Below are 49,060 nucleotides of genomic sequence, written 5' to 3' on the forward strand. Positions count from 1 at the left end.
AGCTACCCATCCGCGTATACTTTTCCACCATGTTCTTCCTAACTGCCTTGCTCCATTAATCGTTTATGGAACGATGAGCGTCGCTGGCGCAATCGTTTCAGAAGCCGCTTTAAGTTTCCTTGGACTCGGGGTACAGCCTCCCACCGCTTCATGGGGAAGCATTTTGAAAGACGGGAAGGACTTTTTAGTATTAAGTCCGCATATGGCGACATTTTCAGGCTTGGCCATCCTGCTAACGGTTCTTGGCATTAACTTATTTGGTGATGGATTGCGTGACGCACTGGATCCTAAAATGAGAGTTTAATAGGCTGGAGGTGAAGAGTATGTCAGATTTGTTAGTAAAGGTTGAAGATTTGGAGGTTCATTTTCGCTCATCTTCTTCCATTGTAAAGGCTGTAAATGGAGTTAGTTTTACTTTGAATCGAAAAGAAACGATTGGCATTGTCGGTGAGTCCGGATCTGGGAAGAGCGTGACAGCAACGGCTCTGCTTCGCTTGATCCCAAACCCGCCGGGGAAAATTGCAGGTGGGAAAATCCTTTTTGACGGGAAGGATCTTCTGTCCCTTTCAGAAAAAGAAATGCGCAATGTGAGAGGCAATGAAATCTCAATGATTTTCCAGGACCCAATCACAAGCCTTAATCCTGTATATACAATTGGAAATCAAATCATGGAGGTAATCCGGGCCCATCGCAAGGTTTCGAAAAAAGAGGCCAAGCAGGCAGCAATCGATATGCTGAAGCTGGTTGGTATTCCGGAAGCCGAGAAACGTATTGAAATGTATCCTCATGAATTTTCAGGAGGGATGAGGCAAAGGGTCATGATTGCGATTGCCCTTGCTTGCAACCCGAAATTATTAATTGCAGATGAGCCAACAACTGCCTTGGACGTAACGGTTCAGGCGCAAATTTTGGATTTAATGAGAAACCTGCAGGAGACAATCGGCACTTCCATTATTATGATTACCCACGATTTGGGAGTTGTTTGGGAAATGTGTGACAAGGTCATTGTCATGTACGCCGGCAATACCGTTGAATCCGGAAGTGTGAAAAATATATTCGATAACCCGCTTCACCCGTATACATGGGGCTTACTTGATTCACAAATTACTAGCGAGGTTGGCGAAGGTGAGAAGCTTTCCGCTATCCCCGGCACCCCTCCTGATTTGCGCCAGGAAATCCTGGGCTGCCATTTCGCGGACCGTTGCCCTTATGCCCAGGATATTTGCCGTTCGGTAAAGCCTAAGCTCATTGAGGTAGAAGAAAACCACTTTGCTTCCTGCCACTTCCAAACGAAAGAAATGAGGCTGGAGAGAAAGGAGAGGGCTTACCATGGCTGAAGCAATATTAAAGGTCGAAAATATTAAAAAACACTTTCCGATTGGTGACCCGCTTCCTTTTAAAAAATCAACGCAAAGTGTCAAGGCAGTTGATGGGGTTAGCTTCGAAGTATACTCGGGAGAAACGCTGGGCATTGTCGGGGAATCCGGGTGTGGAAAGTCAACGATGGCAAGATTGATTAACCAACTCATCCGCCCTACTGAAGGGAAGGTCCTTTTTAAAGGGCAGGACCTGGCAAAAATGGCTGTGAAGGACCTTCGTACATCCAGAAAATCGATTCAAATGGTTTTCCAGAACCCGTATGCCTCGCTTGACCCGAGAAAAACAATTCGGCAGCTGCTTTCAGAGCCATTGGAAATCCACCATGTTGGGAACAAACAATCTCGGCATGAGAGGGTTAACGAGCTACTGGAAGTAGTTGGTTTAAGCAGCTACCATGCCGATCGTTATTCTCATGAGTTCTCAGGTGGGCAGCGGCAGCGAATCAATATTGCCAGGGCGCTCGCATTGAATCCGGATGTCATCATTTGTGATGAACCTGTTTCTGCCCTGGATGTTTCCGTTCAGGCACAGGTTATTAACCTTTTAAAGGATTTACAGAAAAGGTTCGGCTTAACTTACATTTTTATCTCCCATGATTTAAATGTAGTGAGATATATGTGTGACAGGATTGCGGTAATGTACCTGGGCAAAATTGTCGAAATTGGAACATATAAAGAAATTTATGAAAATCCGCTCCACCCATATACAAAAGCCTTGCTTTCAGCTGTCCCAACAGAAAGCCCATATGAGAAAAAGGAAAGAATCATCTTGAAGGGCGATGTGCCAAGCCCCGTAAATCCGCCATCGGGCTGCCATTTCCACATGCGGTGCCCGTTTGCGATAGAGATGTGCAAAACAGCGGTGCCGGTATTGGAGCAGCAGGGCTCACAGCAGCAGGTTGCCTGCCACCTCTACCAGCCATAATGGTCCGATTGGTTCAACCAAGACACAGAAAGGCGTAACGGCAAAGTTTCACGATAACCAGCTATAAAAATGGAGGAATAGATATGTCATTTAAGCATGTACTTGAGGTTTTAGAGGTAATGGACAGTATCCATGTAACAGGGAACGATATAAAAGAATATCTTGAAGGAATTTCTTCTGATGGGAACATTACCGTCCAAACCGTCGAGGGGAAAGCAGGGTCAACGGATTTTGTTAAAATTGTGATTCAAGGGGAAGAAGGAAAATCAAAAGGCGGTTCAGCCCCAACTTTAGGAATCATTGGGCGCCTGGGCGGCATAGGTGCACGTCCGGAAGTAAAAGGATTTGTTTCCGACGGCGACGGAGCCCTATCATGTATCGCTGCAGCTGCGAAACTCCTTGATATGGCTGGAAAAGGAGACAGGCTAATGGGCGATATTATCCTGACCACCCATATCTGTCCAACTGCGCCAACTTTACCGCATGACCCGGTTCCGTTCATGGATTCTCCAGTGGATATCCTGACAATGAACCAATACGAAGTGACAGAAGAAATGGATGCCATTTTATCGATTGATACGACAAAAGGGAATATGATTACAAACCACAAAGGTTTTGCCATTACTCCAACTGTAAAAGAAGGATATATTCTGAAAATAAGCAGCGATCTTCTGCATATCTATACCCAATCAGCAGGAATTCTCCCAGTGACCTTGCCAATCACCACCCAGGATATTACTCCTTATGGAAATGGAGTATACCATGTTAACAGCATCCTTCAGCCTGCAGTCGCTACTAAAAGCCCTGTGGTTGGAGTAGCGATTACAACCGAAACAGCAGTTGCCGGCTGCGGAACAGGCGCTACCCATCCTGCAGATGTTGAACAGGCGGTCCGCTTCGTCCTTGAAGTTGCCAAGCTTTTTGGCGAAGGGAAATGCTCGTTCTATGATGAAAAAGAATATGCCCGCCTTGAAGCACTGTATGGGAAAATGTCTCACCTACAAACAAAAGGAAATCAGGTGGCATTGGGATGAGCGATCTGAAGGAATTAAAGCAGAGATTAATCGAGGAAGTTGAAGCAAGGAAAGAGGAACTCATCGAGCTTTGTGGTTCATTGATAAAGATACCAAGCGAAAACCCGCCAGGCGATTCTACTGAAATTTCTCAGTTCATTGATGGGTATCTGCGCCAGTATGGGCTTGAAACAGAATGGCACGAGTCGACAGATAAAATGTTTAATTTGATTTCCAGCATCGGCCCGGAAGACGGAAAGCATTTAGTTTACTGCGGGCATACGGATGTAGTACCAGCAGGCGACTTAACAAAATGGGACTTTGATCCATTCTCTGGCGAAGTGGAGGATGGCTGGCTGCTTGGAAGAGGCGCCAGTGATATGAAGGCCGGGCTTGGAGGCATCATCTTTGCCTTTGCGCTTTTAAAACGATTAAATGTTGAAATTCCAGGAAAGTTAACGCTGGCGATTGTTCCAGATGAAGAAACCGGAGGAGAATTTGGTGTACCGTGGCTTCTTGAGCGAGGATTGGTTAAAGGCGATGGCTGCCTGATTGCCGAGCCCTCTTCCCCACTAAATCCAACCATTGGCCAAAAGGGGTCTTACTGGTTTGAACTCGAAGTATTCGGGACACCGGGACACGGAAGCTTATCACCGGTTGCGGGCGGCAATGCAATTGTCGATGCAATCGCTGCGATTGAAAAAATCAGGTCGTTATGGGATTTGGAAATCACCATTCCAGAAGAGGTAAAAGACCTTATCGAAGTATCCCAGAGGTATATGCGCGAAGTAGAAGCCGATCGGGAGAAATTCCAACCTGTTTTGGAAAGAGTCACGGTCAATATCGGTACGATCCAGGGCGGAACAAAATCCAATGTGATTCCTGAGAGCTGTAAGGTTGAGGTCGATTGCCGGCTTCCATTTGGTGTTACCCAGGATGAAGTTACGTCTTACCTTAAAAACGAACTGGATGCGCTGGGCATTCGCTATGAAATCCGCCAGTTTGGCTTCAGGAGCGAGGCCAACCATACATCTGCCGCTGACCCTGTCTGCCGTGCGATCGTGGACAATATATCCTTTGTAACCGGGGACGAAGCATATGGTGTCATGCAATGGGCCAGTAGCGATGCACGCCATTTCAGGGAGTACAATATTCCGGTACTGCAATACGGTCCTGCCTATCTGCCAAGCATCCATGGCTACAATGAAAAAGTTCTTGTTGAAGACATCGTTCGCTGTGCGAAAGTGTACGCAGCGGCTGTGATTGATTTTCTTTATGAAAAATAAATAAGATATAGCTTTGTAAGATTCAGCTTGTCTTTATCAACAGTTATCCTGCCTAAATTATTCACTCCATTTGGAGTTTGGCAGGATAACTGTTTATTATTGAAAAAATAATTGCTTTTTACCAGAATTAGAGATGTAATGGGAATTGTCGAAAGGTTTTGAAGGGGGAGGAATTATGTGCTAAAGACTTTGGATTTGGCATTGAAAGTCTTGAAAATGTTTACAAAGGAACGCCCGGTCTGGGGAGGACGGGAACTGGCAAATGAAATGGGCCTGAACCATACGAATATTTACCGCATTCTTGAAACATTAGAGAAAAATAGATTCATTTCAAAGGATAAGGTGACAAAGAAATATTCCCTTGGGTATGCTACATGGGAATTAGGCATGATTATGTATGAGAGCCTTAATGTTTCAAACTTAATCCGTCCGATTTTGGAACGGCTTCGGGACAAGACCGGAGAATCGATTTTTTTGACAGTTCTCGATAGGGATGAAGCGGTTACACTCGATGTAGTCGAACCGGAAAACAAAGTGAAGTTTTCAGTTTCCGCTGGAAGCCGTGCCCCGTTGTATGTAGGCGCTTCCTATCGGACCATTTTAGCTTATATGCCGGAGGATTTCATTGATTCCGTCATCCAATCGGAGTTAATAAAATACACAAAAACAACTATGACAGACGCCGACGAAATTAAAGCAGAGCTTGAGCATATTAGGGAACGAGGATGGGCACAGAGCCAGGGTGAGTACACATGGGATGTTCTTGCTGTTGCCGTTCCATTGTTTGACGGGGGAGAAATCATTGGATCCATTACTGTTTCAGGTCCGGTTTACAGGATGACCGAAGAAAAAATAAACGAATACCTTCCTTTGCTAATGGCAACAAGGGATGAGGTAGGCAGCGTCATCCAACGGTATCAATTGAAGTTTAAAGTTTAGCGTCAGGAGGGATAATAATTGTCGGATTTAGTAGAAGTAGCCAAGTCAATATTGAAGTCAAATTTAAACATCCAGGATAATGAGCATATTTTAATCGTTGCCGACCCTGAGTCTTGTGAGGTTGCCGACGTTTTTTATGAAGCGGGTATTGCCTTGGGCAATGAAACAATGCTGATGAAGATGATGACCAGGACAAAGTCCGGGGAAGAACCGCCTCAGGCTGTCGCGAGGGCTATGAAAACTGCTGATGCAGTCCTTTGCATTACACTTCATTCACTTACCCACACAAAGGCAAGAAAGGAAGCGTCAGCCTCAGGGGCGCGTGTTGCAACAATGCCGGGAATAACAGTGGATATGCTGAAGGAAGGCGCGATAACAGCTGACTATACGGAAGTAGAGCAGCTTACCAAGGAATACTGCCGCCTGCTTGAAGACGGAGAAACCGTAACCATTGCGAAAGGTGAATCCGAATTGACTCTTTCCATCAAAGGGAGGAAGGGTATTCCAAGCACAGGCGTCTTCCGAAATAAAGGAGAGTCAGGGAATCTTCCATCCGGTGAAAGTTATATTGCGCCAATCGAAGATTCAGCGAATGGGACGATTTTGGTAGATGGGTCCATTGCCGGTATTGGCGTCGTAAGTGAGCCGGTGTTATTAACAGTTGAAAAGGGTAGATTGACGGATGCGACCGGAAAAGAAGGAAAGCGCTTGCTCGAACTTCTCGGGGACGGGAACGGCAGAATCATCGCCGAATTTGGGATTGGCACGAATAAAAAAGCGAGATTGACGGGCAATGTTTTGGAAGATGAAAAGGTATTTGGCACCGTGCACATCGCTTTTGGCAGCAACAAACCGTTTGGAGGGACGAACGAGGCAGGCGTTCACATTGATTGTGTGATTACCGGTCCAATTGTAAAGATTGATGGAAAAGAGTTAGGTATAAAATAGACTCGTATAAATATAAAAGGGGGCCTTCACAAGTTTGAAGGCCCCTTTTTATTATAGGAAAAGGTTCAGAATATAATAGAAAGCTGCTGCAAGCGTCGCTGAAATTGGCAGGGTGATGACCCATGTGAGCAGCATCGTTTGCGCCGTTCCCCATTTTACGCCCTTCAGGCGGTGGGAAGCACCAACACCTAGGATACCGGAAGAGATTACGTGGGTCGTGCTGACTGGAAGATGGATGAAAGTCGCTCCAAATATAATCGCCGCTCCAGTTAAATCGGCAGCAACGCCATTAATCGGCCGGATTTTCATGATTTTACCGCCAACGGTCTTAATGATTTTCCACCCGCCTACAGACGTTCCAAGCCCCATTGCTGTCGCACAGGCAAACTGTACCCAGAATGGAATATCTGAAGTTGTTACATAACCATTGGCAATCAAAGCCATTGTGATAATCCCCATTGCCTTTTGAGCATCGTTTGTTCCATGTGTATAGGATTGCAATGCTGCTGTACCGATTTGGATAAACCGGAAGTTGCGGTTTGTTTTTGTCAAATTGGCATCCTTGAAGACAAATTTAAAAATGGAATACACGATAAACCCGACAATGAAAGCAAGGATTGGAGAGAAAATAAGGGCCTGAAGAATTTTCAGGAAGCCTTTGTATTCAAGTGTGCTAAATCCTGAAGAAGCAATTGCCGCACCTGCAATCGAACCTATTAAGGTATGGGATGAACTGCTTGGGATTCCAAAATACCAAGTCAAAAGGTTCCATGTTATCCCGGACAGGAGGGCGGCCATAATGACGACACTCCCGTTCTGAAGAGTGAATGGATCCACAATATCCTTCGTAATCGTTTTTGCGACCCCGGTGAATGTCATTGCACCAACGAAGTTCATGACAGATGCAAGGATAATCGCATGCCGGGGCTTAAGCGCTTTAGTGGATACGGAAGTGGCTATCGCGTTAGCGGTATCGTGGAAACCGTTTATGAAATCAAACGCAAGGGCCAAAATGACGATTGCTAGGGTTAAAATAAATGCTAATTCCATAATAAGCTCCTTACGCGTTTTTCATGATTATAGTTTCGAGCGTATTCGCTACACCCTGGCAGCTGTCTGCGATATCTTCAAGTGTTTCGTAAATTTCTTTATATTGAATAATCCGGATGGGGTCCTTTTCAACAGAGAATAGATTCTTGATTGACTGCCTAAGAATTCCATCACATTTTGATTCATAATCCTTGATAGAAATTGCATGCTCACGGATTTGCAGAAGCTTCTTGGTAGCAAGAAGGGTGACCGCTTTTTCAATTTCAAGTACACTGCTTTGGATTGCGTTCGTAAACTGCAGCATAAAATCATCAGCATCTGTAATAGAGTACATTTCAAACAGCGCCGCACAATGCTCCAATCCATCCAATACATCATCCATGCTGTTTGCAAGATGGAGGATATCCTCTCGCTCGATCGGAGTAATGAAGGCATCATTCAGTTCCTTAATGACTGAATGGACAAACGTATCGCCCTTTGACTCATACTCCTTCATGCTTTCGGAAAACGTTTTAAGGTCGCTGACGTTTTTGAGCTTATAGTCGGTAAAATAATTGACGCTTTCTTTTAAGTTTTCAGCAATTTCACTAAGAAGCGTGGTGAACTTGTCATTCTTTTTAAAAGCCATTATGGATAACCCCCATTTTTTATTCCAAAATTCCAAGAACTAGCTAATTGTAAATGAAAATTAACTAAAATGAAAAGGTATTTACGCTGAATTTACAAAAACTTAACATTTGGGTTGAAGGATGAGAGTAGGAGTAGGGTCCTTTTTCATTTTGGCTTTGTGTTTTTCAAATTCCTTCTATATATATCCTTCATTTAGCCAATGAAACGCCAGCTGAGAATTTTTCTTCTTTATATTGTGCTTATTTCCGGTTTCAAATGTAACGTTTGTGTGAGGTCAAAGGAGGCCGATTGAAAAGGTGAAATCAATTATAGAAATTCTTAAAAAAAATTCGGCATTTCAAAAGTCGGTTGCCTTATTAAGAATTCAAGTAAAAGCAAACATAATTGATTTACTATTCGTTGAAGATTAGGGACTATAGGAATGATACCAGTGCCCTTTTAGATTGGACAGAATATTTCGTTATTTCCAGAGTATGACGGTGTGTGTTTATTTTAAAAAAATGGGGGTAATTTATAGGTACAAACAGTTAGGAAAAACAACGTTGAACAAAGTCGTTCAGTTTGTTGCCCCCAAAGCTGTTTGTGGCTGCAGCAGCCGAAAAAAAGGCGCACTTAAACAAACAACTAACTTTTTAAGGAGTGAATTTACATGAGTTTTCTATGGGCATTAATCATCGGAGGTATCATCGGTTGGTTAGCAGGGATGATCGTCGGCAAGGATATTCCGGGCGGAATTATAGGTAATATTATTGCAGGTTTTGTAGGTGCATGGTTGGGTACAGCGATTTTCGGTGACTGGGGTCCTGTCGTTGCGGACTTTGCGATAATTCCGGCCATTATCGGAGCTGTCATTCTGGTATTCCTGCTAAGTATGATTATGAGAGCATTCCGCAGGTCAAATCATTAATAAATAGCGAGGCCTCCCGAAAAACGGGAGGCCTGTTTTTATTTTTGGGTTCATACATAGCTGTATTTGGAAAACGTTCTACAGGCAACTTGAAGCCTTTGCTTTCTAAAATCTCAAATACTTCCCACGTCAATTCCGCGAAAAATGGGAGGGTTGTCAAGGAATGGAGCATGGATAATGAGTTCTTCCATTGTAATTGGATGGCTGAACTCAACTTTTGACGAGTGGAGGGCAGGCCGGTTAAAAATAGGCTGTCCCCCGTATAGCTCGTCCCCAGCCAAGGGATGGCCAATGTGGCTGAAATGGACACGGATTTGGTGGGTCCTGCCTGTTTCGAGCCAGCATGAGATCCAAGTTAAACCTTTTGAAGGTTCTGCTTTTAAAACCTTGTAATGGGTAATGGCCTCCAAGCCAGTTTTGGAAACACGCCGCCGGGTAGGGTGGTGGCGGTCGCGGCCGATTGACTCATTAATTGTTCCTTTTTTCTTAAGTGCCGTTCCCTGAACTCCCGCGAGATAAGTTCTTTTAATGGCCCGTTCCTCCAACATCTTGTCAAGAACGGCTCCGGCGAGCGGATGTTTCGCAAAAATAATGGCGCCGGATGTATCACGGTCAAGACGGTGTATTTGCTGGACATTCCCGCCTTCCCCTGAAGCCAGTAAGTGCGCTGCGACAGCATTTACCAACGTTTCAGTATCTTCAGGTGAATTTGGATGGGTAGTGATGAAAGGAGGCTTATTAACAATAAGCAAATGGCTGTCCTCATACAAAATGCCCAAATCAATGTAAAAAGGCTGAACTGCTGGAAGTGTATCCTCAAATAGCAAGATATGGAGTTTCGTTGCAGCAGGCAAAGGTGTCTCCCACCCAGCCCGTTCCCCTTTTAGCAATACTTTTCCTTCCATCCTGAAATGATGGGATAGTTTTTTCGGAACCCTCCATTTTTCCTTGAAAATTTCCGCGATTGTTATTCCGTCCCATAAAGCGGGAATAGCCACTTCAAGATAATTTCCTACTCTTTTTGTATCAAGCATCGCAAGGCTCCTTTGCTTTCCCAAATTTGGTTTTACGTGGATGAAATTACCATCCAATTTACAGTTCTGAATGTGCTATTCTAATGATATATTACGTCAGTATTACAAATGTAACAAAGGTGGTTTTTCCGTGAAAATCGTTTTTGCTTCGACGGCCGGCCAGGATGAAGAAATTGGTGACCTGATTGAGTATTTTTTTTCAGGGGTTATGCCCAGGTATTTTTCGGACAGGGAGATCAAAGATTATGAAAGGCTGGGGGTGCTACATAAGGAGAGCTGCCAGGACGCATTTGGAACGCTAAGGGATGCTTTTTACGTGATGACCAGCCTGCAAACGCTTATATCTATCCTAGACTCTCCTGTTCCTGGTGACCACCACAGGGCTCTTTTTATGAAAAATGTCGAAAACCTACGCTTCTATGGGTTTTATTTTCCCTTCCAGTATGATTCATTCCTGCCTGGCAAAAAATGCAATGATTCCATTTTCAGTGTTTTTACCCCCGCAGCAAACCAACTGCTCGTCTAACCTCATATGGTCTAAAACAAAAACGCCTGCTTCAGGCGTTTTTTGCATGTTGATCACTCCGCGGCATTTTCCTTCAGCCATTGCTGGTATATTTCCTGGTCCTGTCCTCCCGCAATCCTTGCAGTTTCACGGCCATTTTCAAAATGAATCAATGTCGGTGTCCCTTCGATACTGTAGATATCCCAGGCGGAGTCATACTCAAGTACATTCAGCTGCAGGATATTTATATCCATTTTCTTTGCGAGCGGCATTAAAATAGGAGTAGCTTTTTTACAGTGCGGGCATGTTGGGCTATAAAAATAAACAGTTAGATTTTCCTGATTGGCAAGCTTTTTCTCCAAATTATCCAAGGTGACAATATTTTGGTAATTCGGATCATCCAGCTGCGCAACTGTTTCAGGATGGAGTGATTTGTTGCCGTACGGATTTTTTCCCCCTGCATTTCCTTCATTTTGTTTGTCAGTCAAATACCAAGTCCCAACGAATAACAGGACAATGATTCCAAGAAATATGAGTACTTTCTTCATGATGTAGGTTCCTCCTTATATTTTTTCAAAATAATCATGCTGCAAATAAAAATAAGTGTAAACGCTGTAAAGGCGAGAAATGGAATCGTAACGAAGCCAAGCCAGTTTATATATTGGCCAGTGCATGGAACCCTCCCGCAAGTTGGGGCAGCCTCGGCCATGAACGGCAGCTTCTGAAGAGAATAATGGTAAGCAGAAATTACCATGCCAATTGCAGACATCCACTTGCTGTACAAAGCAAACCGGTAATCTTTCTTCACAATTGCAATTCCTAATTGCAATGCTAAGGGATACATAAGAATCCGTTGATACCAGCAGAGCTCGCAAGGTTCATACTTACGGATTTCTGAGAAATACAGGCTTCCGAACATTGCTACAACGGATACGGCCCATGCAAAAAATAAAACATTCTCCCGGTTGTCTTTGTTCATTTTTTTCACCTCTTTTTCAATATATTAAGGGAAAAATTTTATTTTGTACAATCCTTGGACAGGTCGAAAAATGACGAATGTGGAAAAACCCGCCCCAACCCGATAGAATAAAGATGATATGTTTCGCAGCGGCCTTTTCGCTACAAACTGAAATAGAAAAAAGCTTGCCAGAAGCGGAGGAATTGCAATGGAGTGGAGACAAAAAGCGGCCAAATGGATGGACTTTGTGAACCTGGATACCGAATTACGGGCCGAATTGGATTCAATGAAAAAAAATGATAAACTGCTCGAGGATTCTTTTTATAAAGACCTTGAGTTTGGTACCGGAGGAATGAGAGGGGAAATCGGTGCAGGCACAAACCGGATGAACGTATACACAATTCGAAAAGCCTCCAATGGCCTTGCCTCTTATATTGAGAAAAAGGGCGAGGAAGCGAAACGACGCGGTGTTGCCATAGCGTATGATTCTCGGCATAAGTCACCAGAATTTGCTATGGAAGCTGCGAGAACGCTTGCCTCGAGAGGAATAAAAGCGTATGTATTCGAAGAGCTTCGGCCAACCCCTGAGCTTTCATTTGCTGTCAGGTATCTACACGCCATCGCCGGCATCGTTATTACAGCGAGCCATAATCCCCCGGAATATAACGGTTTCAAGGTTTATGGCGATGATGGCGGGCAATTGCCACCCGAGAGCGCGGATGAAGTCATCGCGAAAGTGAACGAGGTGGAAAACGAATTACTTATTGAAGCCAGGAGCGAAGAGGAATTGCGTTCCGCCGGTCTAATCGAGACGATAGGAAAAGAAATCGATGACGCATATACAATAAAGCTTGCGACCATTTCGGAAATCCCAGGAATTGCAGCTGAGTCGCCAATCGAGATTGTTTTTACCCCGCTGCACGGGACGGCGAATAAGCCTGTCCGCGCGGCGCTTGAAGCCCTCGGCTATAAAAATGTCCATATCGTCCGTGAACAGGAGCTTCCGGATCCGAATTTCTCCACAGTCAAAAGCCCAAATCCGGAAGAACATGCGGCATTCGAACTGGCCATTCGCGATGGTAAAGCGGTGGATGCAGATATCCTAATTGCCACTGACCCTGATGCGGACAGGCTCGGCATTGCTGTAAAGAACCATGAGGGTGAATACGAAGTGCTGACAGGAAACCAAACTGGAGCCGTTTTGCTTGATTATATTCTTGAACAAAAGAAAGCAAAAGGGAACCTGCCCGAGAATGGTGTCGTCCTGAAAACGATTGTAACATCGGAAATCGGCCGAAAAATTGCCGAGGCATACGGGTTAAAGACAATCGACGTCCTGACAGGGTTTAAATTCATTGCCGAGAAAATCAATGAATTTGAAAAGTCGGGTGATCACACTTTCCTGTTTGGCTATGAAGAAAGCTATGGCTACTTGATTGGCGATTTTGCCCGTGACAAGGATGCGGTCCAAGCGGCACTTATGTCTTCAGAAGTGTGCGCGTACTATAAGAAAAAAGGCTTGAGCCTGTATGACGGCCTAATGAACGTGTTTGAGAAATATGGATACTTCCAGGAAGGGCTTCAGTCTCTGACCATGAAAGGCAAGGATGGCGCTGAATTGATCGCGAACATCATGGCTGGATTCCGTTCAAATCCGCCTGCAACGCTTGCTGGACTGCCAGTTGTCAGATCGGAGGATTATCTAGAGAGTGTACGGGTCTCCGAGGCGGGAATCGAAAAAATCGATCTGCCAAAATCCAATGTACTGAAATATTTCTTTGAAGACGGTTCATGGGTCTGCTTGAGGCCTTCAGGTACCGAACCAAAAATAAAGTTTTACTTTGGGGTAAATGATAGCAGCCTTGAAGCGAGCAAGAAAAAACTCAAGCAAATTGAAACTGAGTTCATGGAATTGGTCAATACAAAGTTATAATGAGACCACCCGGCAGCCAAATTGGCAAGCCGGGTTTTTTTAGGAAAAGCAAGTAGCGAAAAAGCACCCCCGCCTTATCAGACTTTTGTCGTAGTGTTTCCCATCCGATTGGCTAAAGGCAATCATTATTAAAAGAGGTATAATGAAAGAAAACGGTGGCCGGGGGGACATGGATGGAAGCTGAATCAAGATTGTTGGAGCTAGGAATTTTAAAAGATATTGCCGAACTCTTAAACAAAGGGACGGAAACGGATGAAATCCTTTCAGACGTGCTGGAAAAACTGCTGAATGTAACCGGGCTAAAGACTGGATGGATTTTTCTAATCGATCAAGATGGATTATACAAGCTCTCGGCAAGGAAAAACCTGCCCGAGGCATTATCGCAGTCCAACTTCGCATTGATGTGTTCAGGCGATTGTTGGTGCATTGAACGGTACAGGGATGGCAGGCTGGATAAAGCAACAAACATCATTGAGTGTAAAAGGCTTGAGGAAGCAATCATGCATAAGCTCGGTGATACGGCATCACTTACCCACCACGCGACAGTGCCGCTAAGGGCTGGTGAGGAAAAGTTTGGCATTCTGAATGTGGGCTCGCCAAACAAGACCCATTTTGACAAAAGGGAATTGGCACTCCTGGAATCGGTCGCCCTCCAAATTGGAACTGCACTTAAAAGAATAAAGCTTTCCCAGAAAGAGCAAGAATTGGCTCTTACTGCCGAGCGGAACAGGCTGGCACGTGATTTGCACGATTCAGTAAACCAGCTTCTGTTCTCAGTAAGCCTAACCGCACGGGGTGGGGCAACGATGGCGGAAAAAGCGGAGGTCAAGGAAACGTTCTTTTATATCCAGGAGCTTGCCCAGGAAGCCTTGAATGAAATGAGGGCACTCATTTGGCAACTGCGCCCTCAAGGGCTGGAAAACGGGATCGTCAGCGCTTTAAGGGGATATGCGCAAATGCTGGGATTGGATCTGGTTATCCATGTAAAAGGGGTGCTGAACATGCCCGGGAAGATTGAAGAAGGAATTTGGAGGATTGGCCAGGAAGCGATGGCCAACTGCAAAAAGCATTCCGGCCAAACAAAAATAGCAATCGATATAAATGTTGAGAAAAATTGGCTCATTGTTGAAATTAGCGATCCAGGTTGTGGTTTCCACTATGATGAAGTAAATGAGCTTCCATCGCTCGGATTGAAAAGCATGAAGGATAGGGCGGAAGGGTTAAATGGCCAATTACGGATTGAAAGCGCAGAAGGCCATGGAACGATGCTAGTTGCCCGGATTCCGGTTTGAAGGGGGAGAGAGTATGGGAATTCGAATTTTAATTGCCGATGACCATAATGTAGTCCGGAGAGGCCTGGCCTTTTTTTTGAAAACACAGGAGGATTTTGAAATTGCCGGGGAGGCTAAAAATGGCAAGGAAGCAGTCGCCATGGCTGAAGAGCTCAAGCCTGATATTGTGTTAATGGACTTGGATATGCCAGTAATGGATGGGATTAAGGCGACAGCCATAATTAGGGAAAAACAGCCAGACATGAAAATTATGATTTTGACGAGTTTTTCGGACCAAAACCATGTCATTCCCGCCATTGAGGCCGGCGCGACTGGTTATCAGCTCAAGGATATTGAGCCGGATGAACTCGCCGCATCAATCCGGAGACTTTGTTCTGGGGAAAACCAGATCCATCCGAAGGCGACATCCCATCTCCTTTCACAGCTTTCGGGTAGCCAAAGGGATGCTAGGAAGCAGCTTGACGAGCTGACAAAGAGGGAGATTGAGGTATTGAATGAAATTGCGAGTGGCAAAAGCAATAAGGAAATTTCTACAGCCCTGTTTATTACGGAAAAAACGGTGAAAACCCATGTTTCAAGCATCCTTTCAAAACTCGAGCTAGCCGATCGGACCCAGGCGGCTTTGTTCGCCGTCAAAAACGGTGTGGCACGAGAATAACATGTTTAAAATGGCGGGTAATAGCAAATAAAAAAAGCACGGCCGAAGCTGGCCGTGCTTAAATGTATCCTGGTGGTGGAATTCGCTTGTTTTGATTCAGGAAAAACTGTAAGCCGGAACTTGCTGCGGCTCACCTTCGGGCATCACAGCCGCATGGTCAATGTAATGCAGCAGTGAGTAGAGCTTTTTCTCAAGGACAGCATAATCACGCTCAAAGTGGTAGGCATGGAGAAAATGCTCAATTTTCTTTGACAAAAAGTGGTCCCGTGTCCGGACCATAAGAATCAGGAGGTTGTCCCATTGGGAGCGGTGTATATAATACAGCGCCCTGTCATAATCCGGTTTATTCATTTTTTCTCCTCCTTACTAGGAGTTGAATTTAGTGTATGGATTTCGAGGAGAATGTTTCGCTGAAAATGTTGGAGATGCTTTTGTTAAGGGATTTGAAACAACTGGCAGAATAATTAGCGCTGTCCGCCCAAAGGCGATGTATAGGAAATTTTCCTTCGAGCCACACTACATCATGAGTAAAACGGAAAGGGATGACTGCATGAGAAAATTGATTGCCACACTTATTGCCGTCCTGGCATTTGTTGCATTACAGCCGAACCAAATTGAAGCGCAAAATTTTGATTATGAAAAATATGGAAGGATGGCTTTGGCCATAGTTAATGTTGACTATCCAGGCGATCCAATTACCGACTACGAATACCTGGGACGGAAAAAAGTAAATGATTCGGAAGTAGCTGATACTTTCCGTTTTAAGGTCGTGGAGAAAGGTACTCCCTTATATGTCCGTGTGATTATTTCGCATAATTTAAAGGCTGAAAAACTTGTCACGTTAAAGGTTGTATCGGAGAAAAGATAAGTGGAGTAAGGGGTCTTAAGACCATTTGGAGATTTTTTTAGCGTAAAACGGTCATGGCCGGGAAACCCATTCAAAACTGTCTTCATATCCCCGATAAAGACAGTTTCAACCGCAAAGCCCATTCAAATCTGTCTTCATACACCTGATGAAGACAGTTTCAACCGTAAAGCCCGTTCAAATCTGTCTTCATACCCCTGATGAAGACAGTTTCAACCGGGAAACCCGTTCAAAACTGTCTTCATAACCCCGATAACGACAGTTTTAACCGCAAAACCCTTTAAAACTGTCTTCATAACAATCCACACTCCATAAACCTTTTACAAAAATTTTGACATTTATGGGAAATTTCCATTATATTCATTGAGTGACATTGAGGAATTTTTGCGCATGAATCCTTTTTCCTGATTTTTTAAAAGGCCTTCTAGCGGAAATTTTAAAATGGGAAGGTGGGAGACATTTGGCGGTTAAAGATAAAAATTTAAAGCTGGTCGTTTCTGGTTTGTTGCTTGGGATATTGATGGCCGCAATGGACAATACCATTGTCGCAACGGCCATGGGGACCATTGTTTCCGACCTTGGCGGGTTCGATAAGTTTGTGTGGGTCACAGCTTCCTACATGGTAGCTGTTATGGCCGGTATGCCGATTTACGGGAAACTATCTGACATGTATGGCCGGAAAAGGTTCTTCATTTTTGGCTTGGTTGTATTCCTTTTGGGCTCAAGTCTTTGCGGGCTGGCACAAACGATGGACCAGCTGATCATCTACCGTGCTATCCAGGGAATAGGCGGGGGAGCGCTTCTTCCTATCTCCTTTACCATTGTGTTCGATATTTTCCCTCCGGAAAACCGAGGGAAAATGACGGGACTCCTTGGAGCCGTTTTCGGGATATCCAGTGTCCTAGGGCCTCTTCTGGGTGCTTTCATAACGGACTCATTCGGCTGGCATTGGGTGTTTTACATTAACCTTCCTATCGGTTTGGTCTCTTTGGTCTTGATTTCCTTATATTATAAGGAGTCACTCGAGCACAAAAAGCAAAAAGTGGATTGGTGGGGAGCGATCACGCTTGTGGTAGCCGTTGTGGCGCTTATGTTTGCATTGGAGCTCGGAGGCAAGGAATATGAATGGATTTCCTCACAAATTATCGGATTGTTTTCCGTCTTTTCTGTATTTATTATCGCCTTTTTCCTAATTGAACGAAAGGCGGAGGAACCAATCATTTCATTTTGGATGTTCAAGAACCGACTGTTTGCAACGTCTCAAATCCTCGCTTTCCTCTATGGGGGGACGTTCATAATCCTGGCAGTTTTCATTCCGATTTTTGTGCAGGCGGTGTACGGAGGGTCGGCCACAAATGCCGGTTTTATCCTAACCCCGATGATGCTTGGATCCGTTGTGGGAAGTATGATTGGCGGCATTTTCCAAACGAAAACGAGCTTTAGGAATCTAATGTTTGTATCGATTATTGCTTATGCTTCTGGCATGTTTTTGCTCAGCACGATGACTCCGGAAACATCGCGGATTCTGTTGACCGTCTTTATGGCGATTGTTGGATTTGGAACAGGGTTTTCCTTTTCGCTGCTCCCGGCTGCCTCAATCAATAATCTGGAGTTCAAATACCGTGGGTCGGCCAACTCTACGAATTCCTTTTTGAGATCATTTGGAATGACACTCGGAGTTACGATTTTCGGAACCATTCAAACGAAAGTTTTTGCGAATAGGTTGGAAAAGGCATTTTCCGCATTTCCAGGTGCAGGTTCAGGCAATCCAACGATGAACATGAGTGACCCAAGGCAGATTTTCAGTGGGGAAGGAAGGGCAAGGATTCCCGGAGATATCCTTGAAATCATCGTGAATGCCATGTCGGACTCCATTACGTTTATATTTCTGCTTACCATGATTCCGATTGCCTTTGCCGCCATTACTATCTTTTTTATGGGTAATGCGCGGGTAGAAGTAAACAAAGAAAAAACAGCATCCTAATAAGAAAAAATGAAAGTGTAAAGAGCAATTTGCTTTTTACACTTTTTTCATCCTATAAGGAAATTTTAAAATCCAACATTGTGTATAACTCGAAAAAAGTTTTAGTAATCCAGCTCCACAAGAGTAAGCTTCGGAAGCATAATCCTCGCACGAAGAAAAAGCGATAGCTTTTTCGAGGAGCGCCTAGCCCCTCGAGGTCTTAAGCCGGTTCCCTCCGGAGGGCAGGCCCGTCCTCGGAAATGCTCGCATTTCCTTCGTGCGTGGGCGGATTCAGGGATGCCATTCAGTGTCCTGCGGGCCCCGTCTTAATCTGGTCGGGGCTGACCACTAAGGAAAGCTCCTTAGAATAATCATCGCAGGGACAAGCGGTCTGTGCTTGTAGCGAAGGCGCTTGCACATTTTGTTCTTCCACTATTTCACATTTCATCATTCCCCCCCGCCGCTCATACATTGTTGTAAGAGGAAAAGGGGGAATAGCTACATGAAAAGCGATGACAGGAAGCAGCTTGAGCGCGCAATTGGTGAAATTACCGAAATCGCGAGTGGCTTCGGCCTTGATTTTTACCCAATGCGGTACGAAATTTGCCCAGCCGACATTATTTATACGTTTGGTGCCTACGGTATGCCGACCCGGTTTTCACACTGGAGCTTCGGCAAACAATTTTACAAGATGAAACTTCAGTACGATTTGGGCCTTAGCAAGATTTATGAATTGGTAATCAACTCAAACCCCTGCTATGCCTTTCTTCTCGACAGCAATAGCCTGATCCAGAACAAATTGATTGTTGCCCATGTCTTGGCCCATTGTGACTTTTTCAAAAATAATGTCCGTTTCGAGAACACGAAGCGTGATATGGTCGAAAGCATGGCTGCGACTGCCGAGCGGGTCCACCATTATGAAATCACATACGGAAAAAAGGAAGTCGAAACATTCCTGGATGCCGTCCTGGCAATTGATGAACACATCGACCCGTCATTAATGAGACCGAAACTTTCCTGGTCCATAGGCGATGAGGAGGAAGAGAGCCCAGATCGCCCGCCAAGCCCGTATGATGATCTTTGGAAGCTGGATGAGAAGAAGTCCAAAAGCCAGAAGGACAAAAAGAGGGTAAAAAAGTTTCCTCCAAGGCCGGAAAAAGACCTTTTGTTATTCATTGAAACCTACAGCAGGGAACTGGAGCCGTGGCAGCGTGACATCCTGACGATGATGAGGGAGGAAATGCTGTATTTCTGGCCGCAGCTTGAGACGAAAATCATGAATGAAGGCTGGGCTTCATACTGGCACCAGCGGATACTCCGCGAGATGGATCTGACTAGTTCGGAGGCAATTGAATTCGCCAAGCTGAATGCCGGTGTCGTCCAGCCTTCGAAAACAGGGATTAACCCTTATTACCTGGGGATCAAAATATTTGAGGACATTGAAGAGAGATACAACAAACCGACCGAGGAAATGCAGCGCCGCGGTGTCAAGCCTGATTCAGGCCGGGAGAAAATGTTCGAGGTCAGGGAGATGGATTCGGATATTTCTTTTCTGAGGAATTATCTGACCAAGGATCTCGTCATGCGGGAAGACATGTATCTGTTCCAAAAGCAGGGAAAGGACTACAAGATCGTTGACAAGGAATGGGAGCATGTCCGTGACAGGCTTGTCAGCATGCGGGTGAACGGCGGCTTCCCGTACATCACCGTGAATGACGGCGACTATATGAAAAATGGCGAGCTGTACCTGAAGCATTGGTATGAAGGAATTGAACTTGATATTAAGTATCTGGAGAAGGTGCTTCCTTATATTCATCAGCTTTGGGGAAGGACAGTCCACATTGAATCAATGATTGAGGAGAGGAACATGCTGTTCACGTATGACGGCAAGGGCGTGCATCGGAAGTATTTATAGAGAGTGTGAAGGCAGCATGGAGAATGCTGCTTTTTCTTATGCAAAAAAAGAAAAGGAAAAAATTTATAACAATCATATTAACAACTTAACTAAGGGCCAGACCTTAATTATTACAAAAAATTGAATAAAGTATCCCGCTTACCCGATTTCACAATATCTGCACAAAAAACACAGAAAAACTGCACAGTTTCCCTATAAATTCAAGCTATACGAACAGCGGAGGTGAAGACAGTTGAAAAGAGGTGTATCACTTTTTATCGGTGCGGTAATCATGCTTTCATTTAATATGAATGTACTCGCGGGCGAAGGACATAGTCAGGATCAAAATGTCATCAAAGCTGTGGAATCGTTCCGCGAAGGCAAAAAAACAGAGAAAAGAAATCACGATGAGCATGCTTCGTCTAATCAAAACGGGGAGGCCTCTTCAAATCACTCTCATGATAATGGGGCTGAACAAGGGGGTCATGGTCATGGACCAGTAACTGAAACTCCCCCGAATCTAAAAATACTTGGAACATTTGGAGGGATTAATCTTTCGTTCATCTTGGTAGGTATCTGGAACAGAAGGTTTAGAAGGAAGGTTAACATTAATGGGAATTCCTAAGGAAAAGCTCACAACCCAAAAAGGAAATCAATCAAACAAATCATCTCAATCCGATATCCAATCAGCCAAAACACCGTTTAACTTGTTGTCTATCCCACTGGTGAAAAAATTCATTCAAAGCCGATGGTACCCTGGTATCTTCCAATGGATTGTCATTTTGGTCTTCTCCTTTATCGTTTTCGAGCTTGTTGCTGGAACAGCTAATCCATCCAGAAACTTTGGGACAACAATGACCTGGGTACTTTGGTGGCCAGTCATCCCCATTTTGTTCGTTGCCCTTGGCCGTTTCTGGTGTGCAATCTGTCCGTTCGGAAAACTAAGTGACATTGTCAGGAAGCTTGTCGGAAGCGAACGCCCAATGCCGAAATTCCTGAAAAAATATGGAATTTGGATGATTGATATATTCTTCATTTTGATAACATACAGTGACCATGTTTGGGGTATTGTTGAATCCCCTCGGGGATCGGGCTATCTTCTATTGGTACTTGTTACTATGGTTGTCGCCACTTCCGTTTTCTATGAAAGAAGAACGTTTTGTAAAACTCTATGCTTCCTCGGCGGACTGGCAGGAAACTATTCCCGTGCAGGAGCGTTGGAAGTCAGGGGCACCCCTGAAATCTGTAGAACTTGCACAAGCCAGGCTTGTTTCAAAGGCAGTGAAAAAGCGGAAGGGTGCCCGATGTTCCAATTCGTAAGGACAATGGATTCAAGTGCTGAATGCAACGTCTGCGGAAACTGCATCAAGAATTGCCCGAACGATTCAGTTAGGCTGTCTTTCCGCCCTCCAACAAAGGAGCTTTGGTTCATTAAAAATCCTAAACTAGAACATGCGGCTCTTGCGGCAGTCATCATGGGCATTGTATTTGTTCAAAATATCACAATGCTTGAAATTTGGGGGGATATCCTTAAAGCAATCGGAAGTGTAACTGGCACATCCAGTTATGTAATAAATTTCACAATTGCTTATGTCTTCTCAATGGCACTACCTATCCTTCTCCTGCTTGGAACGGCGAAATTGTCGGCGAAAATGGGGATGGCGGAATCGGTGAAGAGGAATTTTATCCGATTTGGATACGCCATCATCCCGCTTGATCTTGCAGGCCATCTCGCACATAACCTGTTCCATGTCATAACAGAAGGTAAGGCAATCTGGTTCAACACAGTAGGCCTATTTGGATCAACGGCACGTCCTGAAAGCCTTGCATTTGCACCTGCTTCTTCCGTACAGTTAATTCAGTACGCAATTATTGTCATTGGATTGATTGGATCAGGCTATGCCGCGTACAAGATGGGCAATAAGAATACCTTTAAATCCTTGTTGCCAGTCTACGGGCTGATGATTATATTGGCCCTAATAAATATCTACCTGTTCTCTCTCCCAATGAGCCACAGGGTATAAAAAACAGAAAGAAGGATGTAATATGAAAAAAATAGCGATTATCTCTGGAATTTTATCAATAGGATTGATTATATCTGGCTGCAGTTCCTCTCAAACCAAAGCAAACGATCAGAAATCAACTGCCCTCGCAAAAGGTTTTAAAGCGGAACACCTCCATGGCATTGCCTACTCGTCGGATGAAAATATTTATGTGGCAACCCATGAAGGAATGCTTGCAACAAAAGGGGGAAAAGACTGGCAACTAAAGGGGAATTACGACTTTGACTTTATGGGCTTCACCGTCATGAGCGACGGGTCCATGATTAGCAGCGGGCACCCAGGCAAAAATTCGAGTCTTCCAAACCCTCTTGGATTTATGATGAGTAAAAATAACGGGAAGAAATGGGAACAAGTATCGATGCTCGGAAAAATAGATTTCCATATCCTAACCTCCAACTACACAAATCCTAAGGTCATATACGGAGTAAATCAAATGGACAGCGGCAGATACAAAGCAGGGCTGTACAAGAGCATCAATAAAGGTAAGGACTGGGAAATACTAAAATCATCTGGACTTCCACAAGATCTACACACCATCTACTCAATTATTTCAATACCTGATAATGAGGATGTTCTCCTTGCTGGAACTGATTCAGGAATCCTTAAATCAGAAGATGGGGGAGTGAATTGGACTGTTTTTGACCAGTCAAGATTAATCACGGCATTCGGTGTGCTACCAGATACGAAGGAACTGATCGCATACTCCATTACAAATGAAGAAGCAGGCATCGCAACTAGCAGTGACCAGGGCACTACCTGGGTGGGGAAAGGTCTTGACTTAGGACAGGATGCGGTCGCCTATTTTGGCATAAACCCTAAAGATTCAAAGAAAATCGCTGTGTCAACGTTCGAGAATACTGTCCTATTTACAGACGATGCAGGCAATAATTGGTCGAAAATAATGGAGAGCGGAACCATACAGTAACGTGTTTATGGCATTGGAATGGGTTTTTGAAACACATTCCAGTGCCTTTTTAAAATACTCCTGGAAAGGTAACTGATATGAGAAGAATATTGCTGGTTGATGACGAGTCTTTAATGCTGGATTTGTTGGAGCTCTATTTAAAACCGAAAGGCTTTCACTGCATGAAAGCAAGATCAGGAGAGGATGCAAAAGCAGCTGTATCCGAGGATAATCCTGATATTATAATTATGGATGTAATGATGCCTGATAAAGACGGGTGGGAAACGGCTAGTGAAATAAGGGAGATATCATCAGCCCCGATTATCATGCTCACGGCAAGAGACCAACCTGAAGATATTCTAAGAAGTTTCCATTGTGGAGCGACTAGCCACATATCGAAACCTTTTGATGAAGAGACGCTTCTGATGCATGTTCAGTCAATTGTAAAAAACTTACAATAGGATGAAATCAGAATAGAGGGAAAAGACTCTTTCAATGATTGTTGGTCTAGCATAACTTTAACCCCAGCAGTTTTTTTAGGGAATCCAATTAGAACGCCTGCCTCGGCAAATCCTTTTTAAAAAATATATCCCATTCCTGTATTAAGAGGTAATATTAGTTATTAAGGTAGAAAAGAATGGCAGGAGGAGAAGTAACGGTGGGAGGGCCAAAAAAAATTAGGATTGCAGTCAATGGGGGAATAGGGTTTGGAGCTAAACTTAACTCGAAGCAATTAATAACCATCGCTAAATATTTGGATGAAAACGAAGAATTGGAGCTAACGACATTCCAACAAATTTATATAGACATACCTGAAGAGAAACAAGCTGAAATAATGGAAGAATTCAATTCTGTGGGTTTATCCTGCTATCCTGTCGGGAACTTTGTAAAGAGCTTGAGGACCTGTAACTTTTGCAAAGGGGAAGAAGAAGAAGGAATGCCAGTTGCGAAGGAATTAAATCGCAGAATTGCTGGGAAAGCCGTCCCATTCACCTTAAAGGTCGCCTATACAGGATGTCCAGTTGGCTGCGGGGAACCGATGCTGAGTGATTTGGGTGTTATGAAAATGGGTGATCGGTTCAACCTCTATGTCGGAGGCAAGGCAAAGGGGAAAGATGCAGAAGTGGGAACATTGATAAAGGAGAACCTCACATCCGAGGAACTGTACGATGCTGTAGAAAAGATTATCGGGCTCTATTCGCAAATGGGCAAAAAACGCGAAGCATTTCATAAATTTTTAAAACGGATAGACAAAGGTCTAATAAGCTAACCCTTCAAGAAAACTAAATATTTCTCTAGTTGGAAGAAAGGCACCAGTAAATTCAGGAATGAATCTCGCTGGTGCCTTCATTATTATTTTGCTGATAGTTCGCTTTCTGTAACCCATTTATGATTTTTTACCGGTTCTCCACCGGTAGTCGGTATAAAGTCAACCATGTATACAGTCGTTTGTTGTGCAGAATCGATTGTTGCAGTTGCACCTTTCATCCCCTCCATATGGTCGGCCTTAAGTACAACTTCATCTCCGGCCTTGTACGGTGAGTCGCTTGCGTTTTGAATTTCTTCATGTATGACCCATTTATGATCTGTTACTTTTTCCCCCCCGGCAGTCGGTGTATAAGATACTGTGTACACAGTGGTATCGAACGCTCCTACGATGGTTGCCTCGGCGCCATTCATTCCTGGCATGTGGTCATCAGTAATAATCGCTTTACTTCCGACTTCATATTTAGGGGTCTCGGCTTCTTTCAAGCCTTCAGGGACTTCACCCGAACCTGAATGATTCATTCCTTCGTGCCCATTGTGTCCTCCACTCTCCTGTTTTTTCCCTTGCTCCTGTTCCGCATCCTCTCCTACATTTGTATTATTCTGTTTGTTTCCCTGATCATCGTTTCCGCAAGCTGCCAAAATTACAGAGAGAATCAGGGCCAGAAAAAATAATGTCACTTTTCTCAACATTTTCACCATAATTACCTCCTTAATGTATTTAACCTCATATTACCCACAATATTTGCAGAAATTGTGAAGGACGATTTGAAACTAAGTTTAATTACTTCGGAAAATAACAATTTCCAATATGAAGGGGGGCCAGTTAAAACAACCTAAAAAGGATGTCTAAGATAGACATCCTGTTTCCATTAGATTTTTGAAATCGTCATCATTCCAATGATTAGCCTAGACTCTAAATAACCGAAAAGGGGCCACTAAAAATCAAAAACTTCAAATTATAGTGGGACTATTCGCCTTCAGTACTCCATTTATACCCTACACCCCAGACGGTTTTCAGATGAACGTCGACTGGGAATCCAACCTTACGAAGTTTATCCCTAACGTTTCTAATATGGGAATCGATTGTCCTATCGTCCACATTAGAATTATAACCCCATACTGTGGATAATAAATGATCCCTCGTGAAAACCTTGTTTGGATGACCAACAAGCAAGCCTAAAAGAGTGAACTCCTTCGGGGTCAAAGAGATTAATTCATTTTTAAATGATGTACTATAAGATTCCTGATCCAGCTTCAATCCATTGAACGTCAAAAAGTCTTGGGAAGTATCCTTTGTCCTGCGCATTACTGCTTCCATTCTTGCAAGTAATTCTTTTTCGTTGAACGGTTTTGTCAGATAATCGTCCGCCCCAATTTTCAATCCCTTGACTACATCCTCTGTACTGTCACGGGCTGTAAGCATAATGATGGGCACATCATATGTCTCACGGATTTTTTTGCACGTGGCCAAACCGTCCATATCAGGCATCATGACATCCAAAATAACAAGGTTAACTTTTTTGTTTTCCAAATAATCGAGGGCTTCAGCCCCCGATTGTTTTTTTACACAGAAATAACCATTAGGAGTGATATATAAATCCAAAAGATCAAGCATCCTTTTTTCGTCATCAACTAATAAAATGGTTTTCACGCTGATTGCTCCCATAATACAATTTTGAAACAAGCCCCTTCTCCAGGTTTGCTTGTTACGGAAATTTCCCCATCATGAGCCTCAACAAGCTCTTTAACAATAGCCAACCCAAGACCGAAACCGCCTGTTGCCCTCGAACGCGATTTTTCTACTCGATATAAACGTTCAAAAATATAAGGCAAATCCTCTTCAGGTATACCAATGCCCTCATCCTCGATAACGATGTTCAGGCTTCCATTCTTCTTAAAGGCATTCAATTTGGTCGTTGTGTTTTCCTTTGAATATTTCAATGCATTGTCCAGTAAATTTATAAGAACCTGCTCAAAGCGTTTGGGATCGAAATAATAAAATAACCCATCTTGACAGTAAAGTTCTAACTTTATTCCTTTATTACGAAAAGCGGGCAATACCCTTTCATAAATGGTTTGTAAAAAAGGTCTGATTTGCACTCGTTCCTTCTGAATTGTAAAGGTGTTTTGGTCTAATCCGGCAAGTTCGAATAATTCTTTGACCAATTGGTTAAGGTTCTCGGATTCTTCATGGATGATTTCGAAAAAGTGCATCCTTTCCTCTTCTTTAAGCGAGGGTCTTCGTCCTATGTCAGAGTAGCCTTTAATATAGGTTAACGGGGTCCGCAATTCGTGGGATATACTAGCTAAAAATTCATTTCTTTCCTTCTTTAAATGATTCAAATCATTGGCCAAAGTTTGAATGGATTTTGATAGTTCCCCTATTTCGTCATTCCCCATGGCTGGCAAAGACACAGAGAAGTTGCCGTTGCTCAACTTCTTTGTTGCTTCTTTCATCTTTATTAGGGGCTTGGTAAGGAAACGGGATAAAATGAAAACTGTAATAACCATAAATAGCAGGATTAAAAGTGAAGCCCAAATAAAATGGCTATTTAGCTGCGAAATCATGGATTGAACCTGTTCGGTCGTTCTGAACATATATACGAAACCGCTTTTCCCATCTCTTGATTCGAAAGGAGAAATACTTGCAATATACTCATTATCCTCCAGGTCGTCTTGCAAAATCATTCCGTTTCGTGGAACATCGCCAAGGGGTTCCTTTATGATGGATTCCATGCTTGTATCAATATTGCCTGAAGATTCGATAATGGTGCCTTCTCTATCGATAATAACCACTTCGGTATCGGTTTTCGACTCCATTAACGCAATATGGTGCAGGGTAGCTTGATCCCTTGAAATTTCCAAAACATCCCGATGGCTATTTCCCCTTTCCCTAAGGGAATTAAGTTGCTGCATTGCATTGGAGCGAAGGACAAGGCGATGCAAATACATCATAGAAAAGGACTCAATAACCAAAATGCAAACAAATATCCATATCCCAAATTTAACAGATATTTTCATACTGGGCTCCCGGTGGTTTTTATTTGTAATAGTAATAGAAATATGTGAAGAAAATGTGCAGATGGGATAGTTAACACTATCTGAATGAAGATTTTAATGAATATTGCTACTGAACTTCTTTTTTTGCAAAATATATTTATTATATCATAACATTCCTTGCATTAATGGGGTGCAGCAAAGGGTTTGTAAGTAAGAAATATATTTTCGGAGATAGCTTGAATTACTTTCTTCTCGTCATCAAGCCACATATAATGAAGGTGAGGTGATAATATGTGCTTATCAAACGACAGCCACAATCTTAGGATGTACCCTGTAATTAACAAAATAATTGAGGAATCCACTTATCATGTGGTGGGGCTTGAAATCAGCGGAGGAACTGTTTTGGAATTTAATACGGGAGACACACAAGCGCTGAAACAATCAGACATCATAAAAAGTGTGATTTTATCAGATGGGGCGGGTATGCTATTTTCTGTTGCTCCCGACTTAACTGGCTTGAAATTTGCAAGCGGCAAAATATCATATGAAGAATATAAGAGGCTAAAGAAAAAAGCCGACAGACTAAGTTTCGGTTTGTTCGGAGGGATAGTAGCCTTCCTTTTTGCAACAGGATTTCTATTTTTAAAATTGTACTTAACATAAGGCTAAAAAGCACAAGATAAAAAAAGTTAGAGAATCCTGTTATGGACTCGCTAACTTTAGGGATAAATCCTTTTATGCAATCAACTGTCGGCATGCTTCTGCACACTTTAAGCAGGCTTCTGCACATTTCTGGCAATGGTCATGGTCATGTTTCCTGCACTCGTTTCCGCATGATTCACAAATCTTCGCACAAACTTCAGCCAATTCAGCAATAAATGGGGTTCCTCTCACGATTGCTTGCTCCAGGTAAGCACAGATATCCGCACACTCCCTATCCAAGCGGATGCACTCAGCCATCATTTTAACATCTTCCTCTTTCAGGCATGCATCATAACAACTATTGCATGCAACCATGCATTCGTGAAGTATTTCAATTAGTTTTTGGTGTTCATGTACCATATTTAATTTGTCTCCTCTCAAAATCTTTTCATTTTGGTTTTCCCTTTGCGTATGAAGGTTAAACAGGATTGTTGAAAACGGAGGACATGTAAGTGCTTAAAAGCAGGGGAGTATACAGGGACGTCAACATCTGTTGACATCTTTGCCAACAGATGATACTATTATCTCGAATTAAAGATAATTTAATTAAAGATAACTAACGACAGATATTTTTTTACGAAACAGAACAAAATAGTCCTATCTAACAAGGAGTGAAAAGATGAGTAAAAAAACAATGGGAATTCATCATATTACAGCTATTGTCGGCCATCCTCAGGAAAACGTAGATTTCTATGCAGGAATACTGGGCTTGCGTCTAGTTAAGCAAACCGTCAATTTTGACGATCCTGGTACTTATCACCTTTATTTTGGAAATGGCGGAGGGCAGCCTGGAACCATAATCACTTTCTTCCCGTGGGCAGGTGCATACAAAGGAAGAATCGGTGATGGCCAGGTAGGTGTAACTTCTTACGCGGTCCCTACAGGAGCCATGGAGTTTTGGGAAAAGAGGCTTGAAAAGTTTCATATTCCATTTAAGAAGACAGAGAGATTCGGTGAGAAATATCTGCAATTCGAGGACACCCATGGATTGCGTCTTGAGATTGTTGAAAGAGAACAAGGGGAATTAAACCAGTGGACTTTTGGCGAGGTTACTCCGGAAGTAGCCATTAAAGGGTTTGGCGGGGCGACTTTATTTTCCGCTCAGCCCGACAAAACGGCAGACTTGCTAGAAAGTGTTATGGGTCTTGAATTCGTTGGCAGTGAAGATGACTTCCTTCGCTTCCGCTCTTCAGCCGAAATTGGAAATGTAATTGACTTAAAAGCAACTCCAACTGGACGGGGACAAATGGGAGTGGGAACTGTCCATCACATTGCATGGAGGGCTATCGATGATGAGGACCAATTAGATTGGCAAACATATGTTGCCGCAAATGGATATGGTGTCACGCCTGTTCAGGACAGGAATTATTTCAATGCAATCTATTTCAGGGAACATGGTGAAATCCTTTTTGAGATCGCAACTGACCCTCCAGGATTTGCCCATGACGAATCACAGGAAACAATGGGCGGAAAATTGATGCTTCCTTCGCAGTACGAACAGTTAAGGGAGCGAATTGAACGGAAGCTTCTGCCGTTTGAAGTCAGGAATTTAGACTGATTAAAGGAAAAAGGATGATACGAGTGCATTCTATAGATCCGTCCAAGAATACCGAAAGAGAAAATTACAAGTTCCTTATCGGGAGTATCATACCCCGGCCTATTGCTTTCGTTACTACCTTATCAAAAGACGGCGTTCTGAATGGTGCACCCTTCAGTTACTTTAACATTGTTTCTTCCAATCCCCCGATGATATCCCTTTCGATTCAAAGGCAAGGCGGGAGACAGAAGGATACTGCAAGGAACATCATTGAATCCAAGGAATTTGTTGTCCATATCGTAGATGAGCAGAATGTTGAAAAAATAAACCAAACTGCGGCAAGCCTTCCTTCTGACCAAAGTGAAATCGAGGCTGCGAATTTAACACCGGTTAATAGTGTCAGAATTTCAGTTCCTGGAGTTAAGGAAGCCAAGATTAGGATGGAATGTCGATTGGAACGCAACCTGGAACTGGGTGATGATGTTTCGGTAGGGTGTGACATGATCATAGGGAGAGTTGTTCAATTCCATATTGAATCTGATATTTATAATAATGGGCGAATAGATCCAAAGGGCTTGGCTGCTGTAAGCCGGTTGGCAGGGACCAATTATGCGAAGATAGGTGAGATATTTTCAATTGAGCGGCCAGAATAGGTTCATTTACAAGCTCCGGATTGGAACTAGCCCTGCCGGGTATACTTTTTAAGAGAAAAGAATCAAAAGAAACCTTGCCATTTATGGAGGTTCGTGTTTTGGAGGGAGAAAAATGAAACATATATTTAACAGGGGAACAGATGTAACAAAACCGACTTTGCTTTTGCTTCATGGCACTGGAGGAAATGAATTGGACCTGCTTCCGCTTGCGGAAAGAATTGACGATGAGGCTTCTGTTTTGAGTGTCCGGGGGAATGTACTTGAAAACGGAATGCCGCGTTTCTTCAGGAGATTGGCAGAAGGTGTGTTTGATGAAGAGGACCTTGTTTTCCGAACCAAGGAACTAAATGAATTTCTCGATGAGGCGGCCAAGAACTATGAATTTGACCGAGACAACATTGTTGCCATTGGTTACTCGAATGGAGCCAATATAGCTGCAAGCTTATTATTCCATTACCAAAATACTTTGAAGGGCGCAATCCTTCATCACCCAATGGTACCGTTGCGGGGCTTGGAACTTCCCGATTTGTCAGGAAAGCCGGTGTTTATCGCCGCGGGAACAAATGATCCAATCTGTTCACCAATGGAATCGGCTGAACTCCAATCTTTACTGGAAAAGGCGAATGCAAAGGTTGAGGTTCATTGGGAGAATCGTGGGCATCAACTGACTGCGTCAGAAGTCGAGGCGGCTGCAGATTGGTATCGAAAGGGCTTTTGAATGAAAATAAATAATTAGGGTAATATATAAAAGGGTGATATTAAAATGGGTTTTTTATCCAGGTTATTTGGAAAATCAGGAAGTAAGGAGGAAGAAAAATTGTCGAATGTCAAACTAGCAGTCATTTTTTACAGCATGGGTGGTACAAACTTCCAACTTGCAAAGTGGGCTGAGGAAGGTGCCAGAGAAGCTGGGGCCGAAGTCAAGGTGTTCAAAGTACAGGAATTGGCTCCTGAATCCGTAGTACAGGGAAATGAAGTTTGGAAACGGACGTCAGAAGCAACAAAGGATGTTCCCGTTGTTACCTCTGACGATCTTGAATGGGCCGATGCCATTATCTTCAGCGTTCCAACAAGATTTGGAAATATGCCTTCTCAAATGAAGCAGTTCCTAGATACCCAGGGGGGACTATGGGCCACTGGCAAAACAGTTAACAAAGTTGTCAGTGCAATGACTTCTGCTCAGAATCCTCATGGTGGCCAGGAAGCAACAATTCTTTCCCTTTATACGTCCATGATGCACTGGGGCGCTATTATCGTACCACCTGGCTACACCGATCCAGTATTATTTGGAGCAGGCGGCAATCCATATGGAACCAGTGTCACAGTAGGTGAAGATGGAAAAATGAAAGATGCTTCCCAAGCAGAACCAGCAGTTAAACACCAGGCAAAACGTACTGTTACCGTTGCGGAATGGGTAAAAAAAGCTAATCAATAATGTAGTTAGGAGCTAATCAAATGATATTTGATTAGCTCTTTCTTTTACTATGGAATTATTTTTATATTAGGGAGGTGGAGGTTTTGAATGAAAAAAAGGCGGTTGGAGAAAAAGCTGTAGAATTTGTAAAGGAAGATATGGTAGTTGGATTGGGAACAGGCTCCACGGTTTTTTACACCGTAAGTTTACTCGGAAAGCTTGTTCAGCAGGGTTTCTCCATTATAGGAATACCAACTTCAAGCCAAACGGCAAAATTAGCAACCGAATTAAACATCCCTTTAACATCATTCGATGAAATAGATGAAATTGATATTGCTATTGATGGGGCCGATGAAGTCAGCAGGAGTTTTGATTTAATCAAAGGTGGCGGTGGTGCATTACTACGCGAAAAAATAGTTGCCAAATCCGCAAAGAAACTAATCATTGTGGCAGATTCCAGTAAATTGGTTGATCAATTGGGCTCTGCTGCTTTACCAGTAGAAATTGTCCCTTTTGGGGTGGAGGCGACGAAAAGGCATATTCAAAAAATAGGCATCCACCCCGAGTTAAGACTGAACAATGGCGCCCCTTTTGTGACGGATAACGGGAACTATATTTTGGACTGTATATGCCCAAAAATAATCGTACCAAGTGAATTGGAGAGTAATTTGAATATGATTCCAGGCGTAGTGGATAATGGGCTTTTTATAGGGATGGCTGACATGGTCATAACAGTCGATGAAAATAAGGAAGTCATAATTAAGAAGCGGGAGCAATGAGTTCATCAACGAAAAAGCCAACATCCATTGTTGGTGTTTTTTCATTGAGTCAAGAAATAAAAAAAAAAGGCACCTTTATAACTCTAGGTACCAAAATGAATTCATCATTTGCAGCATTTTTCACTTGATTCGCTGCCACAGCAGAGTTCCCCTCCGTTTTGATTATCTTCAACCTCTTTGATTTCTAATGCACAGCAATCAGCTTCAGAGTTCTGCCCTAGAAATTTTTTAATGAAGTTAAGCATTCGAATTCACCTCCTTTTAATTAATCGATTTAATATGCGTCTTAAACCAGGAAAAATACGAACCCTGAGACCGTACTCATCGTAATCACAGAAAGAATAAACGCGATGACAAGCTGTTTGCGGAAGATGGATTTTAATAGGACCACCTCCGGAAGGCTTGCACCGGCGGAAGAAATCATGAGCGCCATAACAGGGCCAAGAGCCATGCCTTTTGCAATCAAAATCTGGGAGATTGGAATCATACTTGATAATCGAATATACAAAGGAATACCGATGATGGCCGCTATTGGGATTAGCCACCATTTGTCCTGTCCGAACCATTCAGCGATATAGTGTGTTGGAACCAACCCATGAATCGCCGCCCCGATAAACGCTCCGATCAGAAGATAAGGGTAGACACTTTTCATGAGGGTAAGTGTTTCGCTCACCGCGTACTTCCAGTTGAATTTCTGGTTGGATTCTTGATATCCCTTCATGACAACATTCTTAACATACCGTTCAAACCCGAGTTTATCGAGCGTAAAGCCGATTACAATAGACAAGATAGAAGTGATTAACGTGTAGAGAACCGTTACTTTCCAGCCCATGACGACTCCCATGATTGTCAGGATAGTCGGATCCAGGACTGGCGAAGCGAATAGGAAGACCATTGTGATTGAAAATGGAATCTTGTTCTTCAGCATGTTCACGACAACTGGAATGGTAGAGCAAGAACAGAATGGTGTGATAAAAGCGAAAACGATGGCGATGATGCTTGCTGTGAATTTATTGCTGCCAGTCAGCTTCCTTTCTATTCTCTCATACGGGATATAGCCTTGAAGCAGGCTGATGGCAAAGCTGATAATGATAAAAAGGATGGTCAGTTCGGCCGCGATCCCAAGAAAACTATTCAAAAAATCCATCATAACTTAGCCTCCTATGCTTCGCACAAGCATGGGTGATCGTTAACCTGTGCTTGAGGCTTATTTTTTTTGAAAAAGTGAAAAAAGTTTTTTTCTTCCTTTAGAACGGAATACTTCCAGGCTTCCTTTGCGTTCTTTTCAATTTCCTGTTGTTTAAGTTCAACCATCAGTTGGATATCGTACATTGTCATTGCTTATTCCTCCTTAATCAAATAAAGTTGATTTTTTAATCAAAAAAAATTGATTTATAATCCAGCCTGAAGGCCTAACAGCACGTAGGCCTGAACAGGCAGCACAGCTCGGGTGACAGCAAGTGATTAATTTCCTTTTGGTTAATGGCGTAATAACTCCATGTTCCCTTCGTTTCCTTCAAAATAAGATCAGCGTCAAGCAGAATCTTCAAGTGGTACGACAGCTTTGATTGCTGCATATCGATCATGTCGGCTAAATCGCAAACACAGATTGATTCCTGCTGGCAGAGCAGGTTTAAAATCTGCAGCCTTTTTTGGTCAGCGAGTGCTTTGAACTTTTGCTCATAAGCAACGAAGCTATTTACCAATGATATATCGGTCAGCGGAATTGTCTTTTCCATTGTTATTCCCCTTTCATCAAATTTACTTGATATTTGTATTATAATTCCATGTTAGCCAGAATGCAACATATAAATCAAAAAAAATTGATGAAAAAATTTCTTGAGTATATAAGCAAATAGTTATATTTTAATAAAGATGAGGAAAGGAGCGAAATCATGGGGCATGTGAAACAAGATGTTGAAGATGTTTCCTTGGTATTCAAGTTGCTTGGGGACAAGACCAGGCTGACGATCATGGCTCTATTGTTTATCCGAGAGCTCTGCGTTTGCGAACTTCTTGAAGTTTTTGAAATGAGCCAACCCTCGATTAGCCAGCATCTTCGAAAACTGAAGGATGCGGGGCTAGTTAAAGAGGAAAGGAAAGGACAGTGGATTTTCTATTCTATTAATGAGGACAGTAAACATTATCCGTTAGTTGAAAACGTACTTCATTTCATACCGGAACAAACAGAAAAAATGGCGCAAATATTAAAAAGCAATCCAACAATGCGTTGTGGATGCTAGAATTTAATAGGATTAATTGGAGGTTTGAATTTGGTTTCATCACTGCTTGCTTCTTTAATTTTTTTAGTTACCCTCATAATGGTTATATGGCAGCCAAGAAATTTATCAATTGGATGGTCTGCATGCGGCGGTGCCATTCTTGCTTTGATTGTTGGAGTTGTTGACTTCAATGATGTGATCGATGTTACGCAAATCGTATGGAATGCAACATTCTCGTTCATTGCAATTATTATCATTTCTCTAATATTGGATGAGATTGGATTCTTTGAATGGGCAGCCTTGCATATGGCAAGGGGTGCAAAAGGAAATGGCATCAAAATGTTTGTGTACATTTGCATACTTGGAGCGTTGGTTGCCGCACTGTTTGCGAATGACGGGGCAGCACTTATACTCACTCCAATCGTACTTGCGATGGTTAGAAACCTGAATTTCGAGGAGAAGATGATCTTCCCTTTCATTATAGCAAGCGGCTTTATTGCGGATACAACTTCATTGCCCCTTGTGGTCAGTAACCTTGTGAATATTGTTTCCGCAGACTTTTTTGGAATTGGCTTTAATGAGTTTGCATCGAGAATGATCATACCGAATCTATTTTCATTATCGGCAAGCATCCTGGTGCTTTACCTCTACTTCAAAAAGAACATTCCCAAAAAATATGATCTTGGGCAGTTAAAGAAGCCAAAGGATGCTATACGGGATGAGAAAATGTTTCGCCTATCATGGGTTGTTTTATCCGTATTGCTTGCGGGTTATTTAATCAGTGAATTCTTGAATGCTCCTGTATCCATTATTGCAGGCATTGTTGCTATCTTCTTCTTGTTCATGGCTAGGAAAAGCAATGCTGTTAATACCAAAAATGTTGTAAAAGGGGCCCCTTGGGGTATCGTCTTTTTTTCAATTGGAATGTATGTTGTAGTCTATGGCTTAAGAAACGCCGGGCTTACCAACGTCCTGGCAGACCTAATTCAATGGACTGCAGACCATGGACTGTTCGCAGCAACCATTGGAATGGGATTTATCGCCGCCATCCTATCTTCGGTTATGAACAACATGCCAACAGTTATGATTGATGCCCTGGCCATTGCTGATACTGATACATCAGGAGTCATACGGGAGGCATTAATTTATGCCAACGTAATCGGATCAGACTTGGGTCCGAAAATCACACCGATTGGTTCCCTCGCAACATTGTTATGGCTCCATGTCCTCTCTTTAAAAGGAGTCAAGATCTCTTGGGGGACCTATTTTAAAACAGGAATAATATTGACGATTCCCACCCTTTTTATTACCCTGGCAGGGCTCTTTGTATGGCTTTTGATTATTTCTTAGAAAACAATCTAGAAAAGGAGTGAGTCACCATGGCGAAAAAAACGATTTATTTCTTGTGTACAGGGAATTCGTGCCGAAGCCAGATGGCTGAAGGATGGGCGAAAAAATATTTGGATAGCGATGAATGGGAAGTCAAAAGTGCCGGCCTGGAAGCACACGGCCTAAATCCAAATGCGGTGAAAGCGATGGGGGAAGCGGGAATTGATATTTCAAACCAAACTTCAGATGTCATAGACCTTGAAATCCTGAACAATGCGAACCTGGTTGTAACCCTGTGCGGCCATGCGGCAGACCATTGCCCGGTTACCCCTCAACATGTAAACAAAGAACACTGGGGATTTGATGACCCTGCGAAAGCTGAAGGAACCGATGAAGAAAAATGGGCATTTTTTCAGCGTGTTCGTGATGAAATCGGGGAGAGAATCAAAATATTCGCTGAAACAGGCAAATGAATAGAGATGCAAAAAGCTCAGAATAGATCTGAGCTTTTTTTGTATTTTGTCCAAAAACCCACTGGATTGAAATTCACACTATTTCATCCATGTATTTTAGATAAGCCGGTCATTTCATAGAAATTTCAGCCAAGCTAATCCAAAGAAATAAAAAGGTGCTTTTCTAAAGTGGTTCCACATGTACATGGACATCATATACACCATGCTCTTCCATCATTATTTTCTCAACAAGGGTTGCGATATCATGAGCCTCTTTGATTCCAAGCGTAGAATTTACAAGAATCACGCAATCAATGACCTCATTATTCCCGTAATTTCGTCCCTTGATTTCTTTGATGCCTTTCACATCTTTAACGTTTAAAATAATTTCTTTGTAGAGCTGAAGCTTTGTTTCATCAAAACCATCCGATAGTTCGTGTGAAGCTTGTCTGAAAATATCCCAGGCAGTTTTGCAAATCAAAAAACCTACGACCATGGCTGTTACAGTGTCAAGCCAAGGCATGTTCAGCTGTGATCCGAAAATACCAATTGCCGCACCGATACTGACCCAGGCATCCGATAGGTTATCTTTCGCTGCAGCCGCAACTGAATTGCTATTAATTTTCATCGCCAGCTTATTATTGTACCGATATACAAAATACATCGCCAGCGCAGAAACAAGTGCTACATAAGCTGCGATAATATCCGGGGATTCCGTCCGACTTTGAAACATTGAAGTGAATCCGTTACTCAGCACCTGGATTCCCACAGCAGCCATGATGAAGGAAGCTACCATTGAAGCAATGGTCTCGCTTTTCCAGTGGCCATATTTGTGATTTTCATCTGCCGGCTTTTGTGAAATTTTCAGCCCGATCAGCACAGCGACGGAGGCTATGATATCGGTTGTATTATTTAGCCCGTCCGCTTTTAGGGCGGCAGACTCGCTCATATACCCAATTATCAGCTTCAAACAGGAGAGTACGAGGTAGGCCGCTATGCTTATGATGGCCCCGCGTTCCCCGAGTTTTAAATCTCTATATCTCTGTTCTTCCACCGAACCCATCCCCTCCTAAAAAACTCCTCCATAACCATAACATCCAGTATCCGTGTGGGTCTAGGGCAAGATTTTTGTGTGTTTTTAACTAAATAAGGCATGGTAAAGAAAGTTAACCTGAAGAAAAAGTGCGGAGGAACTCCTTAAGAGGCGCTCAACGCCTGATATGACAGAGGACATGTTCCAAAGAACTATGGGACTTGAATTCATTGGCCTTGCCAAATGAAAAAAGCCAACTGCAATTGTTGGCTTTTTAATATTTTTTTACACACGCTATTCGGCCATTTTCTTTGTGTACAGCCTTTCCAATATATGAATCATATAGAGGAAGTGGTCGGCTTCCCGTATAAAATGGTCTGCCAATAATGGTAATAACATTGCGCTCTTTTCATACTGGTCTAGATTTTCTGCCCTAACCGTTTAAGCATGCTCTCAATAAACAGGCGGCAGCGGGGGAGATCTGTATCCTGTGGCGCAAGTTCAACCTTCAATGTCGCGGCAAGCGTTGTCTTAACGAACAGCATATCCCTGAAAGCATCCACAGCCCCGCAAAAGTGAGGATAAAAGCTATCTCCGGTTCCGGCAATTCCGGTAATAACGTGCTTTAAGTCCTGCAGTTCAATTGCTTCATAGACAGTTTGCATAGGGGATGGGATTTCTCCGCTTCCCCAAGTGTACGTTACGATGACGATGGCATCGAAGTCCTTCAGTTTTTTGAGTGGAAATTGGCTTGTTTTACAAAAGAGAGGGGAAATGCCGTATTGGTAAAAAGCATACTGCAAGCTTTCCGCCAGATCTCTTGTATTTCCTGTTACGGATTCGTAGACGATTCCAATTTTGTAATCATAATTCGTCAAAGCCATTTGACTGGGTAACTTTCGTATACGTACGCGATTTTTGTTCGAAAAAATCAGACTTTGTCTCATTGATCATTTCGTCACTGAAGACATGGATCCAGGGCATTGAATTGTCCCTGTCCTCATAGAGGTTTTTTAAACCCAGCTGGCGGAGGCGCTTATTGGCCAAATACTCGACATAGCCCTCAAATTCAGCCAGGTTAATCCCGTTTATATCCTTCAGGATTGCGGCAGCCCATTCTTTTTCCAGCTCCACTGCTATACTTATTGCTTCGTAAATATACTGGACATTTTTTTCGGTATTAAGGTCTGGATTTTCTGTGAGGAGAATCCGGATGAATTGTGAAATAAAATAGGCATGCTGCATTTCATCCCGCTGGATATAGCTGATCATCGTGCTCGTCTTCAGCATCTTTTGATGGCGGGCAAGATTATAGAAAAATGCAAACCCCGCATAAAAATAGATACCCTCCAGTATTATTGAGTTTACCCCAAGCTCCAGCAAATACTGAGGGGAAGGATTTTGGCGGAATTGTTCATAGGCATTCAAAATTTGCCTGTTTCTTTTTTGAACAATTGGATCTGCCTTTGCTTCATTGAATCTTTTATTCTGTTCACTCACTGGCACCAATGAACTCAAAATATAGGAATACGATTCGTTATGGACGGCTTCCTGCTGGGAAATAACCGCAAATATCGCTTTGAAACTGGAATCAGTTACATAGTCCATTACTTGGCTCATCGTCGGGGTTTGCAGGCTGTCTAGAGAGGCAAGCTGAGTGTTAACCCGAAGGAAAATATCCTGTTCGACAGCCGAAAGTGAATCCCATTGCTTGATATCATCCTGCATATTAATCTCCTGGGCTTTCCAGAAGTTTGACAGCAGTGTCTGGTATAGATCATACATTTGCGGATAGGCGATGTCATTCCAATTGAGCAGTCCTGATGACTGGCCGTTAATGATTCCAGTTGAGCGATTGGGCTCATCGTGGTTTAATAAGTTGCTTTTCTTCAAGGGTGCATAAATCTCCATCATCGTTCTCCTTTCGTTGAAACAAAAGAATTTTAAAAATTTGTCTAGCTCCACAAGGAACGCTACGGCAGCAAAGCATCGCACGAAGGAAAAGTGTTCTTCTTTTCCGAGGAGCGCCCAGCGCCTAGTGTACTTCGGTCCCCTCGCTACGATAAGTCAACATCGATTCGCTTTCGCTCATCGTGTTTCCTTTATCCCACCGTTAAGGGATAGTAAGCCCTAAAGGGCAACTATCCCTAAAGGTCCGATTCGTGAGATACAGTGAAACTTGCCGCTGGGTTTTTCAGCGGCATAGTTGAACCAATCGGAATCGTAATGCCGCTTGGCCGGCGCGAAGGCGGCGGGTTTAGCGGCAGTAGATTCGGACTAACCATCAGCGGAAAACCACCGCTGATGGAAGTTTCACTTTATCTCCATCGGGGCCCTCCAGTCCATACGGCGCTAAACGGGCGCTTGCGCTTTTCTACCTAGCTATGGCACGCTTCACATTCCTGGATTTCTTCCTGTGATGTACTCCTTACATAGTAAGTGGTCTTTAGGCCCTGTTCCCATGCCTCCAAATGCAGGTTCAAAAGCTCTTTTGCTTTAATGTCGTGCCGTACATAGAGATTGAAGCTGATTGACTGGTCGATATGCCGCTGCCGTTTTGCATTTTGCCGGATGCTCCATACCTGGTCGAGTTCATGCCTTGCGCGCAGGTAAAAATTATAGGTGATATGGTTCAGGTCTGGAGCTGTCACTTTGAATTTGAAATTTTTCTTTTCCTCCGCGTATTCAACGGAATAAAGAGGGTCGATTCCATCCGTTGAGCCGCCGATTTTGGCTGTCGAGGAGTTTGGCGCAACTGCCATCAGCCACCCATTGCGGACTCCATGTTCCTGGACTTCAACCTTCAGTTCCCTCCAGCGGCTGGAAGAGTAATTCCTCCGCTCAAAGTATTTTCCCGTTTCCCATTCGGATCCATGGAATTTGCTGTAGGAGCCTTTTTCCTTTGCAAGTTCCATGGAGGCGCGAATTGTACAGTAGGCAATGTCTTCATAGAGCTTATCGGCATATTCAACAGCGTCGCCGCTTTCCCAGTGGATTCCCCTGAGGGCGAGGAGGTGGTGCCACCCGAATGTGCCAAGCCCAACCGCCCTGAATTTTTGGTTCGTCTGCTGGGCCTGGCCAACAGGAATGGTATTTAAATCGATTGCATTGTCTAGCATTCTTACTTGAATTGTAATCAACCTATCTAGTACTTCTGCCGGAACGGCTTTTGATAGATTGATGGAGGATAGGTTGCAGACGACAAAATCACCTGGCCTGCGGACGATCACAATGTCTCCATCCTTGTTAAAAAATTCTTTTACAATCGAGGTAGGGGACATATTTTGCGCAATTTCAGTGCATAAATTGCTGCAATAGATCGAAGTCCTGCCTTCCCCGGAAAGGTGTTTGTTCGGGTTTTGCCTGTTCACTTCATCCCTGTAAAACATATAGGGGGTGCCTGTTTCAAGCTGTGCGACCATAATCCTTGCCATAATATCCATCGCCCGGTACGTTTTCCTCGGCAAAAGCGGATTGTTTACCGCTTCGTAATATTTTTCAGTGAACAACCTTCTGTCCTTTTCATCATAAAAGTCCTCTAGGCCAAGCGAATGCCCATCTCCATCGTACCAGCCCATTAGCTGCTTCACCTGGTAAGGGCAAAAGGTGTGCCATTCGCCAATGCTTCTGCCGTTTTCGTCGGTTTCCAGCAGCTTTTCCATGAAAAGGTCCGGAATTGCTACCCCAGTAAAAATATCGTGAGCCTTCCTTCTTTCGTCGCCGTTGTTCGTTTTTAAATCGAGGAATCCATTCATGATATCTTTATGGAAAATATCAAGGTAAATAGCGATGGCGCCTTGCCTTTGCCCAAGCTGGTCGACGCTGACGGCAGTATCGTTGATTAGCCTTATCCACGGCACTACACCGGAAGACATGCCTTTGAAACCTTTAATATCGGAACCAAGGGCACGTACTTTTCCAAAATAAATGCCGATTCCGCCGCCATCCTTGCTTAAGCGCGCGATATCCCAATTGTTCAGGTAAATGCCATCAAGCGAGTCCTCAACCGTGTCAATAAAACAAGATGAAAGCTGACCGTAGTTTTTCCCCGCATTGGAGAGGGTAGGGGTAGCAACAGTCATATATAAATTGCTCATCGCCCAATAGGCCTCTTTGACAAGTTCGAGCCTTTTCGCTTTGTCTTCTTGCATCATCAGCGTCATGGCAATGACCATAAACCGTTCCTGCGGGAGCTCGAATAGATTACGTGCATAGTCTCTGGCAAGATAACGATCCGCAAACAAAAATAATCCTATGTAGGTAAAAAGCTTGTCTCTTGCCGGCTCTATCTCCCGTGATAACTCATCAATCTCTTCTTTTGAATAAGAGTTTAAAAGAGATGGGGAATAAATCTTCATTTCGGTAAGTTTCGTTATCAGGCTGTAAAAGCTGCCGTATTTCAACTCGCTAGAATAACTACGGGTTTCAGCCGCTTCCCTGTATAATTGCTCCAGGTAAATTCGGGCGGCAACGAATGTCCAGTCCGGCTGGTCAATGGTGATATTGTTCAACGCGTAATACAAAGCCTGCTGGCCGGCTTCATTTTCGGAAGCCTCCAATTCTATCAAGTTATCTTTTATCTGTGAACAGTCCAAACCATACTCTTCAGCCGTTTCTTCAAGAGCCTGCAATATGCTTGAATTCCCAGCTTGTAGTTGTTTTCCCATCATCATCCCTCCAAAAAAATAAATAAAAAAATCCGCTCATGAACTGAGCGGATGAAACGATCACATCAAAAGGAGGGAAGAGATACTGAAGCAATAACCTGCCTTCTGATTGCCATCGTTTCATCTTCCCAATCCCCGAGGAAGTGAAACAGCTTAAGAGAGGACAGGTCTCCTGACTCATGCGTCATCCTACTCTGGACCCTTCCCTTACAGGCACCTTTTTAAAGCACGTTGTAAAGTGGTTTGTCCATTTCGTCTGCATTTACAGTTGCGGGGGCAGTTCCGGATTCTCACCGGATTCCCTATTAAGCCTAACGGCATCCAATCTCAAGGCAATACTATATATAGTTATATCGATTTGGTTTTGTATCAATATATTGAATATGTTCTCTATGGTATCTGAATCACTCCTGGTTGGCAAGCAAAAAATATTTTCTTTTTTAAAAATGCGTTTTAAACCAGCGCCTGAACTGTCTTATTAATGAAGACACCTTCGAAGGGAAAATGCATTCAAAACTGTCTTCATTACCTTGATGAATTATGCCCTTCTTTTGAAAAGTGCAGTCCAAAGACCATTTACGCCAAAAAGCCCTTCATCCTCGTTCGCTTGCTTCATTTTCCTCAATTCAACAGCCTCAAAGTCCCGAAAAACATATCTTATTTTTTCTTCTGTAAATCCGAGGCCTCCCTGCATCGTCCGGAGCTTGTATACCTCGAGGTCTGAAAGAGAAGAACCGCCAAGTTCCCCGCCTTCGACAAAGCAGGTAAGACCAAAGTGTCCTCCCGGCTTCAATGCATTTGCAACCAGCTCAAGGTAGCCCATTCTCCGATGCGGGGGAATGTGATGAAAACACCCGGAATCATAAACAAAATCATAGCTTCCATCTACTAAGTTAAATTCAAAAATATTGCCAAGAATGAAATTCACATCGGTTCTATGTTGTCTGGCCCTTTCCATTCCCCATTCCAAAGCTTCACGAGACGAATCAATCGCATCTACTTGGTACCCCATTTGGGCAAGAAAAAAAGCGTTACGCCCAGGGCCGCAGCCAAGTTCAAGCACAGTCCCGGGAGTTATAAGCCCTTTTTTAAAATAGCCTACGAGATTTTCATCAGGAAGATTCCTGAAAAAAGGGACGTTCCGATCCCGATTGGCATAAAACTCGTCCCAATTGAACTTGGATTCCTCTCTTAACAGCTCATCAAGCATGAAAAGAAGTTCATCGTTGCTTGAGATTATTGTTGCCATCAACATCACCACTTTCCGAATCGTATACTATTCCATTCTACCTTTAACACTATTAATTTCCATTACAGTGTTATTAAGGGAATATTAATAATTCTAATCTACCCTAAGCGGAGGGGGAGGACAAATAAAACTTTTAGTGTATATGCTGGCTCGTTTTTACGGTTTTAGGATCATTCTAATGTGATTGTCTTTTGAATAAAAAGAATGGCTTAGGAATGCTGGAAGCCATGCTAAATGAGGTGGCCAATTTTATATTTTATTATAATTTATTACAAATATTACAAATATGACAAACGGTTTTGAGGCTATTTCACTGTACGGCTCTAGTGGAAGAAAGGAGGGGGCAACTATCTATCATAGGTAAATGTACTTGGATGATAGGAGTTGATTTTACGAGAAATGGTTCAATCGTTTAGTACAAGGCTATTTGCCGTGGCGTATACATACAGTACATCCTGTAAAAGAACTGAACAAGGAGGGGAAGGTTTAAACGAAAGCTACGATTAACCTCTAAAAAGAGAGGATTGCATAGGTAATGGGCACTGAAGTGTTCGTAACGATTATTTCTTTTATTTTGACAATGCTTTTTATATTCTGGAGGCCTAAAGGATTAAATGAAGCAATTCCTTCAACAATCGGGGCACTGGCAGTAGTCTTTTGGGGAAATATCACTCTGGCAAACTTAATGGATATTAGCTCGAAGGTAAGTGGTGCGGCGATTACCATCATATCAACCATTGTCATGGTGCTTGTACTAGAGAGTGTCGGTTTCTTTACATGGTCGATTGCGGTCCTTTCAAATCTTGCGCGGGGAAATGGCAGAAGATTGTTTTGGCTGACGAATCTATTTTGCTTCCTGATGACCGTTTTCTTCAATAATGATGGAAGCATTCTTATCACCACTCCAATTTTAATACTTCTATTAAAAAAGCTTAAACTGAAAAGGCGCCAGAAAATCCCCTACCTTTTAAGCGGAGCCTTAATTGCAACCGCTTCAAGTGCACCCATAGGAGTAAGCAATATCGTCAACCTTATTGCCTTGAAAATAATAGGGATGGATCTTTATCTTCATACGCTACTCATGTTTGTTCCAGGAATACTTGGGTTACTATTTTTAACTGCGCTCCTTTATCTTGTATTCAAAAATGACATTCCCCTTAAAATAGTGCATATCACCCTGACAAGTGATTTAAAAGAACACCACTATCATCCGCTTCAGGATAATCCTTTAGCATCGGAACATAAAAAGCAAAAGAAAATCATGATTGGAATTTTGATGTTTGTCTTTTTAATAAGAGTGGGCCTCTTTATTGCTTCCTATGTTGGTATTCCAATGGAAATAATCGCAGTCCTTGGCTCGGTTCTTCTTTTGGGGTGGAGGTGGATTTACCTGAAGGTGCCCCCTGGGGATATGGCTGCAAAGACGCCCTGGCATATTTTAATCTTTGCATACACAATGTATATTTTGATTTATGGCCTTCATAATATAGGGCTGACTGACATCCTTATCGTCCATCTCCATGGATGGGTAAATGAAAGCCTATTCCACGCCAGTTTAGTAATGGGTGGTACCCTTTCAATTATTTCAAACATATTCAATAATCACCCAGCCTTGATGATAGGTACATTGGCGCTTACAAATATGGGGTTGGATCCAATCACCGTAAAGACTGTTTATCTAGCAAATATCATTGGAAGTGATATAGGAGCGTTATTCCTTCCAATCGGAACGCTGGCAACATTAATGTGGATGCATATTTTGAAAAAAGGAAAGGTTGCAATCAGCTGGGCGGAATATATTCGTGTCACGGTCAGGGTTATCCCTGCAACCGTTCTGTTTACCCTGGTAATTTTATATCTGTGGATTGAGCTTGTATTTAATGGAAAGTCACTCTAATGAAAGTTGAATGGGAACATTACTACGCAAGGGGCATTGCCTGCACGGTGTTCCTTTTTCCCTTTTGAACGCCTTAAAGCCTGCCCTCCACACGTAGGACAGGTTTAAGGTGCATTTTATAAAAATTATGGCCAGTGAATCATTTTAATATGAGGTACTTTCCAGTAGATGGTTTCTCCGCTTGCAATATTTAATTCTGCTATATTATCATGGATCAGTTTTAACAGTCCGATTTTTTTGGGATGGTCGCCCAGATCGAATACAACCAATTTTCCTTCAAGCTTTTTTAGCTGCTCCTCAAATGAGCGCTGCAATGGGATGCTGACAGGTTTTACGGGCAGTTCTTCGTTTGGAAGTGTATAAGGAGTTGAATTGGTTTGATAGGGTGTAAGCCATTTTAAATGATTTAACGAGATTAACATCGTTTTGTAAATAGGAGAGTAGAAGACAAAATAATCATTTAGCACGCTAAGGATATATCCATGAATGGACTTGTTGCCTGTTACAAAAATTTCAATAAATTTACCTTTGGCATTGGTAAGTGTCTTACGATAAGAAATTGATTTTGTTTCTTCGATTATAGGCATTTCAGGAGGTTCACCCTCATATTCAAGTTCAATCTGATCATCTGGCCGTAAATTATGAATATGTGAAAAAGGAATATACAAATAATCCTTCCCATTAAATAGAACAATAATGTCCTGGCCTATATCGATAAGAATCCCCTGAAATAATGTCTTTCCAGAAATCTCAATTTCTAGCTTTTGCCCTTTTAAGGCTAAAACATTTTTCACTTTTAATTCCCCTTTTCACCAAAGAGAGGGCAGTTGGCAGGCTCTCTATAGTATAAACTCCAAGAAATATCTTATGGGCATTCTCATAAGTGCTCCAGGCATTCCGCATAATTGAAATGCCTGGACTGTATGAACAGGGGTTATCTCGGCTTCCAAATATAATCGATCGTTTTAATAACTTTTTCGAAGTGATGGTCCATACAACTGCTTGAAGAGCTGCTTGAAGTTCTTCGGGAAGTTCTTCCGGAAGTTCTTCCGGAAGTTTTTCTGCCTGAACTTTTATGGTTCTTTTGGCCGCTTTGGATTGACATGGTTTCATCGGAGGATTCGAATTCTTCGTTTTCTTCATTTTCTTCATTGGATGATTTTTGATGGGACTGTTTTGTTTTTTTAAAGGAGCCTTTTGGGCCGCAGCTTATGTTTTTAATATGAAAGGGATTGATTCTTAAAACCTCATCATTATTGACAATTGTATAATGGCCACCCATTCCCTGGACGAGTACCCCTTCAACCGCTTGAGGCCCTCCCCTATTGATAGAAACCCATTTATGGCTCATCTTTTCGAATAAATCATGGAAATTATCTGCTTCAATAAATTCTGGAATGAGGACTTCCTGCCGGTCCTTTTCCCTTTGTTTGTGGTTCGATTCACTGATGCTCTTAATGTGGTGGATATTGTAATATACGACTCCATCATCCTCGGTCAATAAGGCGATATAGGAACCTGAAACGGCCAGCACCATGCCACTCTTGGATTCCGGGCCTCCAAGGTTCATTTGTGCGTGTTTCCTGATAAAATGTTGCATTAATGCGTTGAAGCTTCCAGCACTATGAAACTCACAAGTATCAGGTTCTTCCTCATGGAAACGGTGCATGGAATTGGACTTGGTATTTTCACTGACACTTTGGAGATGTTCGGTACGGTAATAAACGATGGAAGGCTTTTTCTTATTCTTGTCCTTTTCCTTATCCTTATCCTTATTCTCATCCTTATCCTGGGCTTGGAGGCAGATATAGTCTGATTGAACATCCATTAATCTTCCTTTTTTACTTTCAGGGCCGCCCTTATACACTTGCACCTCCTGGCCAACTAGTGATCTTAGAAAGGAGTGATAGGAATCCAAGGGAGATGATTCCGAAGAATGTTTATTTTTTTTTCTTTCCATTTAATTTATTTCCTCCTTGTCATTTATCCATAGGGGATAGATATACTCCATATATACGTAACCTAGTATTGTGATGCATGAAGAATTGGCCTATTTAAATAAAACTTTGCCTTCTGCCTATTAAAGGTCATGTATATGAGTTTTTAGGTAGTTGTGCCTGTCGTTTAGAAACTGGAGGATGAATTCAGGCTCCTTGTCAAAAATGTCAATCCGGTCACGTACATAAGGGTCCTGGTTTAAAAAGGGTCGGATGGAAGAGTGAAGGGTTTGAATCTGGGGTTCAATTGATTCTTTCGTAAAATTTTCATCTAATATCTTCCGCATTATACTAGCATATTGCTTTCTGAATTTATCGATGTTCAATAGCCTTGCCGTCAAAGTATTAAAGCCTTCGATACGAAGATAGTCATATCTCATCTCCTCACCATTAATATCCCTTCCCCATGTGGCATCATAATCCCAAGGGAGTATTTCAAAAAGGCCGGTCCTTTCATTGCGATAGAGGGCATAATTATGGACAAATCCATCAAAATTTTGTGTACAGATTACACCAGCCAACCATTTAAAATATTGTTCAATATTCAAGTGTTTAGGAATAATCGTTTCAAACTCCTGTTTTCCCGTTGTATTCAAAAGGTAGATAAATTCAGCCAGGATAAGCGTATCGCTTTTTAATCCTGTTTTTCTTTCATAACCCGCGTAAAGATCATCTTTTACCTCATTATCGATAGGGCTAATTAATGAAAAATTGGCATCATCATTAATTGCATAAAAAATTGGGCCTTGGGGAAGTCCGCGTTTTTTTAAAAAGTTATGGTCGACCGATTCCAATTGAAGATAGACTCCCTCTGTTTTTCCATTGATTGATAGAAGGACATGCTTGGATGAAGGTGACAGGCAGCCAATGTTTGAAAAAAAATCGAGGGAAAGTTTATTGCGAATCAATGAAGGATCCTTATATTCAGCGTTTAAATGGAGTTCGTTGATTCCCTTGAAATTGAAAAGTGAGATATGATACGACTTCTTAATAAACTCCCTGATATGTGAACCTCTATAGGAAAGGTCAATTTCAACTCTTTTTTTATTGATTTTCAAGGACGCAGGAACGGGTTCATCGTTCCAGATATCTGACTTTAGCTCCTTTAGATCAATAGGGTTAATATAAATTTCAAATTTAGGTAAATTCATCGCTAGCCCTCCTTTTGCATTCTCTAAATCGTATGTCCCCACTCAAAAAGAAGTTCTTTAGACTAGAGTATATTTTTATAAAAACAGTATGTTTGTCTATGCAAAGAAATATCTAAAACGTACATTGTAATACAGGATGAAGAAGGAAATGCACTTCTTCTACTGATAATTGATTGGAGGGTTAGTTATGAAAAAGTTAGGGGGAAAGGATATCCAGCAGGCTGTTAGGGATATTACATCTCGCGGCATGGATGATTTTTTGCATCAGGAACCCGTAGCTAATAAAAGATCACGGCGTTCTTGCCGAAAAAGCAGTGTAGCGGGAACTGGCCGTCATCGTAAATCTTGCCGTTCACACGGACCAGGGCACCACCGTAAATCCTGCCGTTCTCACGGACCAGGGCACCACCGTAAATCCTGCCGTTCTCATGGACCAGGCCGTCACCATAAAAAGCGCCATCATCACAGGACCGGCCGCCGCCGCACAACCGGGCGTGTTGGAGGAACGGGTCGCCGCCGGAGAACGTGCCGCACACGCGGAACGGGCCGTCAACGCACAACCG

The 49,060-nt window shown here is 42.9% G+C and carries 54 protein-coding genes and 1 riboswitch (1 of these 55 running past the window's edge); of the genes, 31 read left to right on the top strand and 23 right to left on the bottom strand.

What is annotated here, in order from left to right; all coding sequences use genetic code 11:
• The 7 genes from AR337_RS14905 to AR337_RS14935 form a co-directional block, all read left to right on the top strand.
• Positions 1-304, top strand: partial view of an ABC transporter permease gene (locus AR337_RS14905; protein WP_059172817.1) — the final stretch only. The gene continues 590 nt to the left of window position 1, outside the view; only the last 304 of its 894 coding nucleotides appear in the window; the start codon falls outside the window, past its left edge; it ends in the stop codon at positions 302-304.
• 19 nt (positions 305-323) lie between these two features.
• Complete coding sequence (locus AR337_RS14910) at positions 324-1,337, top strand: ABC transporter ATP-binding protein (RefSeq protein WP_059172818.1); 1,014 nt, start codon at positions 324-326, stop codon at positions 1,335-1,337.
• A complete protein-coding gene (locus AR337_RS14915; RefSeq protein ID WP_059172819.1) occupies positions 1,330-2,304 on the top strand; it encodes an ABC transporter ATP-binding protein in 975 nt (324 codons plus the stop codon). Before AR337_RS14910 ends, AR337_RS14915 begins: the two co-directional genes overlap by 8 nt.
• A gap of 83 nt (positions 2,305-2,387) precedes the next feature.
• Positions 2,388-3,338 carry a DUF1177 domain-containing protein gene (locus AR337_RS14920; protein WP_059172820.1) on the top strand — a complete coding sequence of 317 codons (951 nt, stop codon included), beginning with the start codon at positions 2,388-2,390 and terminating at the stop codon, positions 3,336-3,338.
• Entirely contained in the window at positions 3,335-4,603 is a 1,269-nt protein-coding gene (locus AR337_RS14925; protein ID WP_059172821.1) for a M20 family metallopeptidase, read from the top strand. The genes AR337_RS14920 and AR337_RS14925 overlap by 4 nt, the downstream gene beginning before the upstream one ends.
• Positions 4,604-4,780: 177 nt before the next feature.
• A complete protein-coding gene (locus AR337_RS14930) occupies positions 4,781-5,542 on the top strand; it encodes an IclR family transcriptional regulator (RefSeq protein WP_059172822.1) in 762 nt (253 codons plus the stop codon).
• Positions 5,543-5,560: 18 nt separating this feature from the next.
• Positions 5,561-6,490 (top strand): aminopeptidase, encoded by a 930-nt coding sequence (locus AR337_RS14935; protein ID WP_059172823.1) that lies wholly within the window; start codon positions 5,561-5,563, stop codon positions 6,488-6,490.
• A gap of 51 nt (positions 6,491-6,541) precedes the next feature.
• Here the strand turns inward: AR337_RS14935 and AR337_RS14940 are convergent, their stop codons facing one another.
• Together AR337_RS14940 and AR337_RS14945 are read right to left on the bottom strand one after the other, a co-directional pair.
• Complete coding sequence (locus tag AR337_RS14940) at positions 6,542-7,540, bottom strand: inorganic phosphate transporter (RefSeq protein ID WP_059172824.1); 999 nt, start codon at positions 7,538-7,540, stop codon at positions 6,542-6,544.
• Between the two features lie 10 nt (positions 7,541-7,550).
• Positions 7,551-8,168: a DUF47 domain-containing protein gene (locus AR337_RS14945; protein ID WP_059172825.1), complete on the bottom strand. Its 618-nt coding sequence runs from the start codon at positions 8,166-8,168 to the stop codon at positions 7,551-7,553.
• Between the two features lie 651 nt (positions 8,169-8,819).
• Between AR337_RS14945 and AR337_RS14950 the strand changes: the two genes are divergently transcribed.
• Positions 8,820-9,077 (top strand): GlsB/YeaQ/YmgE family stress response membrane protein, encoded by a 258-nt coding sequence (locus tag AR337_RS14950; protein ID WP_059172826.1) that lies wholly within the window; start codon positions 8,820-8,822, stop codon positions 9,075-9,077.
• 113 nt (positions 9,078-9,190) lie between these two features.
• On the opposite strand, the gene AR337_RS14955 is transcribed toward AR337_RS14950, so the two are convergent.
• Positions 9,191-10,111 carry an RluA family pseudouridine synthase gene (locus AR337_RS14955; RefSeq protein ID WP_059172827.1) on the bottom strand — a complete coding sequence of 307 codons (921 nt, stop codon included), beginning with the start codon at positions 10,109-10,111 and terminating at the stop codon, positions 9,191-9,193.
• Positions 10,112-10,241: 130 nt separating this feature from the next.
• Here AR337_RS14955 and AR337_RS14960 point away from each other — a divergent pair, with 130 nt between their 5' ends.
• The gene (locus tag AR337_RS14960; RefSeq protein ID WP_253701793.1) at positions 10,242-10,637 is read left to right on the top strand and encodes a DUF5365 family protein; all 396 of its coding nucleotides are present in this window, start codon (positions 10,242-10,244) and stop codon (positions 10,635-10,637) included.
• Between the two features lie 53 nt (positions 10,638-10,690).
• Here the strand turns inward: AR337_RS14960 and AR337_RS14965 are convergent, their stop codons facing one another.
• The gene (locus tag AR337_RS14965) at positions 10,691-11,164 is read right to left on the bottom strand and encodes a thioredoxin family protein (protein WP_059172828.1); all 474 of its coding nucleotides are present in this window, start codon (positions 11,162-11,164) and stop codon (positions 10,691-10,693) included.
• Positions 11,161-11,595 carry a disulfide oxidoreductase gene (locus AR337_RS14970; RefSeq protein WP_172797554.1) on the bottom strand — a complete coding sequence of 145 codons (435 nt, stop codon included), beginning with the start codon at positions 11,593-11,595 and terminating at the stop codon, positions 11,161-11,163. The genes AR337_RS14965 and AR337_RS14970 overlap by 4 nt, the downstream gene beginning before the upstream one ends.
• A gap of 187 nt (positions 11,596-11,782) precedes the next feature.
• Here AR337_RS14970 and AR337_RS14975 point away from each other — a divergent pair, with 187 nt between their 5' ends.
• The 3 genes from AR337_RS14975 (at position 11,783) to AR337_RS14985 (ending at position 15,457) form a co-directional block, all read left to right on the top strand.
• Positions 11,783-13,507 (top strand): phospho-sugar mutase, encoded by a 1,725-nt coding sequence (locus AR337_RS14975; RefSeq protein WP_059172830.1) that lies wholly within the window; start codon positions 11,783-11,785, stop codon positions 13,505-13,507.
• Between the two features lie 173 nt (positions 13,508-13,680).
• Positions 13,681-14,799: a GAF domain-containing sensor histidine kinase gene (locus AR337_RS14980; protein ID WP_059172831.1), complete on the top strand. Its 1,119-nt coding sequence runs from the start codon at positions 13,681-13,683 to the stop codon at positions 14,797-14,799.
• A 13-nt stretch (positions 14,800-14,812) separates the two neighbouring features.
• Positions 14,813-15,457 carry a response regulator transcription factor gene (locus AR337_RS14985; RefSeq protein ID WP_059172832.1) on the top strand — a complete coding sequence of 215 codons (645 nt, stop codon included), beginning with the start codon at positions 14,813-14,815 and terminating at the stop codon, positions 15,455-15,457.
• A 96-nt stretch (positions 15,458-15,553) separates the two neighbouring features.
• Here AR337_RS14985 and AR337_RS14990 read toward each other — a convergent pair whose 3' ends face one another.
• Positions 15,554-15,808 carry a YhdB family protein gene (locus AR337_RS14990; protein WP_059172833.1) on the bottom strand — a complete coding sequence of 85 codons (255 nt, stop codon included), beginning with the start codon at positions 15,806-15,808 and terminating at the stop codon, positions 15,554-15,556.
• A gap of 31 nt (positions 15,809-15,839) precedes the next feature.
• Here AR337_RS14990 and AR337_RS14995 point away from each other — a divergent pair, with 31 nt between their 5' ends.
• From AR337_RS14995 to AR337_RS15030, 8 genes are all read left to right on the top strand, one after another.
• Positions 15,840-16,325, top strand: a complete 486-nt coding sequence (locus AR337_RS14995) for a DUF3889 domain-containing protein (RefSeq protein ID WP_082687005.1) — start codon at positions 15,840-15,842, stop codon at positions 16,323-16,325.
• A gap of 457 nt (positions 16,326-16,782) precedes the next feature.
• Complete coding sequence (locus tag AR337_RS15000; protein WP_059172834.1) at positions 16,783-18,306, top strand: MDR family MFS transporter; 1,524 nt, start codon at positions 16,783-16,785, stop codon at positions 18,304-18,306.
• 481 nt (positions 18,307-18,787) lie between these two features.
• Entirely contained in the window at positions 18,788-20,200 is a 1,413-nt protein-coding gene (locus AR337_RS15005) for a SpoVR family protein (protein ID WP_059172835.1), read from the top strand.
• Positions 20,201-20,432: 232 nt separating this feature from the next.
• Complete coding sequence (locus tag AR337_RS15010) at positions 20,433-20,804, top strand: hypothetical protein (protein WP_059172836.1); 372 nt, start codon at positions 20,433-20,435, stop codon at positions 20,802-20,804.
• Positions 20,791-22,203, top strand: coding sequence for a 4Fe-4S binding protein (locus tag AR337_RS15015; RefSeq protein WP_082687006.1), 1,413 nt, complete (start codon positions 20,791-20,793; stop codon positions 22,201-22,203). Before AR337_RS15010 ends, AR337_RS15015 begins: the two co-directional genes overlap by 14 nt.
• 22 nt (positions 22,204-22,225) lie before the next feature.
• Positions 22,226-23,167: a F510_1955 family glycosylhydrolase gene (locus AR337_RS15020; RefSeq protein WP_059172837.1), complete on the top strand. Its 942-nt coding sequence runs from the start codon at positions 22,226-22,228 to the stop codon at positions 23,165-23,167.
• A 77-nt stretch (positions 23,168-23,244) separates the two neighbouring features.
• Positions 23,245-23,607, top strand: a complete 363-nt coding sequence (locus AR337_RS15025) for a response regulator transcription factor (protein ID WP_059172838.1) — start codon at positions 23,245-23,247, stop codon at positions 23,605-23,607.
• Positions 23,608-23,804: 197 nt separating this feature from the next.
• On the top strand, positions 23,805-24,416 hold the full coding sequence (locus AR337_RS15030) for a nitrite reductase (RefSeq protein ID WP_253701796.1): 612 nt from the start codon (positions 23,805-23,807) through the stop codon (positions 24,414-24,416).
• 83 nt (positions 24,417-24,499) lie between these two features.
• On the opposite strand, the gene AR337_RS15035 is transcribed toward AR337_RS15030, so the two are convergent.
• From AR337_RS15035 to AR337_RS15045, 3 genes are all read right to left on the bottom strand, one after another.
• Entirely contained in the window at positions 24,500-25,114 is a 615-nt protein-coding gene (locus AR337_RS15035; protein ID WP_059172840.1) for a YdhK family protein, read from the bottom strand.
• A 268-nt stretch (positions 25,115-25,382) separates the two neighbouring features.
• Complete coding sequence (locus tag AR337_RS15040) at positions 25,383-26,066, bottom strand: response regulator transcription factor (protein WP_059172841.1); 684 nt, start codon at positions 26,064-26,066, stop codon at positions 25,383-25,385.
• A complete protein-coding gene (locus AR337_RS15045) occupies positions 26,063-27,436 on the bottom strand; it encodes a HAMP domain-containing sensor histidine kinase (RefSeq protein ID WP_059172842.1) in 1,374 nt (457 codons plus the stop codon). The genes AR337_RS15040 and AR337_RS15045 overlap by 4 nt, the downstream gene beginning before the upstream one ends.
• A 381-nt stretch (positions 27,437-27,817) precedes the next feature.
• Between AR337_RS15045 and AR337_RS15050 the strand changes: the two genes are divergently transcribed.
• Positions 27,818-28,078, top strand: coding sequence for a hypothetical protein (locus tag AR337_RS15050; RefSeq protein WP_156424414.1), 261 nt, complete (start codon positions 27,818-27,820; stop codon positions 28,076-28,078).
• A gap of 72 nt (positions 28,079-28,150) precedes the next feature.
• On the opposite strand, the gene AR337_RS15055 is transcribed toward AR337_RS15050, so the two are convergent.
• Complete coding sequence (locus tag AR337_RS15055; RefSeq protein ID WP_059172844.1) at positions 28,151-28,477, bottom strand: four-helix bundle copper-binding protein; 327 nt, start codon at positions 28,475-28,477, stop codon at positions 28,151-28,153.
• A 259-nt stretch (positions 28,478-28,736) separates the two neighbouring features.
• Between AR337_RS15055 and AR337_RS15060 the strand changes: the two genes are divergently transcribed.
• The 5 genes from AR337_RS15060 to rpiA all read left to right on the top strand — a co-directional run bounded on the left by AR337_RS15060 (position 28,737) and on the right by rpiA (position 32,500).
• Positions 28,737-29,675 (top strand): ring-cleaving dioxygenase, encoded by a 939-nt coding sequence (locus AR337_RS15060; RefSeq protein ID WP_059172845.1) that lies wholly within the window; start codon positions 28,737-28,739, stop codon positions 29,673-29,675.
• Between the two features lie 23 nt (positions 29,676-29,698).
• Positions 29,699-30,307, top strand: a complete 609-nt coding sequence (locus AR337_RS15065; RefSeq protein WP_059172846.1) for a flavin reductase family protein — start codon at positions 29,699-29,701, stop codon at positions 30,305-30,307.
• Positions 30,308-30,419: 112 nt separating this feature from the next.
• Entirely contained in the window at positions 30,420-31,025 is a 606-nt protein-coding gene (locus AR337_RS15070) for an alpha/beta hydrolase (protein WP_059172847.1), read from the top strand.
• A 99-nt stretch (positions 31,026-31,124) separates the two neighbouring features.
• Entirely contained in the window at positions 31,125-31,742 is a 618-nt protein-coding gene (wrbA, locus tag AR337_RS15075) for an NAD(P)H:quinone oxidoreductase (RefSeq protein ID WP_059173279.1), read from the top strand.
• 83 nt (positions 31,743-31,825) lie between these two features.
• Entirely contained in the window at positions 31,826-32,500 is a 675-nt protein-coding gene (gene rpiA, locus AR337_RS15080; protein WP_059172848.1) for a ribose-5-phosphate isomerase RpiA, read from the top strand.
• Between the two features lie 104 nt (positions 32,501-32,604).
• On the opposite strand, the gene AR337_RS23215 is transcribed toward rpiA, so the two are convergent.
• The 4 genes from AR337_RS23215 to AR337_RS15090 form a co-directional block, all read right to left on the bottom strand.
• The gene (locus tag AR337_RS23215) at positions 32,605-32,745 is read right to left on the bottom strand and encodes a hypothetical protein (protein WP_156424415.1); all 141 of its coding nucleotides are present in this window, start codon (positions 32,743-32,745) and stop codon (positions 32,605-32,607) included.
• Positions 32,746-32,786: 41 nt separating this feature from the next.
• Positions 32,787-33,647 carry a permease gene (locus AR337_RS15085; RefSeq protein WP_216637390.1) on the bottom strand — a complete coding sequence of 287 codons (861 nt, stop codon included), beginning with the start codon at positions 33,645-33,647 and terminating at the stop codon, positions 32,787-32,789.
• Between the two features lie 14 nt (positions 33,648-33,661).
• Positions 33,662-33,838: a hypothetical protein gene (locus tag AR337_RS23220; RefSeq protein WP_156424416.1), complete on the bottom strand. Its 177-nt coding sequence runs from the start codon at positions 33,836-33,838 to the stop codon at positions 33,662-33,664.
• Positions 33,839-33,912: 74 nt separating this feature from the next.
• Complete coding sequence (locus AR337_RS15090; RefSeq protein ID WP_059172850.1) at positions 33,913-34,239, bottom strand: metalloregulator ArsR/SmtB family transcription factor; 327 nt, start codon at positions 34,237-34,239, stop codon at positions 33,913-33,915.
• Between the two features lie 156 nt (positions 34,240-34,395).
• Between AR337_RS15090 and AR337_RS15095 the strand changes: the two genes are divergently transcribed.
• From AR337_RS15095 to arsC, 3 genes are read left to right on the top strand one after another with little or no spacing between them, the layout of a single operon-like run.
• The gene (locus tag AR337_RS15095) at positions 34,396-34,743 is read left to right on the top strand and encodes a metalloregulator ArsR/SmtB family transcription factor (RefSeq protein ID WP_059172851.1); all 348 of its coding nucleotides are present in this window, start codon (positions 34,396-34,398) and stop codon (positions 34,741-34,743) included.
• Positions 34,744-34,773: 30 nt separating this feature from the next.
• Positions 34,774-36,072, top strand: a complete 1,299-nt coding sequence (locus tag AR337_RS15100) for an arsenic transporter (RefSeq protein WP_059172852.1) — start codon at positions 34,774-34,776, stop codon at positions 36,070-36,072.
• A gap of 29 nt (positions 36,073-36,101) precedes the next feature.
• A complete protein-coding gene (gene arsC, locus AR337_RS15105) occupies positions 36,102-36,524 on the top strand; it encodes an arsenate reductase (thioredoxin) (RefSeq protein WP_059172853.1) in 423 nt (140 codons plus the stop codon).
• A gap of 163 nt (positions 36,525-36,687) precedes the next feature.
• Here the strand turns inward: arsC and AR337_RS15110 are convergent, their stop codons facing one another.
• The 3 genes from AR337_RS15110 to AR337_RS15120 all read right to left on the bottom strand — a co-directional run bounded on the left by AR337_RS15110 (position 36,688) and on the right by AR337_RS15120 (position 39,447).
• On the bottom strand, positions 36,688-37,557 hold the full coding sequence (locus AR337_RS15110) for a cation diffusion facilitator family transporter (RefSeq protein ID WP_059173280.1): 870 nt from the start codon (positions 37,555-37,557) through the stop codon (positions 36,688-36,690).
• Positions 37,558-37,955: 398 nt separating this feature from the next.
• The gene (locus tag AR337_RS15115; RefSeq protein ID WP_059172854.1) at positions 37,956-38,420 is read right to left on the bottom strand and encodes a flavodoxin domain-containing protein; all 465 of its coding nucleotides are present in this window, start codon (positions 38,418-38,420) and stop codon (positions 37,956-37,958) included.
• A complete protein-coding gene (locus AR337_RS15120; protein ID WP_059172855.1) occupies positions 38,401-39,447 on the bottom strand; it encodes a ribonucleotide-diphosphate reductase subunit beta in 1,047 nt (348 codons plus the stop codon). Before AR337_RS15120 ends, AR337_RS15115 begins: the two co-directional genes overlap by 20 nt.
• Positions 39,448-39,708: 261 nt before the next feature.
• Here AR337_RS15120 and AR337_RS15125 point away from each other — a divergent pair, with 261 nt between their 5' ends.
• A complete protein-coding gene (locus AR337_RS15125) occupies positions 39,709-39,918 on the top strand; it encodes a hypothetical protein (protein WP_059172856.1) in 210 nt (69 codons plus the stop codon).
• Here the strand turns inward: AR337_RS15125 and AR337_RS15130 are convergent.
• A complete protein-coding gene (locus tag AR337_RS15130; RefSeq protein WP_059172857.1) occupies positions 39,915-42,203 on the bottom strand; it encodes a ribonucleoside-diphosphate reductase subunit alpha in 2,289 nt (762 codons plus the stop codon). The genes AR337_RS15125 and AR337_RS15130 overlap by 4 nt on opposite strands.
• 144 nt (positions 42,204-42,347) lie before the next feature.
• A riboswitch (cobalamin riboswitch) is annotated at positions 42,348-42,543 on the bottom strand.
• A 198-nt stretch (positions 42,544-42,741) separates the two neighbouring features.
• Positions 42,742-43,452: a class I SAM-dependent methyltransferase gene (locus AR337_RS15135; RefSeq protein WP_059172858.1), complete on the bottom strand. Its 711-nt coding sequence runs from the start codon at positions 43,450-43,452 to the stop codon at positions 42,742-42,744.
• Positions 43,453-43,987: 535 nt separating this feature from the next.
• Here AR337_RS15135 and AR337_RS15140 point away from each other — a divergent pair.
• Complete coding sequence (locus AR337_RS15140; RefSeq protein ID WP_059172859.1) at positions 43,988-45,349, top strand: arsenic transporter; 1,362 nt, start codon at positions 43,988-43,990, stop codon at positions 45,347-45,349.
• A 125-nt stretch (positions 45,350-45,474) separates the two neighbouring features.
• Here the strand turns inward: AR337_RS15140 and AR337_RS15145 are convergent, their stop codons facing one another.
• The 4 genes from AR337_RS15145 to AR337_RS15160 form a co-directional block, all read right to left on the bottom strand.
• Positions 45,475-46,143: a hypothetical protein gene (locus tag AR337_RS15145; protein ID WP_059172860.1), complete on the bottom strand. Its 669-nt coding sequence runs from the start codon at positions 46,141-46,143 to the stop codon at positions 45,475-45,477.
• A gap of 140 nt (positions 46,144-46,283) precedes the next feature.
• The gene (locus AR337_RS15150; protein WP_059172861.1) at positions 46,284-47,309 is read right to left on the bottom strand and encodes a hypothetical protein; all 1,026 of its coding nucleotides are present in this window, start codon (positions 47,307-47,309) and stop codon (positions 46,284-46,286) included.
• A 120-nt stretch (positions 47,310-47,429) separates the two neighbouring features.
• On the bottom strand, positions 47,430-48,497 hold the full coding sequence (locus AR337_RS15155) for a CotH kinase family protein (RefSeq protein ID WP_059172862.1): 1,068 nt from the start codon (positions 48,495-48,497) through the stop codon (positions 47,430-47,432).
• Positions 48,498-48,775: 278 nt separating this feature from the next.
• Positions 48,776-49,060, bottom strand: a 285-nt coding sequence (locus AR337_RS15160) for a hypothetical protein (protein WP_216637386.1), incomplete at its 5' end; no start/stop codon positions are given.

This window comes from Bacillus sp. FJAT-27445 (assembly GCF_001510665.1).
Lineage (GTDB): Bacteria > Bacillota > Bacilli > Bacillales > Cytobacillaceae > Bacillus_D.

Bases quoted from the DNA above. Each gene is read 5' to 3' on its own strand.
- AR337_RS14910 (WP_059172818.1), top strand. From the start codon at position 324: ATGTCAGATTTGTTAGTAAAGGTTGAAGATTTGGAGGTTCATTTTCGC.
- AR337_RS15155 (WP_059172862.1), bottom strand. From the start codon at position 48,497: ATGAATTTACCTAAATTTGAAATTTATATTAACCCTATTGATCTAAAG.
- AR337_RS15095 (WP_059172851.1), top strand. From the start codon at position 34,396: ATGGGGCATGTGAAACAAGATGTTGAAGATGTTTCCTTGGTATTCAAG.
- AR337_RS14980 (WP_059172831.1), top strand. From the start codon at position 13,681: ATGGAAGCTGAATCAAGATTGTTGGAGCTAGGAATTTTAAAAGATATT.
- AR337_RS14975 (WP_059172830.1), top strand. From the start codon at position 11,783: ATGGAGTGGAGACAAAAAGCGGCCAAATGGATGGACTTTGTGAACCTG.
- AR337_RS15005 (WP_059172835.1), top strand. From the start codon at position 18,788: ATGAAAAGCGATGACAGGAAGCAGCTTGAGCGCGCAATTGGTGAAATT.
- AR337_RS15025 (WP_059172838.1), top strand. From the start codon at position 23,245: ATGAGAAGAATATTGCTGGTTGATGACGAGTCTTTAATGCTGGATTTG.
- AR337_RS14985 (WP_059172832.1), top strand. From the start codon at position 14,813: ATGGGAATTCGAATTTTAATTGCCGATGACCATAATGTAGTCCGGAGA.
- AR337_RS14945 (WP_059172825.1), bottom strand. From the start codon at position 8,168: ATGGCTTTTAAAAAGAATGACAAGTTCACCACGCTTCTTAGTGAAATT.
- AR337_RS15150 (WP_059172861.1), bottom strand. From the start codon at position 47,309: ATGGAAAGAAAAAAAAATAAACATTCTTCGGAATCATCTCCCTTGGAT.
- AR337_RS15120 (WP_059172855.1), bottom strand. From the start codon at position 39,447: ATGGAGATTTATGCACCCTTGAAGAAAAGCAACTTATTAAACCACGAT.
- AR337_RS15070 (WP_059172847.1), top strand. From the start codon at position 30,420: ATGAAACATATATTTAACAGGGGAACAGATGTAACAAAACCGACTTTG.
- AR337_RS15085 (WP_216637390.1), bottom strand. From the start codon at position 33,647: ATGGATTTTTTGAATAGTTTTCTTGGGATCGCGGCCGAACTGACCATC.
- AR337_RS14940 (WP_059172824.1), bottom strand. From the start codon at position 7,540: ATGGAATTAGCATTTATTTTAACCCTAGCAATCGTCATTTTGGCCCTT.
- AR337_RS14915 (WP_059172819.1), top strand. From the start codon at position 1,330: ATGGCTGAAGCAATATTAAAGGTCGAAAATATTAAAAAACACTTTCCG.
- AR337_RS14955 (WP_059172827.1), bottom strand. From the start codon at position 10,111: ATGCTTGATACAAAAAGAGTAGGAAATTATCTTGAAGTGGCTATTCCC.
- AR337_RS14925 (WP_059172821.1), top strand. From the start codon at position 3,335: ATGAGCGATCTGAAGGAATTAAAGCAGAGATTAATCGAGGAAGTTGAA.
- AR337_RS14920 (WP_059172820.1), top strand. From the start codon at position 2,388: ATGTCATTTAAGCATGTACTTGAGGTTTTAGAGGTAATGGACAGTATC.
- AR337_RS15135 (WP_059172858.1), bottom strand. From the start codon at position 43,452: ATGGCAACAATAATCTCAAGCAACGATGAACTTCTTTTCATGCTTGAT.
- AR337_RS15090 (WP_059172850.1), bottom strand. From the start codon at position 34,239: ATGGAAAAGACAATTCCGCTGACCGATATATCATTGGTAAATAGCTTC.
- AR337_RS15115 (WP_059172854.1), bottom strand. From the start codon at position 38,420: ATGGCTTTGACGAATTATGATTACAAAATTGGAATCGTCTACGAATCC.
- arsC (WP_059172853.1), top strand. From the start codon at position 36,102: ATGGCGAAAAAAACGATTTATTTCTTGTGTACAGGGAATTCGTGCCGA.
- AR337_RS15055 (WP_059172844.1), bottom strand. From the start codon at position 28,477: ATGGTACATGAACACCAAAAACTAATTGAAATACTTCACGAATGCATG.
- AR337_RS15140 (WP_059172859.1), top strand. From the start codon at position 43,988: ATGGGCACTGAAGTGTTCGTAACGATTATTTCTTTTATTTTGACAATG.
- AR337_RS15020 (WP_059172837.1), top strand. From the start codon at position 22,226: ATGAAAAAAATAGCGATTATCTCTGGAATTTTATCAATAGGATTGATT.
- AR337_RS15045 (WP_059172842.1), bottom strand. From the start codon at position 27,436: ATGAAAATATCTGTTAAATTTGGGATATGGATATTTGTTTGCATTTTG.
- AR337_RS15130 (WP_059172857.1), bottom strand. From the start codon at position 42,203: ATGGGAAAACAACTACAAGCTGGGAATTCAAGCATATTGCAGGCTCTT.
- AR337_RS23220 (WP_156424416.1), bottom strand. From the start codon at position 33,838: ATGACAATGTACGATATCCAACTGATGGTTGAACTTAAACAACAGGAA.
- AR337_RS15035 (WP_059172840.1), bottom strand. From the start codon at position 25,114: ATGGTGAAAATGTTGAGAAAAGTGACATTATTTTTTCTGGCCCTGATT.
- AR337_RS14970 (WP_172797554.1), bottom strand. From the start codon at position 11,595: ATGAACAAAGACAACCGGGAGAATGTTTTATTTTTTGCATGGGCCGTA.
- AR337_RS15015 (WP_082687006.1), top strand. From the start codon at position 20,791: ATGGGAATTCCTAAGGAAAAGCTCACAACCCAAAAAGGAAATCAATCA.
- AR337_RS14990 (WP_059172833.1), bottom strand. From the start codon at position 15,808: ATGAATAAACCGGATTATGACAGGGCGCTGTATTATATACACCGCTCC.
- AR337_RS14965 (WP_059172828.1), bottom strand. From the start codon at position 11,164: ATGAAGAAAGTACTCATATTTCTTGGAATCATTGTCCTGTTATTCGTT.
- AR337_RS23215 (WP_156424415.1), bottom strand. From the start codon at position 32,745: ATGCTTAACTTCATTAAAAAATTTCTAGGGCAGAACTCTGAAGCTGAT.
- AR337_RS15060 (WP_059172845.1), top strand. From the start codon at position 28,737: ATGAGTAAAAAAACAATGGGAATTCATCATATTACAGCTATTGTCGGC.
- AR337_RS14950 (WP_059172826.1), top strand. From the start codon at position 8,820: ATGAGTTTTCTATGGGCATTAATCATCGGAGGTATCATCGGTTGGTTA.